The following is a 57671-nucleotide window of genomic DNA, read 5'->3' as shown; positions in this document are numbered from 1 at the left end:
TATGGTTAATAAATCTTGTATAAAGTTGAAAAACTCTTCTGCGCAGGCTTCCATGCTATAAAAAAAGAATTGCTCGTTTTCTCGTTTGATAAATGTTTTATAAACACCCATGTAAAAATTGGGTTGAGATTTGATTTTAGCATCAATGTGTTGTTGACTGGCATAGTTGTAATCAATAAAACCCATATATCCACCCTGAAAACTATGCTGTTTTGGTGCAGATTGAGCGGTGAAGTTAAAGAGGTGATTTAAATGAGAATCGCTTTTATCTTTTTGATAATGGGTAAAATGATTTCTGGTATAGCAAGAAAGTTGTTGCTGGGTTGAGATACAGTATTGTTCAGGTGAAAAAGCAACAATATCTTCACCCGCATTTTTTAAATAGATACAACCGAATAATGAGTCAAGACAGTGTAATAAATCTGCAGTGCTATTTGATGAAAAATCTAATAACTTCCGTAACATAGGGAGGATTAACTCAAGTGCGAAAAGGGTTTATAACGCACTATTCTACCTGAAAATAGCACTTATAAAAGTGTTTACCGTTTATCGGTTTAATTGGGTTTTTGATAAACAGCAGTTGAACAAAAAGTAACATACCGTTAATTTAAAAGGGCAAAACGGACTACTCAAGGATTGGTGTTCTAAGTTGTAAAACAACTAAAAACAACAGGGAACTATGGAGAGTGGTTAAAAATGAAAAAAAATGCTCTTGGGAGAGTACAGATTATGAAATTATTTACTAAACTTGCTTTAGTTTCTGCAGTGGCTATGAGTTCAAACGCAATGGCGATGCAAGCAATGGATGATGCCGCGCTGAGTGCAACGACTGGTCAGGATGGTATCAGTATTGGTATTGATGCAGATAAAATTGAAATTGCAAAACTACATGTTTTTGATGGTGATGGTTTGGCAGTAAATGCAACGACAGGTGGTACAGGTAAAGCGGGTGCGATTACTTTAAATAACGTGGTTGTAACCAAAACAGGTACAGGTAACTTAGCTGATTTGGTCATTGATACTGACGGTGGTGCTACCGCTGGTAATACTGGTACGCCATTCTTAAACGTTGCTGCTGCAATTAATGCATTGAAAATTGAGTTAGGTAAAATTGAAGTAAATAATGTTACTGGAACAGCTGGTGCATATAAGCCTGATGCTGGATCTGCTGAGATTTTAAGTGGTTTGACAATCAATACTGGTGCTACGACAGCAAATATTCAGTTGGGTAATACACCTCAAGGTGCAATGATTAAACTGAATGGTTCGATGATTGGTGGTTTATCAATCAGTAACTTAGCCTTGAAAGATGCTTCTGGAGCAGGCGGTGGTTATATCGTACTGGGTGGTATTAAAGTGACTGACAGTGGTTCAGCTAATTTGGCTTTAGATGCTGATGTTGCTGTTACCACGAAAGGTTTGGCTGTAACTGCAATGAAAAGTACAACAGGTACAGATATTTATCTAACTAAAGTTGTATTGGGTGGTGGTACTGGCTTTGTACCAGGCACACCTGGAACTGCAGGTACAGGAACAGGTTCGGGCTCAATTGGTGATGTTGCGATTACAGGCATGAAATTCTATAACGGTGGTTCAGCAACAGCAAATGGTGTAAAACTGACGATTTCTGGTCACTAAGCCTAGAATTAAAATTTCAGAAAAGACGCATGCAAAGCATGCGTCTTTTTTTTACAAAAAAGCTGAGAAAAAGCGACAAAAGTTGAAAAAAAGACTGTTTTTTTTTTCAAAAACCGTTATCTTCATAATCACAGGGACGTAGAGTGTTCACTCTAAAAATAAAATCAGCACTTTAGGCAAAATACTGCCGATACTTGATAGTTAAAATTATGATAGAAATTACTTTAGGTTCGGCATTAATGTATTATTTTGCCAACCACGCCTTAGATGTGAAACCCAAGCCAAAGGATGCGATTTACTACACTGAGCTTGCGGATTCCAGAGACAAGTCATTTACACGCAATCATCGTGAAATGGTGCATGTTAAACCTGCTTTAGAAAATCAATTCCGTGGAATTGTACGTCAAGGATATGACTATAGTTGCGGTTCAGCTGCATTAACAACACTATTAAATGGCTATGTTGGGACAAATTTAACCGAACAACAAACCATGGAAGGCTTATTACGATTTGGAGAATACAACCGCATTATTGAACGGCGAAGTTTTTCGTTGCTGGATATGAAGCGCTTTGTTGCTGCAATTGGATATGAAAGCGGTGGCTATAGAGGCGAGTTCACAGACCTAATCAATCAAAATCAACCGGTGATTGTGCCAATTTCTTATGCGGGTTTTAAACATTTTGTTGTGTTTAAAGCTTATAAAGATGGTCGTGTTTATGTGGCAGATCCAGCCTTGGGGAATATTAGTTTTGATCAAGAGCGATTTAAGCAAATTTGGGAAAATAATACCTTATTTGTGATCAACGCGCCAAAAGATCAGCAACGTAACTTGTTGGCATTACAAGATGCCGATATGCGTCATGTAGATGATGCAACAATCAACCGTTATGCCTTAGTTGAAGCGCAATATTCAACAGATTATACCAATAAATTAGCAGATAAGGCTTCGACAATGCGTAAGGTGATTGACCAAGATACCAAGTCTGCGACATACAATCAGCCAATTACATCTTATATGCGACTCTATTATAAACGTAAGTAAAAGATGGATTAAAAATTAGATAACTGAATTGGATTTTTTGGAATAGGAATAATATGAATAATCAATGGATGAAGCGAACTTTACTTGCAGTGAGTATTCAGTTTGCAATTGGAAGTTTGTATGCAGCTGAAGCAGAGACAAGTGCTGATGTAGCAGCAGATCAGGCTACAAGTACAGATGAAGCCAGTTCTGCAAATATCAGTCAAACAGCTCCAGATGCGGCGGTACAAGCTACAGAAGAAGTAAAAATTAATAAAGATGAAACAAAATCTTTAACACCTAAACCTGGTACACAGGCTGCAGAAGCATTACAGAAGAAAGAAGGTGATGCTTCTCAAGAAACCAATTTACAAGAAGTCTTTACTTCAAATGAACGTCAATATTCTTTAATTAAAAAAGGTGAATTTTCAACTTTTTATGATTTAGATTATTCCTACTATCGTGATTCGCAATTAAATTTAGGAATCAACGAAGGCACAGCTTATCAACTTCGTGTTGATGAGGATGCCAGCCATACCATCAGCAATACATTTACTGCACAGTATGGGATACGTGATAATTTAACCTTTACCGCATCTATTCCATTTATTGCTAAATCAGATAGCTTAAAAGATGCCACGGCTGCGGGTCTAGGGGATATTAACTTTGGTGCACGTTGGGAACCTTTCCCGCTGAAAGCAGGTCGTTTACCGCTTATTTTATTTGGTAGCTTATCGACCAAAACCGGTGATAGCCCATATGAGATAAACCCTGAAAAAGATCTTTCCACAGGTAAAGGCTATTACTCTGTGGGTGTCGGTGCAAGTACTCGTAAATATATCGACCCTGTTGTACTGTTTGCATCGGTTTCTGCCAATTATGGATTTAAAGAAACGGGTTTAAATCAAGTGCGTGGTGGTGGTAATGCCAATGGACAAGGTGGCGATCAGACTTATCAACGCGTTTTAGAAGAGTTTGATCCAGGTATGACCGGTGGTTTCTCTTTTGGTTTTGCCTATTCGTTTAACTATGATGTTTCGATGACCATGTCATATCAACAATCATTTAATATGAATACTTCATTTAAATATAGGGCTCAAGAAGGACTTGCAGATTCCTATAAAGCAGCAGACCAATCCAGTGGGATGTTTTCTATTGCTTTAGGTGTACGTGTCAATCCAGATACGATTGTCAATGGTACCTTGGGGATTGGTTTAACAGAAGACTCACCAGATATTTCGCTTGGTCTATCTTTCCCGTTGGATATTTTAGGCTTCGGTAAGAAGAAAGCTCACTAAAGGGATGTAAAGTATGAAAAACATACGTTTGCGCCCAATAGTTACAGCGATTTTATTAACAGGGTGTTCAACTCAAGTATTTGCGGCGCTAGGACTCAACCTATCGGTAGATATACGCTCATTGACCATGGGGAATGCAGTAACTGCAGACCCGCCGGGAATTAGTGCGATTCATTTTAACCCCGCAGCATTAACTAAACTCAAAGGTTTACAAACTGACGTACAAGGGATTGTTGCAAACTTTGATATACAACGTGAATTTTCTGCGCCGCCTGGTTATAACGTATTTGGTTATTCTGATGATCCACTGATTTGTAATGATGCGCCAGACAATCCTTCGGGCCTTTGTACAGATTATAAAGATTCAGTGCGAGGGGATGTAGAATATGCAAGTTTATATATCCCTATTCTAAAAAAAGTTGTGGATTTAGGGCCTGGCTGGCCAGTGTTAGCACCAACGGGGGGAATTTCCTATAACCCACCTGGCTCAAAACTGACCTATGCAACTGCTGTATATGCGCCAATGGTGGCTGGTTTTGGCTCAGAAGACGGTAACCCTGGTAATTACATGGGGCAACAAGTTGCTATTGAACGTATAACCTATTTGTCGCCATCTATTGCATACCAAGTCAGTGATGAATTGTCGATCGGTGCTTCGATCGGGATGTCATACAACGCAATGGCATTAAAAACCGATCTAAGATTTCCAAATGAAATGATTGGTGTTCTACGACTGATTGATGAATCGGTTTGTGGACCTTTCCGAAATAATTCAAATGTAATTACTGACCTTCTACTATTTGGTATTTGTAATGCTGATGAGGGTATGAACCCATTCGGTCAATTCGGGAAGATGCAGGTCAGTCTTGAACAGAGTCTAAGTCCAAGCTATAACTTGGGTTTAATGTGGGAACCAACGGATAACTTTGGTTTCGGTATGGTCTATCAAAGCTCGGCAAAAATGCGTATGAAAGGTAAATATTTTATCGATAATGCCAACGCACCACGCGAGCTTATAAAAGGCCTCAACTCTTCAGCAACAGGTCAAATTCTTGCAGCGATTTTAGGGTTTCCAGGCTATATTCCACCAACCGAATCAGGTTTGATTTCAATGGATTTGGAATATCCTGCTCATTTCCAAGCTGGTATAAAATATAAGGTTTTACCAGATTTACAGGTAAACTTCGATGTAGGTTGGACTGACTTTAAAGCATGGGAAAAGTTTCAGTTTGAATTTGATCGACAAATTTCAGCATTAAAAATTGCCAAATTATTATCCAATCAAGTCACTGATACCTCATTGGCTTTTCCATTAGGCTTTCAATCACCGTGGAGTTGGGGAATTGGTATTGAGTATTCAGCAAATGATCGTCTAAAACTTCGTGCAGGTTATGAACCTCGTGCTAGTGCGATCCCAGATGATAAACGTAATACCATGGTGCCAATTAACAATGCGCAATTATTTGGTTTAGGTTTAGGTTATCGTTTTGATGAAGATAGTGATATAGATTTATCGATTGGTTTCTTACGTAGCCGAGATAATATCCCTGCAAACAGCAGTAGTTTAGCGAACAAGACAGGAGTAGATAACTTACTACTCAACCCATACGCTGGTTTAAATGTAAAAACCAATACAAAAGTTACAATTCTAGGGCTTAACTACAGAACGAGATGGTAATGCGTTTGAACGTTGATAAAAAAATAGTCGTAACTTCTTTGTGGTTAGCTTTAAGTTTTAGTCTAGCCACATCGGTTTCTTATGCTGCCAATTTTTATACAATTATTGGCCCAGATGGGCACCCGATGATTGTTCAGAAGCCTGAAGTAGCTCCAAAAGTAGTAGTAAAGCAAAAAGATAAACAGGTACAAGAAGTAAAACCAATACAGCAAACTCAACAAATACAAGAGACTCAAGTTGCCAAGCCTAATGTACAAGTGGTAGAAGCTCCAGCCATTGTTAAACAAAGTCAAAAAGAGATCGAGCCTAAAAATGTGCCATCAACGGTTACTACTGCTCAGCCTACACGTCAACCCGCTTTAATGGAGCATAAAGCTAAAACTCAAAGTCCTGTTGAGGTACCAGAACAATCTTTAGCACCAGCATCACAGAAAATAGTGCTTCAATTTGTTGTGGAAAAACCGCCACAGCAGTCCACTGATATTACTCAACAAACCAATAAGGTTGAGAAACTAGACAAAATAACGCCAGTAGACCAAACTGCGGTCAAGACCAATAAAGAAGAAGTTGTGCCGAAAAGCACTCAAACTATAGAAGATCAGCATTTCACGGTCATTGATGGTGAAAAATATGTCAATAATGAGTATTTAGAAGATCGTGAATTTAATTTAGAAGGTAAAAAAAGATTTTATATGACGCCAGAAATTGGCGCAGTGCATGGACGCTATGAAACCATTGAGCGACAAAAAGGTTTAAGTGCGAGTCTTTTGAACCGTATTCGTGGTAATTCAGAATCTGAAGAAAAAAAGCCTGTTGTTTTATCTTCAACTTATTTCCGCTTAGCTAAAGATGAGGTTGTTCAAAACTTAGAGCAGGCGTGCTTCTCTGGTAAGAAAATAGTCAAAGCAAAAGATTTATCAATCAAAAACCAAGAAGTTGGACTTTGGCCAGTTGCTCCCATTAAAGAGAATTTTGCTTATGAAGTGGTGAAATTAGATTCTCAAGTGCAAAATATTTTATTAACATCCTATGCATCATCTTCAAAGGTTCAAAGTTATTATTGGCCTTTGGTGGTATTTTTAGATGGACAAGGCTGTGTCCTTGAAGGCGTGAGCGGTTTTAAAAGTGAAGAGTCTCACGACAATAATTTACAATACGCAGCGATGGAAGGCGTTTTAAGAAAACCTGATCAAGCTGTATATCTATTTTTAACACCATTATCCTCAGCATTAGATGTGGAAAATAAGCAGTTAACAAATCATGGACAAATTAAGCTGAGTGTAATTCAGTAAGGATGAAAATATGAAAAAAAGATTATTCGCCCCTTTGGTTTTAACCAGTTTAGGTTTAGCGCTCGCAGGTTGTGGTGGTGAAAGCTCAACAGTCAATGAAGACCCGTATAAAGGTATCAAAACCTATTCAAATGGTTGTGATGCAGATTCTACAGAAAAATGTTTAGGTTTTTATGTTGACTATCCTGTGGATGGTCTAAATTTTGACTGTAGTACGGATACTAAAAATCACTATGTAACTAAACTCGAGGGTGGCTTAGCACTCGGTGGCTGTTTAATTGGTGATAAAGCGAAGTTCTTTATACAAGGCTCTCAATCGGAAAGAAAAATTATTTTAGGTGATGTTGATCTTGCAAAAATTCGTCCTTTAAAAGTGCGTGGTCAACCTGCTGCAATCGGTTTGATTGACATTGCAAGTGCCATGACTGGCAAACAACCGGCAAGTATGACCATGAGTGATGATACATTCAAGGTAATGGTTGGGCTGGTTCGCGTTTTCCAAGCAATAGGGTTAGAACAAGATGCTAACCAAGTTGGTGATGTACAACCAATTGAATTAACAGATAATATAAAAAACAATTTAAAAGCAGTTGATGCCGATATTGTTGTAAGTGATTTTATTAATGGTGGTTATGTTGCTAAACTAAAACCATGGGTCAATGTAGAGGCAGTTGATGAGGCTTCTGCGATAGCAACTGCACAACGCTTGGTTCAACAGTCATTGGTCAATATTTATTCGACAAACTTCCTTATTTTTAGTGGGGCGAATGTTGATATTCAGGGCTTTACAGGTAAAAGTGAGTTAAGTACCAAGAATGAATCTATTGCCAATATGTATGTCGTGACTGACCGTCAAGGTTATACCTCTGGCTATGCAATGCAATGGGTTGGCGTACCTCAAAAAGTAGAAGGCAGTACAATCGCCGACTCACTGTTAAAATTCTTATTGCTCAATCAAGTTGTTCCACAAAAACTCAATGTAAATGGCCAACCAGATTGGATCAATCCACTCACCCGTAAAATTACCTCCCCACTTGTGTTTAAAAAAGATCAAAGTTCAACGGATAAACTTGAAATTTATCAGGGTGCTTTGCTAAATAATACCAATGTTGCTGGTACTGAATATATGTATAAACGAGCAACAGGCGCAACCACGGCACCTACGGACACAACTGTATATGGGAAATGGCGCCAAACTTTAAATGGTGATCAGCTTTCTGGAGGGATTGATATCTATAAAACTAATCCTGCCAACTACTTAGATCGAAAAGTTTTCCTGACTAAAAATACAGTGAAAACAGGTGAAAAATATTATTTCCCACTGTATGCGAATATTACATTTACCTTTGACAACAAAGAAGTTAATCCAAATACGCAAACACTCGGTATTGTGATTGATGAAAATGGAGATGTTCGTACCAACTTAGGAAAAAATAATGCACTAAATTCAACTACATGTGCTGATGTAGATCCAAGTACTTATATTGATAAAGAAACAGGGGTACAACAATATCGTATTGGTACTACGGGTACAGCCTATATTAATGGCAATGTTGAAAAATCGATTACAATGCGTATGATTCTTGCAAACCCTGTATTTGGTAATCTTGATGGTGCATTAGCGGGTTTAAATGAAACATTAGTTATTACACCAACTAGTGGTGCATCTAACGATGAATTAGCCAAGGCTTCGGTTTCTTCTGGTGGTATACGTTTAAATCTTCAGCGACTAATTAATGAACAAAACACCACCAGTGGTGTAAATATTACCAGTTGGTCGGGGAACACGACATTGCCAGCGACTTGGGTGAATTTACATGCGGTTTATCAGTCAATTTATAACAATGTAGAAGCCAATAAAGAGAAAGTTACACCTGAGCAAAAAGAGCTAGCAAAGCGTTTATCAGGGACTTTAACTGTAAGCTTACCGCAGTGTTATACCATTAAAACCAAGTAATTTATCTTAATTAAAAAACCTCAATTCAAGTCATTTGAATTGAGGTTTTTTGTGCTCATATTTTTAATGCTCAACCATTGGTCGAAGCAATAGCTATTTGTGATTATCCTGTCTGATCTAATCGGGTGCCTAATGTTTCTAGATGCATTGGAAAGGTATTGGTTTTACGGTCTTCAAAATAATGTCTTAACGTGCGTTCTACACTTGGAAAAGCTAAATCGTTCCAAGGAATCTCATGTTCTTCAAATAAACGACTTTCTATGGTTTCCTCACCAGCACCAAATACACCATCTTTTATTTGTGTTTTAAACAAAACATAAACTTGCCCGATACGTGGAATATTATACATGCAGTAAAGTTGTTCAATTTCAACCTCAGCTTCAGATTCTTCACGTGTTTCGCGTGCTGCACCTTGTTCCATGGTTTCAAAAAGTTCCATATAACCAGCAGGTAAGGTCCATAGTCCATAACGTGGTTCTATTGCACGGCGACATAGTAAAACTTTATTTTCCCAGATCGCCAAAGCGCCACAAATCACTTTAGGGTTAACATAATGTATGGTGCCGCAGTGTGTACAAACTTTACGGATTTTTTGATCACCTAAAGGAATTTTTTCTATGGTTGGATGACCACAAGCACTGCAAAAACTCATAAGCTTCATTAAAAATGTGAGATAACTCAGCATAACTGAAAAATTCTACTTTCGCATCATTTATAGCCTTATCGATAAAATTTCCTATATGATAGAACGAGAACAAAAAAGATAGAGTGAGATCAATGAAGGATGATGAGCTAACCCAAGTATTGCAAAATCGATTACGTTTTGGCAAAAGAACCTATCCGGCCAATGCCGCAGTACTGATTGCAATTACTCAAGAAGCTGATCCTAAAATTTTACTGACGAGACGCTCTGCTTATTTATCAAATCATGCTGGAGAAGTTTCCTTTCCAGGTGGAAAACGTGATCCAAATGATACCAGTAATATTGTTGTGGCTTTGCGAGAAGCATGGGAAGAAACCGCACTCAATCCCTTTGATGTTAAGCTAATTGGTGATTTACCCATGGAACGGGCGAAAAGTGGATTGACAGTAAAACCTGTAGTTGGATTAATTCCTCCAGATATTCAGTTGATTGCTCAGCCGAGTGAAATTGATCGTATATTCTATGCCCCGATTAAAAAAATGATGGAATCACAGCCTATTCCTTATGAGGTGCGTTTGGCACATCAATCGGTGTATTTTCCCAGTCTAAGAATTGAAAACGAAATCATTTGGGGTCTAACCGCCAGAATTCTGATTTCGTTATTTAAATATGGTTTGGATTATCAAAAAAATTGGCCGTTTTTATTGAACTCGCCATCTTTTAAATCACAGATATTCAATAAAAAATAATGCTGAAAAGCTATGATCAAAGCCAATGCTCTTAAAATATTTCAAAGGAATGTAATATCATGATGTATAAATTTAAAGGTTTTGTACCAAAAGCATTACATGCACCTTTTGATGGTTGGATTGCGGATAATGCAACAGTAATTGGACAGGTTGAACTGGGGCAACAAGTCAGTGTTTGGTTTGGTGCAGTCATTCGTGCTGACAATGCCAAAATTCATATTGGGAATTTTAGTAATGTTCAAGAAAATGCCGTTTTACATACAGATACAGGGATTGAATTAACCATTGGTGATTATGTAACCATTGGGCATCAAGCCATGTTGCATGGTTGTACGATAGGCGATAACAGTCTAATTGGTATTAACGCCGTAGTTTTAAATCATGCTGTGATAGGTAAAAATTGTATCATCGGTGCAAATAGTTTGATTCCAGAAGGTAAAATTATTCCCGATAATTCCTTAGTGGTGGGTTCACCGGGTAAAGTCGTGCGAACTTTGGATGAGAATGCGGAGAATTTATTAAAAATGAGTGCTTTGCACTATGCTTCTCATTACAAGAATTTTATTGATTTAGAAGAATTTAAATTTGATTAAAGTCGTGGTTTTAAAATAATCCATAAAAATGCCAAGCACAATGTCTTGGCATTTTTATGGATTATTTTGGTCTAATGGATTTTATCTGACTGGCTTTATCTCTAAGTCCTCGCGCTATTGAAATGAGTGGAGTATCATAGGCAGCATTTTTAACACAGTAAGGTTGTGCATGAAATTGCTGGCATTGGAAACTGCCAATGAGCAGTGTTCCGTTTCGATTGTTGATGAAACTCAAACACTCTATTTTCAACTTGATACGCGAGCAAAAGCACAAACTCAAACCATTTTGCCGATGATTGAGCAAGGTTTTGAGCAAAATCAAATCTCCAGTAAAGACTTGACTGCAATTGCATTTAGCCGTGGGCCGGGTTCATTTAGTGGTGTACGTATCAATGCCGCAGTGACTCAAGCTTTAGCCTGGGCAAATGATATTCCTGTGATTCCAGTTTCAACCTTGCAAGCGTTGGCGCAAGCTGCTTATCAGCAAGCCCAATTGACTGAAGTCACCGCAGTTTTAGATGCACGTATGCAAGAAGTTTATATGGCAAGTTTTAAGCTTGACCCAAATAACATTATGCAACTTGTAGACGAAGAAAAATTATTAGACTATCAACACGCTGCAGAATATCAAAAATATACCTTGATCGGTTCAGGTTCAGCTTTGGTGAATGTAGAGGCAATCGCGTTTCAGCAGATTACTGCTTCTGCCAATGATATCGCCACAATTGCGCGTCAAAATGCACTGCAAAAGCAATGGTTTAGTGCAGAACAAGCTTTACCTGTATATTTACGTGATAATGCATGGAAGAAAATTCCAGAACAAGGTAAACCATAATCGTTTTTCGCTTTAATTTTTAGGATTTCACAATGGATCTTTTACTGCTACTCAAAGCAGCCATTATGGGTATTGTTGAGGGTATTACCGAATTCTTACCTATCTCAAGTACAGGGCATTTAATTCTTGCGTCTGAGCTCATGAATTTCTGGACCAAAGAAAAGAGTGACTTATTTGTTGTTGCTATTCAAATGGGCGCAATCGCTGCGGTGATTTATGAGTATTGGGGCAAGCTTTGGGGCGCAGCAATCGGTCTATTTTCAGGTGAGCCGAAAGGGCGTCATCTTGGAGTCAGTATTATTGCAGCTTCTATTCCAATTATGCTGGTTGGCTTAACCTTTGGTGATATCGTAAAAGAATTGTTGTTTAATGATATTTCTGTGGCGATTGGTTTAATCGTCGGTGGTTTAATCATTTGGTGGGTTGAAAAAAATCCACCAAAAGTCAATGCGGTTGAAGTGGAAAATATCTCGATTAAAGAAGCAATTTATATTGGTTTAATTCAGGTATTGGCGCTTATTCCAGGGACTTCACGTTCAGGTGCAACCATTATTGGTGGCATGATGCTGGGTGTATCGCGTAAGGCTGCAACCGAATTTTCGTTCTTCCTCGGTATACCTGTTATTGTTGGTGCAGGCTTATTAGATCTTTTTAAAAATTACCATATTTATGAAACAACACAAGATTGGACCGTATTCTTTGTGGGGCTAATTGTTTCTTTTGTTTCTGCTTTAATTTTGATCCGTGTTTTGGTGGCTTATGTTTCTAAGCGTGATTTCATGGTCTTTGCTTGGTATCGTATTGCTTCAGGTTTGTTGATTTTATTGTTTGCATTAACAGGTTGGAAATTATGGTAAGCGAAATTCGCTTATTTACTGAATCCACATTTTTTGAGAAAGCACAGTCCTACCAAACTGTGCTTTCTTTACGTGGTGTCGTGGTAAACATTGCAACGATTGAAAAACTCAATGCACGGTTCTTAAGACTGAATCCTGAACTTGCCTTGTGTGTTGATGAACAAGGGTTAAGCCTGTGCGCCAATGGCATGAAAATGCAGCCTGATTGGAAAGCTGAGATCCCTCGTTTAAAACGTGCAACTTTAAAATCTGAAATGATTGCACGAGCATGTAATATTTCAGAAAAACCAAACTTAATTGATGCAACTGCTGGTCTAGGGCATGACGCATTACTGATGGCGCACTTAGGGGCGAAAGTAACCCTGATCGAACGTCATCCAATTTTATTTACCTTATTGGAAGATTCAAAAAAACAATTGGAAAATGATCCGTTTTTAGCCAAAGTTGTTGAGCGTATTGATTTGGTTTTTTCTGATTCAGCTCAATATTTACAACAATTGGTCATCACGCATCAAACTGTCGATGTGGTTTATTTAGATCCGATGTTTCCGCAACGGGATCAAAATCAGCAAGCCATTAAAAAACAGGCGCAAGTGAAAAAGCAAATGCAGCTATTACACATGCTTTTACCTGAAGATGGTGAAATGGATCTAGGCGATCATCTTTTAGTCTTAGCAAGGCAAATTGCCAAGCGAGTTGTGGTAAAACGTCCTAGACTGGCTGTATTTTTAAATGATCTGGCAACCGATCATCAGTGGCAAGGTGATGCTTGTCGTTTTGATGCCTATTTTAACAGCAATCTTATTGAGTAATTTGGTAACTGTTTCAATAATAGTCGAATTATTGATATATAGTTAAATCAAACATTGATAATTTTTTAGCCAAGCCTAAACTAGATAGGCTGATTGAAGCCACTGCCTTAACAGAATCTTTATGATAGATCTTAAACCCTCGATTAACTTTTGGCATGATTTGAAAAGTAACCAACGTGCAGGGATTTGGTTATTCTTAGGTTCGCGAAAGTCTTTACAAATTGTTCGTCCATCGATTCTTCAATTGATTTTTTGGGGACTGTTGGGTGCAGGTGCAAATACACTGTTTAGCTGGTTAGTTGCTGGTGATGGTGGTGTTTTTAATCGGCAAGGTCTTGTCAGCTACGCATTGTGGCCTTTTATTGCCTTGATTGTGGGGATTTTCCTATCACAACGGACCAATAATCCACGTTTGATGTTGGTTCCAGCACTATTATGGTTGGTACTTGATACGCACATCATGTTGTTTCAATGCTTGCTGCAATATTTGGGCAATCAAGATCTGCTGCCTTATTTCACTTATGATGTGATCCCACTGCTGTTTTTTGCTTTGTTTATTTGGCAAAGTCTTGCTGTAGTGTGGGTATTTTCAAGAGAATTACAATGGCCATGGTGGGAACGTGCTTTGATCATGTTTGCGACTGTAGCCACTTTGTTTACTTGGCAGGTTTCGATTAAGGAACAGCCGATTTGGAAAGTAGAAGATGTTCCGCCAAGTATTAGTGAAAGTGCTTTTTATGCACAAAGCCATTTACTCAATAAGGCATTGGAACAGGTTCAGTTTGGTGAGTTTGCTCAAACGCATTGGTACTTTTTAGGTGTTGCTGGTGCAAGTTATCAAGACGTGTTCAAATTTGAAATAGATCGAATTAAAGAACAATTTGATACCCGCTTTGGAACCTTTGGGCGTTCTGTTGAATTGGTCAATAACCCACAGAGCATTAAAGACACTCCTATTGCATCTAAAACCAGTATAGATCTGGCTTTACGCCGTATTGGCCAGCAAATGAATCGCGAAAGTGATGTATTGTTTCTTTATATGACTTCTCATGGCTTGCCTAATCGTTTTGAACTCGAAAATGAACCGATTAATTTGGATGATGTTGATCCAAAATGGTTAAGAGAAACCCTCGATAAATCAGGTATTCGCTGGAAAGTGATCGTAATTTCAGCCTGTTATTCGGGTAGCTTTGTTTCAGCACTCCAATCACCAGACACTTTGATTATTACTGCTTCTGCCGCAGACCGTGCTTCATTTGGTTGTTCAAATGAAGCTGATTATACTTATTTTGGTCGAGCTTTCTTTGATCAGGCAATGCGTGAACAAGGTTCTCTCAAAGCTGCATTTAAAGAAGCGACTGAAACAGTTGCGAAATGGGAAAATGCACAAGGCTTTGATCCATCTGAACCGCAATGGGTGATTGGGAAAAATATGGAAATGATGTTACCGCAGTTGGAACAACATTTATTTCCACAACAAGGCGTTATTACTACTGCGCAAACCCAAAATGTAAAACTGGATACACAACAAAAGCCATAATAAATAACGGCGCTTTAAATGCGAAAGCAAAAGCGCTTTAATTTATATTGAGTTGAATCTGTTGATGTTATAAGACGGTAGCCCTAAACAATTTAAAGATCAAAATGTGGAGCGATGCGCTGATGGAACTTTTAAGTAAAAATATCTGTTTTGATGGTGAACAACGAATTTATCAAATTCAGTCAAATTATTTAAAAGGGGCAACGAAGTTTGCGACATATCTTCCGCCTCAAGCATTAAAAGGGCAGAAATGTCCTGCATTATTCTATTTAGCGGGACTGACCTGTACGGAAGAAACCTTTATTATCAAAGCGCATGCACAGCGCTTAGCATCTCAGCTTGGTCTAATTTTAATCGCACCAGATACATCACCTCGTGGTGAGCAGGTTGCACAAGGCGATTCATGGGATTTGGGGCAGGGTGCAGGATTCTATCTCAATGCAACTCAAGCACCTTGGGCTGAACATTTTCAGATGGAAAGTTATATAGTAGATGAACTTTATCCATTGCTAATAAAAAGTTTACCGATTCAATCTGAAGCTGTGGGAATCTTTGGTCATAGTATGGGCGGGCATGGCGCGTTAACACTGGCTTGGAAATATCCAAATTATTTTAAATCAGTATCAGCTTTTGCCCCGATTTGTGCACCAACAGAATGTCCTTGGGGTGAAAAAGCCTTTTCACACTATTTAGGCACTGATCAGTCTGAATGGGCAAAGCATGATGCGACCCAATTACTGCTTTCTAAAGGTCAGTTATTTGACGAAGTGCTTATCGATCAAGGTATAAAAGATCAGTTTTATAGTCAATTGAACCCTGAGAAATACCAACAAGCCTGTCATAAAGTTGGGCAAAAACTCACATTAAGATTTCATGAAGGTTATGATCACGGTTATTATTTCATTCAAAGTTTTATTGATGACCATTTACAATTTCATGCTTTGCAACTACAAAAATAATTGAATCGTCTAACAAAAACTGAATTTTGAGTAAAAGTAAATCGTTGTTTGCTTTTACTCTATTTCTTTCAGCGCAGAAAAAATATAAACTGCTTTTTGAGGTTTTTTATTTCATATCATTTTAGATTGTCATCAAATAATTTGAATAAAGAGAAGAATATGCAAGAACAAATACCGCCTCCATTTCCGAGTCATTTGAGTTTGGAAAAAGGCGCTACACCACCAGAAATACAGCAGCCCGCAGACCAGCAATATCCTAGAATTCACCGTTTTAAATTTCACGGTGATGCGATGGAATATTTTGGTATATGGATTGTGAATATCTTATTGACCATCATTACCTTAAGTTTGTATGCGCCTTGGGCGAAAGTGCGTCGTTTACGTTATTTTTATGGTAATACTGAATTCTTTAAAAGACGTTTTGACTTTACTGGTATTCCTACCAAAATTTTAGTTGGACGTTTGATTGCATTGGGTATTTATGCCGCCTTTTCAATTTCCTCGCAGTACTCCATGATTGCGACGGTAGTTGGTTTAGTGGTGTTGTATGCAGCAGTACCATGGCTGATTCGGGCAACAATGCGCTTTACTGCAAGAAACAGTAAATTTGGCAACAGTCGGTTTTATTTTGCGGGAACCACAAAAGAATCCTATAAAGTCTTTTTTCTCAGTATCTTAATTTATATTTTTAGTTTAGGGATATTTGCTCCTGTTGCGATCTGGCTGTATAAAAAATACTACATCGATCATTTATATGCAGGGCAGTTGGATTTTAAATTGAATGCAGATTGGTCAACCTATATGGCAGCAGTTTACATTCCAATTTTTATGTCTTTTGGAATTATGCTGGCATTTGGCATTATCTATTTCGGTATTATCGGTTTTATTGCAGGGTATACGCCAAACTTTTTTATCTTTGGTGTCTTTGCGATGTACGCTGTGGCAGGATTGTTTATTTATCCATTGATCGCGGCACGTATTTTTATTACCACATGGAACAATACAACGGTTGGAAGCAGCCAATTTAAAACAGATTGTAATCAATGGCGTTATGCATGGATTGTGGCATCAAATTGGCTGGTTAAAATTCTAAGCATTGGTTTAATGTCTGCATGGGCGGCAATTCGTATTCACAAATATCAAGTTGATTCGATGAGTTTAATTTTGCATGATGATCCAGATCAAATGATGAATCTTGCACAGCAAGAGCAAAGTGCTTTAGCTGAAGAAATTAGTGACATCTTCGACATTGATGTTTCTTTATAATGATATGAGTTGAATAATTTATGTCACGACCAATAGAAGTCATTTTCTATGATGGTGTGGTGTCTAAACCACACCATGCCCAACTTTCCGCTCAATCTGAGTCCGAGGTATTGATTCAGTATGGTGAACGTTTAGAACATCAACGCCGTTATGCATATCGCGATATGGAATTAATTGGCGCACTGGGGCAATTAAATCCTGCGATTGAGCTTAAAGATGACGCTAGGATTGAGTTTCAGGGGGCTTTACCAGAATGGTTTAATTTTGGGACTAAAAATGTTCAGCATTCGATTTGGAAATTAGAACGTTCTCCAAGTTTAATTGTATTCAGTATCATCTTTGTGGTGGCTTTTGTTTTTGCTTTGGTGAAATGGGGTGTTCCAGCAGCATCACATTATGTTGCTTTTCAGCTGCCTGAAAATAGTTTGAATAAATTAGGTGATGAAGCGGAAAAATATGTATTGAACAATTGGACTAATCCTAGTCATTTGGCACAAGGTCAAAAAGATCAAATTTCTAAGCAATATCTAAGTACCATCGCTGAAGGAAAACCCGCAAAATTGGTCTTTCGTGAAGGTGGGCGATTGGGGGCCAATGCAGTGGCTTTACCCAACAATACGATCATTGTTACCGATGAGCTGATTGAAATGGCGCATAGTGACCAAGAGATTTTAGGTGTATTGGCACATGAGCAAGGACATTTGGTGGAACGGCATAGCTTACAACAAGGCTTAACCAGTTTGGGGTTGAGTGTGTTGTATATTGCCATGACGGGAGACAGCTCAGACCTATTGACCTCGTTACCTGCCGCGATGATTGGTGCGAATTATTCACGCAAATTTGAAGCTGAAGCGGATATGTATGCGCTGAAATTGATGGATCGTAAAGGCATTGAAGTGTCTCATTTTGCGAATTTCTTACAACGCTTAAGTGATGAAACTGCACTGGAAGAAAAACCAAAGCAAGCGGGCAAAACGGCTGAAGCTGATAAAAAAGCTGACCCAAATAAAAAACAACCTCAAAATGAGTCTAGTGAAAAAGAGAGCTCTTTAGAGATTTTTGATGCCTTGTCTTCACATCCTGCAACTGAAGAACGCGTTAAAATGGTTCGCGATTTTGAGAAAAAACAACAGGCTAAATCTTAAACAGTGTAGATAAGCGATGTTTATCTATAGATTGTGCAAGGTGGCGGTGACTGGATCTAGGGCTTAATGAAGCCCTTTATTTTTTGTATTTTTCTCAAAAGATCAGACCACTCTTTAAAACCCATATCATCAAGTAAGAGACAGCCGCTGATTCAACCAGATTGATTGTTATGACCTGATAAATGACCTAGATAAGTAAACAAGATAAGTAAAACTGTTGCTTTTTAAAACAACCCTGTAGGCTAAGTTTGTTATAATGGGAAAAATTTTTATCTTTGCCAGGTTGTTTCATGTCCAAGCCATATCTGATTGCACCTTCAATTTTATCTGCTGATTTTGCCCGTCTGGGTGAAGATGTGGAAAATGTATTGGCAGCTGGTGCAGATGTTGTCCACTTTGATGTCATGGATAACCACTATGTGCCAAACCTAACTTTTGGTGCGGGTATATGTAAGGCATTAAAGAAATATGGGATCAAAGCTCCGATTGATGTGCATCTTATGGTTTCACCTGTTGATCGTATGATTGGTGATTTCTTAGAAGCAGGCGCAGATATTATTACTTTTCATCCTGAAGCAACGCATCATATCGACCGTTCATTACAATTGATTAAAGATGGTGGTGCTAAAGCAGGTTTGGTGTTTAATCCAGCAACACCTTTGCATTATCTCGACTATGTTTTAGATAAAGTAGATCAAGTGCTTTTAATGAGTGTAAACCCTGGCTTTGGCGGTCAAAAATTTATTCCTACCACTTTGGATAAATTACGTGAGGCGCGTAAAATTATTGATGCTTCAGGTCGTGACATTCGTTTAGAAATTGATGGCGGTGTTGGCCCAGCAAATATCCGTGAAATTGCTGAAGCAGGAGCTGATATGTTTGTTGCCGGTTCGGCGATTTTTAGTAAGCCTGATTATCAAGCTGTGATTAATGAAATGCGCGCTGAGTTAGCAAAAGTGGGACAAGTTTCGGCTTAAACTTTTCCACACATGTATTGTGTGAATTGTGGATAACTTTGATGATAACTATATGGATAACCATGTTGATAAGCATATGGATAAGCTGGGTATAGATTAATCAAAGTGTGATCAATCGTTTATCATACATGCAATTTCTGTTTAAAAAGAGCCCAAACGGGCTCTTTTGTTATAAGAATCATCCGCTATTCATCGATTTAATTATTCATTTTTTATTCAAAGTGCAGTTGATGCAAAATTATTCAGTGGTATTGGTAATCTTTCCACGTGATATTTGCCAAACTCATCATTATTGGCTATGCTCTTAGCTTCATCATGGATTAAAACATAGGTTTTAGTTTTGTTTAGACAACTGCACAAACAGCTTTGGTTTGTTTGTCTTATGGTTTTTGCCATAGGGTGGAGCAGTGTGTCTATTGCATCTGTAAATGTAATGCAACATGAGCAAATGATGAATTCATCACTTTTAGATGAACATCAATCGATGATGAAAAATAGTGTTGTACAAGAAATGAAACAGCACTGTGTCGATATACAACAAAAACAAAATGATCAAAACTCGCATCTCAATCATGAGCAACAGCTACAAAATCTAAAAGATTGCCATAACCAACAGGTTCAATCTCAAGATACGCAGCAGAGCAAATGCCCAGATTGTGCTGCATTCTCATGCCAATCTTCAGTGGTTTGGTTCAATCCTGATATTCCCAAATTGATTGCACCCGATCATCTGCACAATACTCAAGCCTATCAAATCAATTACCAAGCTCAGCACCTCGCAGGGCATTGGCAAGAAATCCTACGCCCTCCAAAAGCTTAATCTGATTTTAGACACTTTTTTATTCAAAATTGTTTGTTAAAATTTAGGTTAAGTTATGTTTATTCAGTTATCTCAAAAGCGATTAGCTCAAAGCTTGATTGCGACATTGTGCTTGGTCTCCTCAACTTGGGGAATTGCCGCAATCAAAGAATATCAACTCAGCATTGATGAAGGAATTGTCAATGTAACAGGTAAACCCGTAAAACGAATTACTGTAAATGGCCAGTTCCCCGCACCACTTTTAGAATTTGAAGAAGGTGATGAAGCTGTGATTCGAGTGAAAAATAATTTAAAGAATCAGGATTCATCGATCCATTGGCATGGTCTATTATTGCCCGGCATTATGGATGGTGTACCTGGCTTTAATGGATATAACGGGATCAAACCCAACGAAGAATTTGTCTATAAGTTCAAAGTTCGTCAGAGTGGAACCTATTGGTATCATGCCCATTCGAAAGGCCAAGAGCAGGATGGTTTATATGGTTCTTTAGTGATTTATGCAAAGGATAAAAAACCGCTGGCAGCGCATGAACGCACAGATCGTGATTATGTGGTGATGTTGTCGGATTTTCATGAGCAAACCAGTGACCAGATTCAAAAAAATCTAAAGGTTTCCGCAGAATATTATCAGAATCGACGTGAAACACTAGGGGATGTTTGGAAACAGTTACAACGTGATGGTCTAAAAGCAACGTGGTCTGATCGCAAAATGTGGAATCAGATGCGTATGCTAAAAACAGATATGTCTGATGTGACGGGTTATACCTTTCTTGTAAACGGAAAAACCCCTGAACAAAATTGGACAGGTCTGTTTAAGCCAAATGAAAAAGTTCGACTGCGCTTTGTGAATGCATCAGCAATGTCGTTCTTTGATGTACGTATCCCTCAGCTAAAAATGACAGTGGTCAGTGCCGATGGACAGCCTGTAAAGCCAGTGAATGTGGATGAGTTTCGTATTGGTACAGCTGAAACCTATGATGTAATTGTTGAACCAAAAACCAGTCATTATCAGATTGAAGCAGAGTCTATTGATCGTTCAGGATTTGCGATTGGAACACTTCATAATGAATTAACAGCAAAAAGTGCTGCTATTCATATGCCTGCTGCTCGTCCACGTGCTGTGCTGACTATGGAAGATATGGGAGGTCATGGTGGCGGAGGGATGGATCACTCTAAGATGAGTATGGGTGATATGTCAGGTATGGATCATTCAAAAATGAATGCCAACGATATGCAAGGCATGGATCATTCAAAAATGAATGCTGACGATATGCATGGTATGGACCATTCAAAAATGAATGCGAGAGATATGCAGGGTATGGATCATTCAAAAATGAATGCCAACGATATGCAAGGCATGGATCATTCACAGCATCGCAATTCATCGGCAGCGCAAAAAAATGATCAAGTGGTTTATGGTTGGGCAAATGCCTCGACACCGCAAGGAGATAAAGCACTGCAATACAGTGATTTAAAATCACTAACCCCACAACCCGATACTCGGGATGCCACCAGTGAATTGGTGATTCGTTTAGGTGGAACCATGGAACGCTACGTTTGGACGATTAATGGAAAAAAATTCAGTGATGCTGAACCACTCAAAGTGAAATATGGCGAACGTATCCGAATTAAATTTATCAATGACAGTATGATGGCGCATCCAATGCATTTACACGGCATGTTTATGCAATTGGAAAATGGTCAGCCTGCTGTGGATATGCCTAATAAACACACCATTGTTGTTCCACCTGCAAAAACAGTTACAGCATTATTAACCGCTGATGAATTGGGTGAATGGGCAATCCATTGTCATTTGCTCTACCACATGAGTGCCGGGATGATGAATAAATTGATTGTTGCCAATGTGAGTGATGGCAAAGTGTCCACCCAGCCAGTTCAAACAACAAATACTACTCAAAAGGCTGAAGTGAAAGGAGACGAACATGCAAATCATTAATCTTTTTTCTAAATCAGTTCTGGCAAGTTCATTACTTATGCTGAGTGGTTTGGCTTTGGCCCATGAAGGGCATCAGATGCAAAATGATGTGAGTATTGCGACAGACTCCGCTGTCGTGACTGATCATTCAAGCATGGATCATTCAAAAATGAATCAGTTGGATGAGAAAAGCAATGCTGTAGATCATACACAGCATCAAGCGATTACAACCACTACGGGAGAGGAGAGCATAGCTTCGCATAGTACCCATGATCATCGTAAAGAACATGGTGCACAGGTTTATCAGCGAGTGACTATTGATAATGCTTGGATGCTGGATGAAGATGGAAAAGGTACTTTAGATTCATCTTTAGAGTTACGCATAGGTACTGATGAAAATAAGTTATTCATTAAAGGGAACTCCAGTAAGGCTGAATCAGACAAAATAGAATATGATCTAAGTGCTCTCTATAGCCGTAACATTGCTGATTTTTGGGATGTACAGGCGGGTGTGCGTTACAGTGATAATCCTGAACGAACCACTGATCAGGAACGTATAGATGCGGCTTTGGGTTTACACGGCTTGGCGCAGTACTTTTTTGAAACAGATGCTTATCTGTATTTCGGACAGGACAGTCGGGTTGCATTTAGCCTAGAAACTGAACGTGATTTACTACTGACACAAAAGCTGATTTTAAAGCCTTATTTAGATTTAAATGTGGTCTTTAGCGATGATTCACGTTATGCCCAAAAAACAGGGCTAAACAGTATTAAAACAGGTTTAGAAACCCGTTATGAAATCACAAAAAAGGTGATGCCTTATGTAAGTGTGGCCTATGCATATTCTAAAGGTAACAAAGAGACCGCATGGCAAACTGCAACCGACTCCGAATCAGGTTGGTTATATGGTGCAGGTCTGCGTTTTAGATTCTAAGCTTTCGTTTTTCATATAAAGCAAAAGGTCACTTCTTTGGGAGTGACCTTTTACGTTTCTGCAATGCCAGCAACACGTTCAAGCTGGTTATTTACAAATTTAAATTCCATTCCATGCTCTGTATCTAAATCATAGTGAATAGAGAGGGTTAAGGTATTGGGTGCACTCACACGCAAATTTAACATGGTCTGTATATAAGGATTATGAGATTCCACATCCTGAATATTCAATGCAGCCTCACCTGATTTTTCTGGGTTTTCATAATAATGTGCATAAAGCTTTTGATAGCGTTCAAAAGCATGTTGCTGAATGGTCTGAATATGTTGTTCAATACTGTTGATAAATAATTGGTAGGTTTTCGCAAAAGCGTTGAGTTGATCTAGATTGGGCGCTTCTTCGATTTCATCGCCATCTTCATCAAACTCTTCCCCTAAGAAAATCTCCCGATCAGCATTTTGATTAAAAAAACAATGTGAAAAAAATGTTTCTGAACTAAACCCAGCCCAGCTTGGGTGGATATCACCCCAATAATCATGTTTCATGGTTTTGATCCCTGATTTTTATATTTAGCATGCTTGATCATAAAGTAAGCCTCATAAAAAAAATTATTCGAAATGTAAAAAAGGTCAAATTTTGTAAATTTTAATAAATTCCTCAACATGAGTTGATATAATTAGGCTTCTTCAGGAGGAACGACCTCCCTCAATTTGAGAAAAATCGTCAGGACGGCCTGATTCTAATTTAAATTTGGAGATGGTCATGGCTTGGGTTTTTCTTATTTTTGCAGGTATCTTTGAAATCGTTTGGGCATATAGCATGAAATTGTCCGAAGGTTTTACAAAGCTTACACCAAGTATTGTCACCTTATTTTTCATGATTTTAAGCTTTGGTCTATTGGCATATGCGATGCGTACTTTGCCATTGGGAACTGCTTATACCATTTGGACAGGGATTGGAGCGATAGGCTCATTCTTGGTTGGTATTTTTATTTTGGGTGAACCTGCAACAGCAATGCGTATGTTCGCTGCTGTACTGATTGTTTCTGGCTTAGTTTTAATGAAACTTTCTTCGTCTTAATTTATTGAAATGTTTAAGTGCTATTTCTGTAGGAGATAGCACTTTTTTTATGTGTAGTTCATGGTGTAATCAATAGTGGAAACACCCAATAGAAAATGGTGAATGTGTAATGGCATGGGTTTTATTGGCAGTTGCGGGTGTGTTTGAGGTGGTTTGGGCATATTTTATGAAGGTGTCTGACGGGTTTACCAAGCTGACACCGAGTATCTTGACCATCATCTTTATGATTGCAAGTTTTGCATTACTTTCTTATGCAATGAAAACATTACCACTTGGTACTGCTTATACAGTGTGGACGGGGATTGGTGCGATTGGTTCTTTTGCCGTCGGAATTTTCTTTTTAGGTGAAGCAGCCTCAGCGATGCGGATGTTGGCTGCTGTATTGATTATTTCAGGTCTTATTTTGATGAAATTATCTTCAAGCTAAGTTAAGCTGTTGCTGAGTTGGAAAGGGAATAAGGACATGCAACTTTCATTTATGGAAATGAGCTCCCCAGTCGGGATATTAAAATTAGTCGCCCACGATCATGCCTTGGTTGCAGTACTTTGGGAAAATGAAAATCCTAAACGGGTTCGTTTGGCTGAATTAATTAAAAACAATACACATCCAGTTTTGTTGGAGACGGCGAAACAATTGAATGAATATTTTCAAGGAAAAAGAACCCAGTTCGATTTACCGCTAGATTTTGCGGGGACTGAGTTTCAACAGAAAGTTTGGCAAGCTTTATTGACGATTCCATTTGGTGAAACGCGGAGCTATAAAGAGATCGCAGAACAGATTGGAAATGTCAAAGCGGTTCGGGCAGTGGGCGCAGCGAATGGTAAAAATCCGATCTCTATTATTGCGCCATGTCATCGTGTGGTCGGGGCTGATGGTAAATTAGTAGGTTTTGCGGGTGGGTTGGATAATAAGGATATTCTTTTAAAAATTGAACAAGTGCCATAGACTCAACGCTATTCATTATTACATTACAATTTAAAATGATTGCACAAATTTTTGCACCATTGTTATCAAATCTAGGTTGGATCGTTTTACTTTTGGTTGCGATTACGCTGGTTAAATTATTTAAGCTCTTTTTAAAAGGGAAAATAGGTGAATTTACTGTCAGCACCCATGTAAAACTCTATTTAGACAAAGAAAATTATATTTTATTGAATGATTGTACGCTGCCTGATGAGCAAAATCAGACCACCCAAATAGATCATATTTTATTAAGTCCTTATGGTATTTTTGTCATTGAAACAAAGAATTATAAAGGTTGGATATTTGGTGGCGAGCGTCAAAAAATTTGGACACAAAAGATTTATAAAAAGAGCTATAAGTTCCAAAATCCATTACATCAAAATTATAAGCACCAAAAAGTTTTAGAAAGTGTGCTCACAGATATTGTTGATTCCACTCAGATCCATTCAATCGTGGTTTTTATGCCTGATTGCGAATTTAAAACCCAAATGCCAAACAATGTCTTTCGTGGTGCAGGTTGGACAGATTATGTCAAACAATTTAAGCAAATCAACATTTCTCCAATGAAATTAAAACGTATTCAGTATCGTCTAGAGAAAGAAATTTTAGAAAAGTCGTGGAAAACCAATCGCCAACACATACAAAGCCTTAAAGATAAATATACTGAGAAATGAACATATTACTCATAATCAACATCGTACTGATTAAATTATATTTTTTGTATGATTGGATCCATATGCTGTAACTGTGGCATTAAGATCAGCAGAGGATGAGGGGGGAAATCACTCATCCGCAGCTTTAGACTTTAACCATTTCCATTGCCCATTTTTAAACTGGTAAGTGTCGATCCACCATCTTGCACCGCCTCGACATGAGCTGGTCATTTGTTTCTTCTGGGGAATCAGTTTGAGATCCGTCAATCCAGAACATTGTGCATGGCTAAAATCAATTTTTTCTTGGTCCAACACTTGATAATCTTTACTTTTAGGGCGATAGAGAAAAATATCAAAAATAGAATAAACCCCCATTCCCATATCAGGTGTAGACACAGCAATATCGGTATATCCATCAAAATTATAGTCTTGAAAATGAATCTGTCGTTTTCGTTCAAATGGTAATTCTGCAAGATCAAATGCTTGCTGTTTAGCCGCTGTTTGAATGATGAGTTGACCTGATTCGTCATCGCCATCTTTAAAAATAAAATGGGTTTTTTGCCCATTCACTACATCGTTAATATTGCGATTTACAGTTTGTTGTTGTGGTTGAGCAAATGCGAATGGGGTTAAAAGTAAACTTGATAGCATTATTGTCGTGAGTGTTTTATGCATTGTTATTCTCGTTGTCATTCCCATTGTTTTAAGGGATTTCCAAGTTTCAGCTGTTTATTGAAACTTGGATGCTATTTTCAAAAGTGCAGAGTAATATTCAACATTTAAAAGCGCTTTGGAATTTTTTGCCCACCTTCAATCGGCGTTTCGGCATTTTTTAATACACCAAATAACCATGTTTCAGCATGTTGTACCGCGATTTTAAGCGGATCTCCTAGTGCTAAACGTCCTGCAATAAAGCTTGCCAATGAACAGCCTGAACCATGGTATTCACCTTCTAAACGGGGACATTTAGATTCAGCGATCATTTCACCATTCACATACAAGGCGTTGCGAATATAGTCTGGGGTATCTTCATGCCCACCTTTTACCAGAACAGCTTGTGCGCCCATTTCAAACAGCTTGGCAGTGGCTTTTTCTATGTCTTGTTCTGCTGTTAAGGCACGTAATTCCACAGTATTTGGGGTAATGATTGTTGCCAGTGGAATTAGTCCGATAAAGGCTTTAACTAAGGTCTCTTGATTACCCAGTGAGCCACCACTATTTGCCACTAAAACAGGATCAAGTACATATAGATAATCTGGATGTTCACGTAAAAACTCAGCCAGCGCAGCAATATTATCTGTGGTTCCTAACATCCCCGATTTGATGGCTTTAATAGGTAAATCACCGACAACAGCATTGGCCTGAGCAAGCAGTAGTTCTTTGGAGCTGGCTTCAAAACCAAAAACTTGTTGAGAGTTTTGAATGGTTAATGCTGTACAAGCAATTGCCGCATGTGCGCCACTTTGACCAATCGCTTCAATATCAGCCTGTATACCAGCACCACCAGAAGGGTCTAGACCTGAAAAACAAAGTACAGTAGGGCGCACGATGATGTCCTTAATTCACAAATTTACGTTAGTATAGGCAAGTTTACGAGAACACTCGATAGTAATTTGATAATTGTTTCAAACACAGATTTAAAGGATTGGATGGTGATAAAGAATATTTTAATTGATCTCGACGGCACATTAACCGACCCAAAAGTAGGCATTACGACATCTGCACGTTATGGACTTGCAAAGGTTGGGCATCCGATTCCTGACAGTGAAAATATCGACTGGATTATTGGTCCACCGTTAAAGGCATCATTGGCAAAGCTACTCAATGTTGAAGCAAATGACCTCTTAGCTGAGCAAGCTTTATTGGGTTATCGTGAACGTTTTGCTGTAACTGGCCTATTTGAAAATCATGTTTTTGATGATGTAGCGCAAACCTTGGAAGCCTTAAAAAGTAAGGGCTATCGACTGTTTTTAGCCACCGCAAAACCTGAAGTTTATGCACGTCAAATCTTAGATCATTTTGATTTATTAAAATATTTTGATTATCCCTATGGCAGTGAGTTAAATGGCGAGCGCACCAATAAAGGTGAGTTAATCACTTATATCCTTGAAAAAGAAAAGTTAAATCCAGAAGAGTGTTTGATGGTGGGAGATCGGGAACATGATATTTTTGGTGCACGTAAAAATGCGATTGAAACCATTGCGGTAGAATATGGATATGGCTCAAAACAAGAATTGGACGAAGCAGCGCCGAAAGCAAGAATTGCAAAGTTCTCTGAATTGTTAAACCTACTCTAAATCTGCTTTTAGTTCAGACTTTTGGGATAATTTGAATTTACCTTAATCATCCCCAACCAAGAATATTTTATCGATGTGTTGGGGATTTTACTCGTAATCACATAGTTAGTTAGTAGCAATCACATATTTAAACAGGGACTAAATCCCCAGTAGTCTTTTAATGTCATTCACTCAATTGGGTAGAGATACTGCATGATGTGGAATCGTTAAACGCTTAAACCCATCACCGCTCAATTTACGATTCACTTGCAGTAAAACTTGGCTTTAAGGTGGAGAGATATTCAAATCTGCAATGCATCCCATGTCACTCCGTATAAAGGTAAAATGATGGAATTAGCGCACATCCAAATACAATGATTCCTTAATTTCCTCCATCACTATATAGCTATGTGAAGAGGCTGAAGATGGAAGTTTTTTAAGTAAATCACCAAGTAAGCGTCGATAAGCGCTCATTTCTTTTAGTCGGGCTTTGACTAAATAATCAAAATCTCCCGAAATAAGATGGCACTCTTGTACTTCTGGTATTTCCATTAAGTCCTTAGCCACTTGTTCAAACACATCACCAGACTTTGCTGATAAGCTAATTTCTAGAAAAACCAATAAGTTGCGATCAAGATGTTTCGGGTTTAGACGAGCATGATAGCCCATAATGATACCATCTCGCTCCAAGCGTTTGACGCGTTCAGAACAAGGTGTGGTCGATAAACTGACCCGTGAAGCCAATTCGCTGATGGCAATTCGACCCTCATTTTGAAGAATATCTAAAATCATTCGATCTATACGGTCTAATTTACGCATCAATTATTCCCTTTTTTTTAATCATTTTTCACGACAATAAATTAAAACACCTAAATTTTAGCATTAAAAATAGTGAAATAAACTATTTAACCAAAAATATACTAGTGAAATAAACTAGTAAATGCATAAAGGATAAGAAATGCGTGTAATAGTATTAGGTAGTGGTGTGATTGGCGTAGCAAGTGCATATTACCTCGCGCAGCAAGGAGCACAAGTTACAGTTTTAGACCGTCAAGCAGGTCCAGCTGAAGAAACCAGCTTTGGTAATGCAGGTCAAATTTCTCCAGGATATTCGACACCGTGGGCTGCACCCGGTATTCCATTTAAAGCGGTTAAGTGGATGTTTCAACATCATGCACCACTCGCGATTAATATCGATGGCAGTATGTGGCAGTTACAGTGGATGGCGCAAATGCTTAAAAACTGTAACTCAGAAAGTTATGCGATCAACAAAGAACGTATGACCCGTGTTGCAGAATATAGTCGTGACTGTTTAAGAGAACTGCGTAAAGATACTGGGATTGAATACGAAAACCGTTCAAAAGGCACATTGCAAGTTTTCCGTAATGAAGCTCAATTAGAAATGGTTCAGCGTGATATTGCTGTACTTAAAGAATGTGGTGTTCCACATGAGTTATTGCTTAAAGATGATCTTGCTAAAGTAGAACCAGCACTTGAACATGCCAAAGATAAATTGGTCGGTGGTTTACATCTTCCAAATGATGAAACGGGCGACTGCTATTTATTTACCAATGCTTTAGCCAATTTAGCCAAAGGTTTAGGTGTCGAGTTTAAATTCAACCAAAATGTTGAAAGATTGGTGGTTGAAGGTGATGAAATCAAAGGTGTTGTGATCAATGGTGAAGTGTTAATTGCTGATCGCTATGTATTGGCTTTTGGTAGCTATTCACGTGATTTCTTAAAGCCGCTGGAATTGAATTTACCTGTTTACCCAGTGAAGGGTTATTCTTTAACTATTCCAATTGTTGATCCAACATTTGCACCACAATCTACAGTTTTGGATGAAACCTATAAAATCGCGATTACTCGTTTTGATCAACGTATTCGTGTTGGTGGAATGGCAGAATTAAGCGGTTTTAATCATGGTTTAAATGCGGATCGCCGTGGCACATTGGAAATGGTGACCCAAGATTTATTCCCGGGTGGTGATTTGGCACAAGCATCATTTTGGACCGGTCTTCGCCCAATGACCCCAGACAGCACACCAATTATTGGCGCAACACGTTTTAAAAACTTATTCCTCAATACAGGGCATGGCACTTTAGGCTGGACGATGGCATGTGGCTCAGGAAAATTGATTAGTGATTTGGTACTTAATCATCAAACCGATATCAGTACCGAAGGTTTATCTATTCAGCGTTATCCACACGCTGCTTAAGTGCCACTTTATTAAAACAGTGATAAATAAATTGTTTAGCGATAAATAATTTACAACGCCAATCCATATTCAGGGATGAATAAAATGCCTAGACCAATTACTGCCGTCATTCATCAGGATGCTTTGTTGCATAACCTGAATGTCGCCCGTCAATTTATGCCACAAAGTAAAGTTTTTACCGTGGTCAAGGCCAATGCTTATGGACATGGTATTGAACGCGTCTATGATGCATTCAAATCCGCAGATGGTTTTGCTTTGTTGGATATCGATGAAGCAAAACGTCTAAGAACATCGGGATGGACAGGTCCAATTCTGCTCTTAGAAGGCATTTTTTCAGCCGATGATTTATTGGATTGTGAAAAGTATCAATTAAGTTTTAGCCTGCATAATGAAGATCAAGTGAATTGGCTAGAACAATTTAAAAGCCAATCTCTCAAAGACAATCCAGCACAGATGCAATTCGATGTATTTTTAAAAATGAATACAGGAATGAATCGCCTTGGTTTTAAACCTGATGCGTATCGGGCAATGTGGCAGAGATTAAAGCAATTCGATGTGGTGAAATCTATCACGCATATGATGCATTTTTCAGATGCTGATGGTGAGCGTTTGGGGCAATCTGGGATTGCCTACCAGCAGGCTATTTTTGAACAAACTATTCAAGATTTAGATGGTGAGCGCTCAGTTTCAAATAGTGCGGCCATTCTCCGACATTCACAAGATTTACGTTCAGATTATATTCGTAGCGGGATTATGCTGTACGGCAGTTCTCCAGACTATCCAACACACTCAATTCATGACTGGAACCTTAAACCAAGCATGAGTTTACGCAGTGAAATCATTGCAATTCAAGATTTACAGCCAAGTGAAACAGTAGGGTATGGATCTAGATTTACTGCAACCCAAGCCATGAAAATCGGAATCGTGGCATGTGGTTATGCAGATGGTTACCAACGTATTTCTATGGATGCACCAGTATTGGTTAATTCTGTACGAACCCAAACTATTGGCCGTGTCAGCATGGACATGTTAGCGGTTGATTTAACCCATATCCCAGATGCGCGAGTTGGAAGCGAAGTGGTGCTTTGGGGACAGTCGTCAAATGGAACTGTACTGCCGATTGATGAAGTTGCAGCAAGTTCTGGAACCGTAGGTTATGAGCTCATGTGTGGTGTAACTGCACGGGTCAATTTTAAAATTTCAAAATAAGGACATCAACATGTCAAACAACGTTCAACACGCAGATATTCAAAAGCTTAACAGCAATCAAGTGATGAGTGCAGTCACCATTTTCAATAAAGTGGTTTATTTGTCTGGTCAAGTTCCTAAAAATACCCAACAGGATATTATTGGTCAAACTCAAGAAATCTTAGCAACGATTGATCAGTTATTGCTTGAGGCAAATACCGATAAATCACGCTTATTGTCTGCTCATGTTTACATCAAAAATTTGGATGATTTTGCAACTTTTAACACCATTTGGATTGATTGGTTAGAAGGCTGTGTTGCACCATCTCGCGCAACAATTCAAGCGGATTTGGTTAATCCAGATTGGTTGATTGAGATCGCAGTTATTGCGGCGCAGGCATAAATTAATCTCTTGTCATAAAGTAGAATTGATTATTGTCAATAATTAAAGCAGTATTTGCCCCGAATTAAAGCTGGACACATGTAAACCATGTGGCCCAGTTCGCGTTAGGTAGAACAATAGAACGGGAATGTTCTTATGCCACAAGCGGGTTTTACCTCCAAAAAATTGTCAAAAAGGATATTTTTATGACAACTTCAAGCCATTCAGATGACGTACCATCGTCGCCAAATGAGCTACAACGGAAATTATCCAATCGTCACCTACAATTGATTGCGATTGGTGGTGCAATTGGTACAGGCTTATTTATGGGTTCTGGGAAAACCATTTCCCTTGCAGGCCCTTCAATTCTGATCATTTATATGATCATTGGTGCAATGTTCTTTTTCCTGATGCGCGCATTGGGTGAAATTTTACTTTCAAATCTGCACTACAAATCCTTTATTGATATGGCACATGACTTAATTGGTCCGGGTGCTGGCTATTATATTGGCTGGTCATACTGGCTCGGTTGGATCTTAGTGGGTATTGCGGATTTGGCTGCAATTATCAACTATCTCAACTTTTGGCTTCCTGACGGAACCGCCTTTACCCCCATGGGACAAGCCTTAATTAGTGCCGGATGCGTACTCTTGGTCTTGGGGATTAATCTCCTCACGGTAAAGTTGTTTGGTGAAATTGAGTTTTGGTTTGCTTTGATCAAAATTTTAGCCATTGTCGGATTGATTCTTATTGGTGGCTATATGGTGTTGAGCCATTTCCAAGCACCGACAGGTTCAGTTGCAAGCTTTAGCAATGTCTGGTCGCATGGTGGCATGTTCCCGAAAGGCGCAAGTGGCTTTTTAGCAGGTTTCCAAATTGCCTTGTTTGCTTTTGTCGGTGTCGAGCTGATCGGTACTATGGCGGCAGAAACCAAAGATCCTGAAAAGAACTTACCTAAAGCGGTTAATGCGATTCCGACCCGTATTATTTTGTTCTATGTATTGGCACTCTTTATCGTGATGTCGGTAACCCCTTGGAATGAAATTCCTGCGGATCAAAGTCCATTTGTCACATTGTTCCTACATGCTGGTATTGGTGCAGCTGCTGTGATTATGAACTTGGTGGTTTTATCCTCGGTAATGTCATCGATGAACAGTGGTGTATTTTCAACCAGCCGTATGTTGTTTGGATTGGCCAAAGAAGGGCAAGCACCGACGAAGTTGGCTGAGCTGTCTAAACGTGCCGTTCCTGCAAAAGGTTTGTTGTTCTCTTGTGGCTTTATTATGGCAGGTGCAGCACTACAATATTTTGTTCCAAATACCGTTGAAGCATTTACCTTAGCCAGTTCTTTATGTGTGATTTTATTCATTAGTATCTGGAGTATTATTATGGTGTGTTATATACGCTACCGTAAATTACGCCCAGAATTGCATGAGAAATCAAACTTTAAAATGCCGGGGGGTGTATGGATGTCTTATCTTGTTTTGATCTTCCTTGCCTTTACTTTGGTGATTTTAAGTCTTGAGCCTGATACTTTAAAAGCTTTAATCATCAGCCCATTGTGGGTGATTATTTTAGCGGTGACCTATCAAATGATGTACAAACCGCGTATGAAAAAGCGTAATCAACAGCTTTAATGTTGAATATTCAATTGATCAGGAGATGGTGTTAGATCATCTCCTGAATAACTATGATATGAAAAAATCTTATATAAATTAATTTTAAAAATTAAACACTTAGATTAAATATAAGATACTTAACTTTTTGATTTTCTCCGTGATTGATTGCATAGACCAAATGTAAAATTTAACAAATTATTCAAAATAAAATACTGAAATAAAAATAAAAAACACGTTTAATAGCATCATTTACGCTAAACAACAGCATATATGCGCAATAACAAGATCGATCTCTTACGTGGAATTTCAATTTTATTGGTACTTCTCCACCATTTTAATATTCCTTATAAACTGCATGACACATTTCTAGGTGTACAAATCTTTGGCGAAAGCTTAAGTACTTTAATTGCCCGCAATGGTAATTATGGCGTGACCTTATTTTTTGTGATTTCAGGTTTTTTAATCACCCAACATACTATACAAAGAAGCGGCACACTCGCGCAGATTAAGCTCAAAGATTTCTATATCCGCCGTATTGCCCGAATTATGCCTTGTTTGGTACTACTGGTGGTGCTGGTGACGGCACTGGGTGCAATGGGGCTAAAACCCTTTATCAACCAAGCGCCAAACGGTATTGAAGTTTCTTACGGCTTAACTGTATTTTCTGCTTTTACCTTTTGGATGAATATTCTGATCATTGAAAATGGCTGGGTGAATTATGCACTTGGTGTGCTGTGGTCTTTATCTGTTGAGGAAGTCTTTTATTTAGCATTTCCGATTTTGTGTGTTGTATTAGGCCGTGGTAAAGGCTTTATTATATTTTTATTGGCAATCATCATTTATGCACCTTATTTCCGTTCATTACATTTTTCCGAGGAAAGCGGGGCTTATCTTTATCATTACTTCTCAAGTTTTGATGGAATTGCGATTGGTTGCTTAACTGCTTTAATGACTCAACAGATGGGACAAAAAATACAGGTTTCAAAAATCGTGGTTCCAATCATTGTTTTGTTGATGGCCGCTGTTTATTTATATGCACCAATTAAAGAGGTTAGTACGTGGGGAATCAGCATTTTTGCCATATTGTCAGCAATGCTGATCTTCTGTTTTGCTCAGAACCCACACACTGAATCTCGCTCTATATTGTCAAATGGTGTAGCGTGGATTGGACAACGTAGTTATGAAATGTACTTGTTTCATTTGATTATCTTGGGTTTATTTAAAGTTTTTTATTTTCCTAAAGAAACCTTAGCAATTGAAAAATTAATGCTATTGCCAATTTATTTTATTGCTGTTTTTGTATTGAGTTGGGCCATTGAAAAGTATTATTCAACGCCGATGAATACAAAAATTAGAAATTGGCTAATTAAGCGCCATTGAAAAAAATCCTATATTTATTGAGTTTGCACAAGTAAATGGTTATTCGGGAACGGATCTAATCGGACTTGATGTTGAGCGCAATAGAGTGATTGTGCATTGTTTAAGGTATTAACAACTACTTTTTACATTATTGAATCGTATATGGAGTAACTATCGTATGGCGACATGGATTAAGTTTTTATAATTTCATATTGCTGAATTTATTAAAAGATTATTTAGGTGGGCCTGTAAATTACATACAATCAATAAAAAAACCTCCATTTAGGAGGTTTCTATCTACAAGTTAAAATGTTGGTTTAACGACCACTAAAATCACCACTGCAAATAAAATCAGGGTTGGCATTTCATTGAAAAACCGCCAAAACTTATGCGATTTATAATGTGCATTGCCAATCAGTTTTTTACGGTAATAGCCACAAACAAAGTGGTAGATCACCAAAAGACCAACTAAACCGACTTTTAGATAAAACCATAAAGCTTCATGGTAATGACGTGTTGCATCACCCCAGTCTACGAGAAAATGTGCGGTGATTAATGTTGCGATCATCGAAGGCCACATAATGCCGCGATATAATTTACGCTCCATGATCTCGAAACGCTGATGACTTAGATTGTCATCGCTCATGGCATGGTAGACAAACAAACGCGGGAGATAAAACAGTGCTGCAAACCAACACACGACTGCAATGATATGTAAAGCTTTTACCCAAAGGAAAGCTTCTGAAGGAGCATCCATCAATTTACCCTTTTAAGGGCAGTGTGCGAGATGTTGATCACCCAAACTTATTTTAAATTTGAATGATCAACAATTCTTTGTTTAGCCTTCCCATTTTTTAAAAATGAGACAAGCATTGACACCGCCAAAACCGAAACTGTTACTCATCACAGTATTCAATTTTGTATCGCGTTTTTCAAGTACGATGTCATAACCTTTTGTGCCTTCATCAAGTTCAGTGACATTGATGTTTGGCGCGATAAAGTCATTTTGCATCATCAATACAGAATAAATGGCTTCTTGAACACCAGCAGCACCCAGACTGTGACCTGTCATAGACTTGGTTGAGCTTAATGGTGGAACATTGCCTTCACCAAATGCACGACCCATCGCAAGAAGTTCAGTCACATCACCAGCAGGTGTTGAAGTACCATGGGTATTGACATAGTCAACCTTATCTACGCCATGTTGTTTAGCTTCTTCTAAAGCCATTAAAATACAACGGGTCGCACCTTCACCCGATGGTGCAACCATATCCGCACCATCCGAATTTGCAGCATAAGCAACCACTTCTGCAAGAATATTTGCACCACGTGCTTGAGCATGTTCAAGTGATTCAAGTACAACGAAACCACCACCACCCGCAATCACAAAACCGTCACGGTCAGCTGAGTATGGGCGTGACGCTGTTTCTGGAGCATCATTATATTTAGAACATAGTGCGCCCATTGCATCAAACAATAAGCTTTGTGACCAGTGATCTTCTTCACCGCCACCGGCCAACATTAAATCTTGTTTACCCAATTGAATCAGGTTGTAAGCATAGCCAATCGCATCAGCTGAAGTTGCACAAGCACTGGTGATTGAATGAGCAACACCTTGTAATTTAAATGCAACACCGACATTGGCAGTAATGGTGTTTGACATATTACGTGGTACGAAGAACGGGCCAATTTTACGCGCACCTTTTTCTTCTAAAAGTTTAACCATCTCTGTAACAGACGCAGTTGAGTTACCACCTGAACCCCCTGCAATACCGTAACGAGGATTACCGCCCAATTGTTCTGGTGTTAAGCCTGCATGTTCAACGGCTGCAAGCGCAGAATTGTAGGCATACATTGCACATATGCCCATGAAGCGCTTGAGTTTACGGTCAATACCATCAAAATCTTGTTCTGCTGCGGCACTGACATGACTTTTAAAATTAAGTTCTTCGTAAGTTGAATTATGACGTGTCCCTGAAATACCATTTTCCAAAGAGTGCTTAACAGCTTCCAATGTATTACCGATACATGAGTTAATGCCCATACCAGTGATGACAACACGACGGTTCATGCAAAGTCCTTTATTTTAGAATACAGAATGAATGTTTACATTTAAACGCGTTTACTTTTTTAGTTCAATGGCGAAAGATATTGATTCTTACGCATCATTTAAAACAATATATTGTATGCTTAAAAGTTAATTAAATAACTGAAAATAAATATATTTATTATTTTTATAATAATATGAATTCATGATGGATATTTACATCAATTAGGCAAAACCATCCATAAGCAGGGCTTACCTGAGATGGTTTGAAGCACTAATTTTTGAAATAAATTTTAAATTGCTGGAATAAGCATGGTGTTTTATCCCTATTGTAGAACAAGGCTTCTTTTTACCTGCTGAGTTGAATTACCCATATAACCGATATGATGACTATCAACAGAAATCATATCGGTTGCAATACAACTGTTATAGCCTGTAGCAAGCCTCAACAAAATTTCTTTGTCTTTATGAATTACCAAGGCGTTTTCTTTTCCCACTCTGGATCAAAACCTGATGTCGATGCAGCAACTTTTAAATAATCTGCATAACTCTCAGCCAATAAAATTGGTGGAATCTGTTTAAGTGGAAGTTCATTGTTATTCCAAGAGCGGCTGGCTTTCTTGCTAAAGGTGAGTTCATAAAGTACAGCTGGAATATTTTCCTCTGGTACATAACTTCCGCTAAATGTAATTTCTACATCAATACCCAACTGTTTATACGGCTTGGTATAGCGGTCAAATGAACCACCATCTTCGATACTGGCACGTTGGTAGCCTAATTTGGTCACTACACCACGGAGGGTAAAGGTGTCTGTAAGCCAGCCGTTATGATCCTTAATTTCAGTGACATTATCATCCTCAAGCTTCGGTAGGTGATGAGTCATCTGTTCAAATAAGAATTTCACTTTATAGTCTTTAAAGTGTGCAATCCAATCTTTGGCTTCCTCTTCACCAACCAAAACCGCATGAGAAATTTGAATTTTGCTGTCTGCATTGAGTTCGACTTCATCATCATCTAAATTCAGTAATGCACCATCATCACTTGGTCTAAAACTGATTTTTTCACCATTGGTTTTGATCTCAAGCCAAATCAGCTTTTGGATTAAGCGTCTCACGATTGGGTGGGCAAAGATATACTCTTGCCACTCAGCAACATTCCACTGACGTTCGCTACACATCGCCTCATACAAACGACCGATTTGCATATCAACGACTTGTTTAAACTCTTTTTTACTGGTGCTAAATAGTGCTTTGGCTTCTTTGATCAGGCTTTCATCATCATTTTGGCGGGCAGCAGGTAATGCTTTAACTTCTTTACCTTCTTCATTTTTAAGAATGAATTTGTCTTTATCATCGACAATGGCACTAAAGTTACGTGAGCCATATTGTAGCTGTAACACACCATTTTCATCTAAGCCTGCTGTTGGAATAGTGCGGTCAGCCAGCTCATCACTTGTCCATTGATTACGTTCAGCAATTTCAGCAACTAATGTGTTTGCAAGTGTTTGCACTGAAGCGGTCCGATAACGACGTGAAAGTGAAAGCAACAGTTGGATGATTAATGGGTCATTACTGATCGATAATGCACTGATCATGGCTTCTAATTGAGCTCGGCGCGTATAGTGCTGTTTGATAAAATCTTGTATTTGTTTGACGGCAAAACTTCCTTGAGCTGCAAATGCCAGTGCTAAGAAACCTTTACTTTTGATTGCTGAACCTAAAATACAAGAAAGCTGAATGTTTATGATTTCTGTAATGACTTCCTCAAGTGTAATCGTCCCATAGTATGCATAATAAGTGTCATTTTTCGCCCAAGCCTGATAAGCATTACGATACTGTTGTAAACGTTGTGGCGCATTTTTAACAGCATATTCTGTTGCTTCATCCAATCTAGGACCACGAGTATCTTCAGTAATAAAGCTCTGTAGGGCGAAATTTGCAAGTTCTTGTTGGCTTTTTTCACTCAATAATCCTACATAACGTTGTAGCAATTGATTGGCTTTTGGTTCCTTCAATTTTTCTGCCAAAATCGCCCACCATTGTATGATTTTGGGGTCAACATCTGTGCTATTTTGCCATTTCACTTTTGGTAAAGTTTCAAAATCAAACCATTTAAAACTCACTGATAATTTACCTTTTAGCCCAGCTTCTGCTTCTTTAAGCAGTACTTCTGGCTTGAGATAAGCATTAATATCTTGTCCGAGCTTTTCCAATGCCGTTAAAAGTGCAGCTCGAACGATTTCATTTTTCTCTTTATTCAGCAAAGTATTCAGTGGTTTTACTGCATCTTGATTTTGCAAACGTGCCGACCACTCAATTGCAGCAATTCTTACTTCTTGCTTACCAGATTCAAGTGCTGTGATGGCTTGTAGATGGATGTCTGGAATCTTTTCCAAAGCCTGTTGTGCATCAAAGCGTAAGCTCTTATTTTCACCAAGTGCTAATTCTAATAATTTGGGAATAAACTCACTTGGCACTTGTGGGAAATATCTTAAAATATTGATTGCTTTTTGGGGATTAAATTGCTGCCAACTGTCTTTGAAAAGAGAAGGTGTTAAGCCTAAAGCTTCTGTTAAAAATGCTTGATGATCGGCAAAAAATGGCCAAATTTTTTCAGGGTCAACGATATAATGAGACAACATATTGTACTCATCCATTAACATACCTTGAGCAATTAAACGATCAGCTTGACTGAATTTGGTCCGATGCATGGCATCGGCAAGTTGTTTTAAATCGAGTGTTGCTGTCTGTTCTGTTGTTAATATATCAAATAAATCTTCCCAATATAGATTTCCACGTTCAGAGTGGAATGAACGAAGTGCATGGAATATCGTATAATTATTTTGTTCTTTTATGCGGTTTTTATAATGAATAATCTCAAAATCATAAGCAAATGATTTACGTTCTATTTCACCATTTAACTGTTGTACAACTGATTCTAAATTGGTTTTTTTGACATATGTCCGATTTTTAAAGTAGTTTTGAAAATGTCGTGATTGATAATCTGAGGTTTTATTTTTCTCAATTTCCAATAATGCTTTTTGCTCTGCTTTAGTTAAAATTTCTTGATAATTTTCCAATATGATTTCAGTAAAAGATTCAGGAAGTTTTTTCTCGACCAGCGCTACAAAGTCTGGCAGTTTGACTTGTTCAAGCTGAGTTTTTTCACTTGGTTTTAGTCTTTGTAATGCCATTTGTATGGTTTGTTGTACTGACTTTTGCTTTTCTTCATTAAGGGCTTTTTCTAAAAGTTGAGCATGATCTTGCCCTAAACGTGCAAAAAGTTCCGCTGCCGCAGAGCGTTCTTGGCTATTCCCTGAAAATAAGAAATAACGCATATGTTCTTGAACGATATTTTGATCGATGATGCTCAATAATGGCGAAGCTTTATCACTGATGGCTTTGGTTTTATGCAATGAAAGTCGTACGATGAGTTTGCTAAGTTTATCGTATAAATCGCCATGTTTTTGCAAGAAATCTAAGAATATATGAATTCCGTTGCTGGTTAAATTGGGGATTTTTTCAATTAATTCATCTGCATATTGTGCTAAAAAAGATTCTGTGTCTTTCAAATTGAAAAGCAAATTTAAGCGATCAAAATCGTGACTTCTCAGATTCTTACGTTCAAATAAGGCCAATAATAAATGTTGTTCGAAACCTTCTTGTTCACTTTCGAGCAATTCAAAGAGTTTTTGTAAGGTCCAATGAGATTTGATATTTTGTGACTGTCCTAAAGCTTTAAAACCAACACCATAAGTTGTGTTTAATGCATCGACGATAAAATATAAAAACCAAACAGGTGCTTGTTCATAAAAATTAATAAAATTAAGTCGCTTGGTTGTTGCTTCTAACACTTTTGCAAAACGTACAATCTGCGCATGATCAAGCTCATCAAAAATTACGCCATATAATTTTTGACGTGCATTTTGCGAATGATAAGCCATGTGCTCTTGCTGACGATTAATATGAAAATTGGGTCTATACCAATTGTACGTGCCAGGATTACCCAGTAGGGCAGTGGCTTGATCATCAGGGAGTTTTTGAAAAACAAGTAATATTTCTGGATTTTCACCAGTGATTACAAATTTTAAGGTTTGGGCTGGTAAATCAGCATCAATATCGACTAAAGGTTTAAAAATATCTTGTAAATTTTGAGCTGTATCTAGGCTAAATGGAGCAAATAATTCATTTATTTGCATATATGTCATATCTTGCATTTGGCACCTTATTATTAAATTTCATTTTTGGATCTCATTGAATTTTAATCTAAATTTTTTATGGATGATATCGTGCTTAGTTTTATGACGACATGATGTGTCTTTGTGAATATTAATATTCCATTTTCACAATAAAATATCAAACAGCCAGTTTTGAAAAACTGGCTGTTATCCCTTTTTTAGCGATTATTTATACATTTTGATCTAGATTACCAAGGCGTTTTCTTTTCCCATTCTGGATCAAAACCTGATGTCGATGCAGCAACTTTTAAATAGTCTGCATAGCTCTCAGCCAATAAAATTGGTGGAATCTGTTTAAGTGGAAGTTCATTGTTGTTCCAAGAGCGACTGGCTTTCTTGCTAAAGGTGAGTTCATAAAGTACAGCTGGAATATTTTCCTCTGGTACATAACTTCCGCTAAATGTAATTTCTACATCAATACCCAACTGTTTATACGGCTTGGTATAGCGGTCAAATGAACCACCATCTTCGATACTGGCACGTTGGTAGCCTAATTTGGTTACTACACCACGGAGGGTAAAGGTGTCTGTAAGCCAGCCGTTATGATCCTTAATTTCAGTGACATTATCATCTTCAAGCTTCGGTAGGTGATGGGTCATCTGTTCAAATAAGAATTTCACTTTGTAGTCTTTAAAGTGTGCAATCCAATCTTTGGCTTCCTTTTCACCAACCAAAACCGCATGAGAAATTTGAATTTTACTGTCTGCACTGAGTTCGATTTCATCATCATCTAAATTCAGTAATGCACCATCATCACTTGGTCTAAAACTGATTTTTTCACCATTGGTTTTGATTTCAAGCCAAATCAGTTTTTGGATTAAGCGTCTCATGATTGGATGGGCAAAGATATACTCTTGCCACTCAGCAACATTCCACTGACGTTCGCTACACATCGCCTCATACAAACGACCTGTTTGCATATCCACGACTTGTTTAAACTCTTTTTTACTGGTGCTAAATAGTGCTTTGGCTTCTTTGATCAGGCTTTCATCATCATTTTGGCGGGCAGCAGGTAATGCTTTAACTTCTTTACCTTCTTCATTTTTAAGAATGAATTTGTCTTTATCATCAACAATGGCACTAAAGTTACGTGAGCCATATTGTAGCTGTAACACACCATTTTCATCTAAGCCTGCTGTTGGAATAGTGCGGTCAGCCAGCTCATCACTTGTCCATTGATTACGTTCAGCAATTTCAGCAACTAATGTGTTTGCAAGTGTTTGCACTGAAGCAGTCCGATAACGACGTGAAAGTGAAAGCAACAGTTGGATGATTAATGGGTCATTACTGATCGATAATGCACTAATCATGGCTTCAATTTGTGAGCGACGAGGGTAGTGTTGCTTCATATAGTTCTGCAATTGTTTTACTGCAAAACTTCCTTGTGCATTGGCGGTCAGTGAAAGCATACCTTTACTTTTGATCGCGGAACCCAGATAAAGTCCTAAACGTTCGCGTTTAATCTCTTCAATCACTTCTTCTAAGGTGATGGTGCCATATTTGGCATAATATTCAGGGTATTTTTCACCATAACGTTTGTATGAATCCCGATAAGAACTTAGACGGCCAGACGCTTCTGTAGTTGCATATTGCGTTGCTTCATCCAATGGTGTTTGTAAGGTATCTTGATGAATAAAACTGTGTAATAAATGATTGGCAAGTTGTACCTGATCTTTTTGATCGAGTAAGTCACTATAGCGTTGTAATAAGGCATTGGCTCTAGGCTCTTTCAGTTTTTCCGCCAATATCACCCACCATTTGACAATTCTAGGGTCAACCTCTTTGCCATTCTGCCATTTCACTTTTGGCAATGTGTCAAAATCAAACCATGTAAAACTGCTTGAAAGTTTGCCTTTTAAACCGTCTTCTGCTTCTTTTAGCAACACTTCTGGTTTGAGATAGGCACTAATATCCTGTCCAAGCTTTTCTAATGCTGTTAGAAGAGCAGCTCGAACGATTTCTTTCTTCTCTTTTTTTAGTAAAGCATTCAGCGGTTTTACTGCATCTTGATTTTGTAGACGTGCTAGCCATTCAATTGCAGTGATTCGAATGTCTTGTTTACCCGAATCTAGGGCTTCGATGGCACGTTGATGAATGTCAGGAAGGTGCTGTAAGGTTTCTTGCGCTTCATAACGCAAACGCTTATTTTCACCCAATGCAAATTCGAGTAAGCGAGGAATAAATTGTACTGGTAAGGATGGGAAACATTTAAGTACAAATATTGCATCGGATGGGTTAAAGCTTTGATATTCATTTTTTTCTAAAGATGGAGAAAGCCCCAACGCTTCAGTTAAATACTCTTGATTTTCCGCAAAAAATGGCCAAATTTTATCTTTTTCATAAATATGATCTTGTAAACTTTGATAATAGGATGATCCCGCTAGCATCCCTTGTGCGACTCTACGTTTTGGATCATTAAATTTAGCCGCATCTAAGGCCTGAACGATATGGCGAAGTTCATAATTGGCATATTCTTCAGGTTTAAGCATTTCAAATAAATTAGGCCAATAAATCCAATTCCGATTGCGTATCGCAATGATTCTCATGGCATGATTAATGGAAAACTCAGGATATTTTTTATATTTATTTTTATGGGTAATAATATTTTCAACTTGGTGGACATTTTTAAAAGATGCATCACCGTTCAATTGGTCAACAATCGACGTTAAGGTTTGATGATTGATTTTTTTAAGCTGCTTTAAATGATCTTGAGCCCAAGTTCTTTTATAACTTGCTGTTTTATTCTCTTCAATTTCATCGGCAGCATTCTGTTCAGCTTTAGCCAAAATTTCTTGATAGTTTTCTAAAATAACCTCGGTAAAACTTGCTGGAATTTTTTGTTCAACAAATGGTTGAAAGGTTGGTGCTTCAAAATCTTGCTGTAATTGTGCAGTATCAACAGATCTTAAGCGCTGAATTGCCATTTGTAATATTTGTTGTACAGATTTTTGTTTTTCTTGTGCAAAAGCTTGTTCTAGTACTGTCAGATTGTCAGCACCTAAACGTGCCAATAGATCTGCAGAAAAGCCACGTTCCTGACTTGAACCTTCCAATAGATTTTGATTTAAATATTTTTGGCTATCTTCTGGATTTAAATTCGTCAATAAACTGGTGGCTTTAGTACGAATGATTTTAGATTTCCCTACAGAAAGTTTTACAATCAAGTCGGGGATTTGTTTGATCAATGTCGTTTGTTTGGCGATATAGTCTAAAAAGTTTTCTTGTCCAATGATGCTCAGTGTTGGAATAAGTTTTCTGAGTTGATCTAATCGGGCTGAAATGAAATCTTGGGTGTCCTTGAGTAATAATATTTTATCTAATTTATTAGAATGATAACTGTCGATATTTTGGCGCTCAAATAAATAAGGCAGTAGTTCATGGCCTAAACCCTGTTGATCACTTTCAAGTAAATCAAATAGTTTTTGTTGGGTCCAATTTTGCTTTAACAATTTATTCGGATCTGCTTCGCTAAAATGCTGGCTGTCAAACGCGGTAATAAATGTGTCTACTGTGAGATAAATAAACCAAGCGGGCACTTTTTCATAAATATTGGTAAAATTTTTCTGTTGTGTTGCCGCTTCAAGCACTTTGGCAAAACGAATAATTTGTTCAAATTCTAATTCTTCAAAGATCTCACCATAATAACGTCGGCGTAGTTTTAGTGCTGCTTCAGCAAGCTTATTTTCTTTTTTATCCAGTGATTGATTGTTTTGAGGCCAATACCAGCTATAGGTACCTGGCTTTCCCAGTAAAAGCAGTGCTTTTTCATTTGGGTATTGCTGTAATTTAAGTAATATTTCTGGATTTTCTCCATCCAAAATAAACAAAACCACATTTTGATCAAGTTGGTCTTCAATGACGGCCAAAGGCTGGAAAATATGGTAGAGTTTTTCAACTTTATTTTTTAAATCTTCATTATGTTTTTGAATGTGGTCATGATCAGCGGTTGAGTTTACTAGTTGCGTTTTCACTGCCTTATCCTCAGGCTTTAAAAACATCGACTCAATTTTTGAAAAAAGTTTATTTAACATCTGTATTCCTTTTGAGCAACTCGCTGTTGCTTTTCTATAGGCGCTAATACTTTAGGCTTTAATACTGTGCTTGGTAGTTCACTAAAATTATAGAAAAATATCATCAATTTAAATAGCAAGCTTAATTTATCACGACGTAACTTGTCCATCTAAAGCGATTCTATGATTTAGGCGTTGTAGTTGTAATAAAACATGTCGCCATTTTAAAAGCTGACTGGCTAAATTGTGCTGTGTGGAATCTGATTTAAGTGAGTTTTGAATAAAGCTTAACCCCAAATCTGCAAACTTTTCAGCAAAATCATCCAGCTTAACCAGATCATCCGTATCCAGTTTTGAACGACCTGTATTTGCATAGAATTCAAACACGGCTTGTGATTCCAAGATCAAAAGGTCTAATGCAGATAAATGTTGCTGATGTTTCCATTGCTTTTTTTGTTCGAGCAGTTTTTCAATTCGACCAGTAATCAGCTCAACCAAGCTACTTTTCTTCTGTACAGGATGATCATAATCCAGACTGAATATTTTTAAACCTTTTGGCGTTGTTAAAAACACACTACATGGAATGAATTGAATCTGTTGCTGTGTTGCTTCGATACGCACTAACGTTGCGATAATTTTTTCATTATGAATCAGTTGGGTGAGATGTTTAATTCGTGCACGGTATTCTGGTTCTATTGGAATGACCAGTTTGAGTGCTCTATTTTCATCGTCAGTAATACGGTATTCAAAATATTGCTCTAGTTCGTTGAGTTCAGGTGCTGTGATACTTTTATGGCGAAGCAGTACATAACGTGATTTAAGCTGTTCTAGGCTTGAATGCGGAACAAGCATTTGCTGTAAAGATTGCCATGTTGAAATGCCAATATTCATTCGTTCTAAGTCAGATTGGCTAAGTGCATTGAACAAGCCTTTTGGTAAAAAACGAGTATCTGTGCTGGCACTAAGTTGTGTCTCTGAACTGGATTTTGCATGGGTTAATTCAAGTTGATGTTGGAGTAAAAAGCTGAGAGAACTTCCCCAAATTCCAGTATTGGCTGCACTGTGCATATCAAAGGTACGATCTAAATGATTGGCACGTGCCTGAGTCACTTCTTTGAGTTGTTGCTCTTTTACATCCCAGAAGCACACTGTTAGACCATGTGCACCACTCTCTGTATTCCACCATTCACAACCAAGAGGGATCAGATGCGCTATGCTTTCTTGTTGATAGTCACGTTGTACAGCACCACGAAGTTGTCGCAATGCTTCGGCTTGAACATCTGGATCTAAATGCTCAGTTTCTGACAGTGCAGCCAAATAGGCATACAAATGTGCCAATTGATTAAAAATCTGCTGCTCATCTACCTGTACATCTGCTTCCAAAAACTGCTTCATTGAGCCATGTAGGGCACGCAATAAGCTCCCTAAACGTGGTAAGTTTTGTGCGCGTGCTTGCATATTTAAAATATGCAGTGACATGACTATTTCTTTGGCCAGATGTGACAAACCTTGCTGAATAAAGTTTTGACAAATGAGTTTAAGTTCTTGGATCAGTACCTGATCATCAGGCGAAAGTTGCTGCGTAGAATTGTGTTGTTGCGCTGTTGTATCAATTGACCATTGCCATTTTTCAGGGGCATTTTTCAGAAATAAATAAGCAATACATGCCAAATGCCCAGCAACTTTTTGTTTGTCTGCAATTTCTGACAATATGCCTTCAAACCCTGTTGCAGGGTAGAGAACAACTGGATTGGGACTTAAATCGGTTTGAAAAGTGATTTTATGTTCTTGAATATCAATTTGACAGGATTCAGGTTGCAGCAACCAATTTTGTACAAATTCATAGGCCAAACGAATATTGGCTTTGCCTGCTTGTTTTTGGATTTTGCTTGGATCAAATTCTAAAACAGTTTCAAGGGTTGATGTTGTTGCTTGCTCAGATATCTTACCGTGTTGAGATGTTTCCTGTTGAGTTAGTGGTACTGCATTTTCTAAATTATTGTTAGGGCTATTTGCAGTAGTTAGTAGTGTTTCATGTTCCTGAACCCATAAAATACTGCTGAGAATATGTTTACAACAGCCTTGTGCTGAACAATTACACAGTGCTTTGGTGATACCTTCAAGGGGCAGTTTAACTTCACATTCTTCGACTTTAAATACCAGTTGATCGTGCTCTTGTTGCAGTAGTTCAACAGCATCTAAGGATTTACGGGCACGACGTAAAAGACCAGCATTACTGTGCATGGTTAGGCTGTCTTCATCGTATTGGGTATAAATATGCCAACTCATTGCATCACCTCTGCAAACCATGTTGCCAAATGTTCAGGGGTCATTGCTGCGATTTGCATACCGCGTTCTTGGAGTTTTTGTGCCATATTGATGTCATAAACAGGATTGGCTGCTTGATCCAGCGCAGCGAGTCCAAGTAATTTGCAGCCTTGTTGATTGAGTTGGCTGGTGGTGTTGAGCATTTGTTGAACGGAGGCACCTTCTTCAAAGTCACTGATCAAGACTAAAATACTGCGATTGGGTTGTTTAATTTTCTTTTGACAGTATTGCAAAGCTTGACCAATGTTGGTTCCGCCACCGAGTTGAATGGTCAGTAAGACTTCAACTGGGTCATGTGCCAAATGGCTTAAATCAACAATTTGGGTGTCAAACAGGACCAGACTCATATTGACCGCAGGGAGAGCTGCCAAAATACTGGCACATACTGCTGCATACATGATCGAATCCATCATCGAGCCACTTTGGTCGACACACAGTACAATTTCCCATGGCAAATGTTTCTGTACACGGGCATTAAAATAAGGGGTTTGGATAATCAGTTTTTGTAAATCAGGCTGATAATTCTTGAGATTGGCTTGAATGGTCCGTTTCCAATCAAAGTTTTGTGCCTGTTTAAGATGTGAACGCTTAAAACGATTACGACGACCTTGTAGCGCTTTTAAAAATTGTGTGCGGATTTTTTGTAAGAGTTCTTCCACGACTTTTTGAATTAATTCTCGAATCGCATCTTTCATTTCATTGCTTAAACGACCACGCATACTCAGCAAAGCTTTAGCCACTGCAGGGTTGGGTTCAAGTTGTCTTACATGCTCTGGGTTTTTAAATAACTCAGTTAACTCATAGCGTTCTATGGCTTGTTTTTGCATACGTTCAAAGGTCGATTTAGGGAACAGTTTTCGACTTTGGTTGAGCCAGTTAATCGCGTTAAGCTGCGAGGCTTCCAAACCGCCATGGCGATTTTTCCCTTGTTGGATACCACGACGTTTATATTCATTTTGGTAGAGATAATCGAGGTTGCGCTCAAGTTTTAGTTGATCGCCTGACAATGCCGCTGCTGATAAATTCTGGTCGGCATAGCGACCGAGCATCAAGCGCCAACGGCGTGCTTGATCCATTGCATCAAGAGAAGCGGGGGTATCTGAGTTTTCATCAAGATTTGGTTCAGGAGGTAATTGACTCATTTATTCACTCCTTGTTGTTCTGATTGCTGTTCAAGCTGTTGTTCTGGGTTGAGTTGTTCTGGATTCAGTTGTTTTGAGCGATTGCTTGCCCAGCGATCTAAGTGATCATATTCAAATATTTTTTGCAGTTGCTGGTTAAGTTGTATGCCTTGGAATACATCCTGTTCCCCAATATGACTGAGCACCTGATCGAGAATGACATCCTCTCCAAGTCCTGTGGTTTTTGCGATAATTTTCGATACTTTGGTGCTTTGCTTTGGGGTGAGCTGACTAAAGATATAGCGTAAATCAGGTAAAATCCGAATAAAGGTATCTTCCGTCCAATGACTGACCAATTGGTGAAGTGCATCAATTGCAACCTTGGATTGCACAAAGATTTCAGGAGCAATAAAAAACATGCCATGTAGGTACTGCACAGCGTCTTCAGGATCACTTCCCACTGCAAAAGCCAGTTGTAATTGTTGTTGAAGCTGATTTTGCTCAATTTGATGATCTAAAAACTGCAAAGTATGCAGCGCACCTTTGAGTGAACTAAGATGAAATTCATCAATTTTTGTCAGATCAATTTGGCTATACATCAGTTCCAGTAAATCTACATCTTGTGCATTTACAACTGCATGCTGTAGTGAAAGATTTCGTTGTTTAATATTTAAAATCAGTTCATGCAAGGTTTTTAAGTTGCTAAGATTTTGTTCAATTTTTTCTTCATGGGTATCGTAAATTTGATCAAGTAAAAAACAGGCCTGATAGACGGCAAAACTTAAACTTTGTATCACGATATTTTCGGGTAAATTTAACAGCTTGTGACCATGCCACAAATAATACAATTGCTGTGCTGCACCAATCACCGAGGCAAGGTTTTGATCACTTTCTAAAAAAGTATCGAGTTGTTGACTGAGCAATTCTAATTGCTGTTTTAATCCTAAGCGACACGCCAAAGCCAGCAATTTGGCAGTTTCAAAGGCAGATTGCCCGACACCTTTTGCTTCATTTTCTTGCTGTAGTTTAATAATTTTAAGTAGTGCAATTTGTTCGAGTTGATTGCCCATTTCTGCCAGTTCAATCAAACGCGCTTCGACACTGGGTGTCCATGCATAACGCCATTCCTCAAACAGCAAATCCAGACTGGCACCTTGTACAAAATCTGGACCTGAAATACGTTGAGCAAAATTACAGCCGACAAATTCCAGTAAATGCAAATATTGGCTAATGTCCTGATGTAAAGGTTTACGATAAATATCGAGTTTTCGATTGCGTAAAATGGTGTCATTTAAATTAAAACGATAGACTTTAATCTGTTGATAGGTATTTTGTAATAATGCAGGGCTGTGCTGATTTTGAGCAACCTTACCAAGCTGTTGCCCTCTTAAAAACTGAAAAATCAGGGTAAATAAATGCTGTTGTCCATCATCCATTTCCCCTTTAATTAAGGTGGATTGTAAGGCATCGAGGAGGTCATAACGGCTCGGTTGATAATGCCCTCGAAGGCAAGCCAATTGCCAAGCAAGTTCAGCGGTATTTTTTAGTGCGATATAAGGCGTTACATCCAGTGCATTTTCTTGGTTTAAAAAATGGCATAACTCATTTAAATATTGAAAAAATTGCAGTTGCGTTTGTTCAACCGTTGGATTGTTTGCAGATTTTAAATTTTGCCAATGTTGTTGATAATATGCAGGTGAGGGCATACCCGAAGCATAGCCATTTAAAGCATCTAAACGATCGAAACTATAGCGAATCAGCCAAGCTTGCTCTTGCCAGTTTTGCTTTTGATCTTGGACAATAAAACGTTCTGCTTGCTGTGGGGCTGCTAGATTTTCAATTAAGGCAAGACTATGAAAGCCACCCGTGATCACCAAAATTTTATGTTTGGGATCAATACTGTCTTGGATGCAATTCCACATCACATCTTCACGATGTAATGAAGCATCTTGTAAGAGTACCTCACGCTCATAATCCAGACGTGCCAATGAACACCAAGCAAAAACATCATCAAAAAATGTTTGAGCATGTTGCAGTTGTTCAACATTTTGCAGCTCGAATAAATGATCCCAAAGTTCATCGTGATTTCGGCAATGCATGGTTTCAGCAAGTTTTTGGATATATTGGCTATGTGCAAAATAACGTTCAGACAGCAAACTTTTTTGTTGCCAGTCCAAATCGGACTGTTGCGTTTTTAAGGCACTTTGTTTTGCCCAATCCAAGTCAATAAATTTAATGTTTGCTTGAATGAGTTTTGCCTGTTGGATGGCGACCCATTCAGGGGAGTATTCACAAAAAGGGAAGTAGGCAGAAAAGATTTCTGGTTGAACATCATCATCACTTTCATGTTCGTCGCCAGCATTCTCTTTATTTGCAGCGCCTTTTTTGGGAGAGGTTTTATTTGAAGAGCGTTGTGCTTGTGCAAATATAGCCACAGGAGGCTGAGTGGCTTGGTTCTGTAAGCTTTCAATTAAAAACTCAAAACTTGTTGGTGCTTCGATTAAAATGTGAGTGGGCTTCAGTTCATCGATATATTGTTTTAACGCGTATGCACAAGCGGGGCTATGATGGCGGATTGGCGCAAAAAAAATGTTTTGCTCCGCCATTTGCTGTTTCAGGTGAAATGCCTGTTTTAAGCGTTCAGGCATTTCACCTCTCTCTATATTTCGATCCAACAGCTGCATGATTAAAACTCTCGGCTGGCTTCATAGAAACTTTTCCAGTCGGCATCTTTACGTGCACGCTCTTTCACCACAGTATCCAAATAGTAACGTAGGCGTTTAGCGTCATCTGGATTATCTTTAAACACAACCCCAATTAATTGTTGTGCGAGATGTTCTGCTTTTAATTTTCCATCACTTAGATAAATCGCTTGTAGACCCGCCGCATGGGCAATATTGACCGCTTCAGCAGTAGACATAACAGCATCAGGCGTTTTAAGTGTTGCGCCTTGCAGACTTTGTCCTGTTCTGAGTTCATTGAAAATGGTCACCAAGAGTTCGATAACTTCTGGGCGAATTTGGATTTCACTGTATAAATCAGCAAGCTGGTTCTTAAGTTGTAATCCCACCAGTTCGATTTCAAATTTTTGGTCACGAATCGGTTTTACTGTTTCAAAGTTAAAACGGCGCTTTAATGCTGCTGACATTTCATGTACGCCACGGTCACGCAAGTTTGCTGTTGCAATGATGTTAAATCCTTGTGTCGCTTGCAAACTAAAATCTTGTCCCATTTCAGGGATCATCATTTGCTTCTCAGACAGTAAAGACACCAACACATCCTGAATTTCAGGTGGACAACGGGTGATTTCTTCAAAGCGGGCAATTTGTCCGTTTTTCATGGCATAGAAGAGCGGGGAGGGAATCAGTGATTTATCTGTTGGTCCTTCCGATAAAAGGAGTGCGTAGTTCCAAGAGTATTTAATATGGTCTTCGGTTGTCCCTGCTGTCCCTTGAATTGTGAGCTGAGAATTGGCTGAAATGGCAGCACTAAATAGCTCTGAAAGCATCGATTTTGCCGTACCTGGTTCACCCACCAACATCAAACCCTGATTGCCCATCAACGTAACCAAGGCACGGTCAACTAAGGCATCATCACCATAAAACTTTTTTTGAATATCCAGTTTAGCATCACCCAAGATAAATGAGCGAACAGCGTAAGCAGAAAGTTGCCAACCTACTGGCTTTCTATGTTGATCTTGTTCTTTTAAGCGTTCTAGTTCCGCTTGGTATTTTTGTTCTGAACTATGCTTAATTTGATTTTGAAAATTTTGCTTCATAATGATTCTATATATATTTTATCCAATGAATCTATCATAACTGGCAAAGGCTGAGATGACCACTGGTACATAAGTTGTTCGCGACAAATTGTGACATCTGTTTGTTATAAAAAGTATTTTTAAGTAAATTGAGTGCTGTAATTGCAAGTGAACTAGGGTTAGATTGTTTATAATTGTATAGTATGATGATCTGTATTGAAATTTTGTGAAATAGTGATTGTATTGATTCGTGAATCAGTACATTAATGTAAGCGTTGAGAAACTATTTAATACAAGCTTTAGTGTTTGAAAAACCACAGTTACGAGGGTGCACATGGCAAATTCTAATAAAAAACAATCAGGCGGATTTATTTCAAATGCTTTTGGCGTGGCCAAAAAGTTAAGCGAAACAGGCTTAAGTGTGATCAATCATGTTGCTCCTGGTACGGTGAGTAAATTGAGCCACAGTCCTAAAGATGAATCCGTTGTACAAGGTACTGCTCAAGAAAAAAGTGCTTTTGAACGTAAACAATATGAAAATCCTCAACAAATGCTACGGGAACATCTACCTAATGTAACTGGGCAGCTTTTGGGGAAACATTATAAAAAAATCAATAATGTCGCTTCGTTTATTTCACCAGATTTAAACGATAAATTGTCTGATTTTATTTTTGATAAGCTGAATGAGTTTGTTTCAGAACTGACTTCTGTAGAAGCTGTTCTAAAAGAAGTGGGTGCAAAAAGCTTGGCAGAATTGGCTAAGGATCCTGAACGTTCACAACGGATCAGTACAGCGCTGGCGAATCAGAATAAAATTATTGCTGCAATTCAAGGTACAGTGACAGGTGCGTTTGGCGGCTTAGGCGCAATTCTTGATGTACCTAGTTCACTGGCTTTGGCACTCCGAAGTGTTTATCACACTGGGCGAGCGCATGGTTTTGAGTTGAATGCAAAAGATCATGCTGTTGTTGAATACATTTTTAAACAAATTGATCTAGGCACTGTTGCTGAAAAACACACATTGATGGCGGCAATACGAACTTTTGCAGGGGTGTTGCAAACTCACAATGTGAGCCAATTGCAACAGCTATTAGGTTCAAGCAATGATATAGAGCTGTTAAAAAAATGGGTGGCAAATGAGGATGGCACATTTAAGTTGCCATGGATGAATAATCTTCCACATTTTAGCCTGTTGACACGACTCACCCCCTTAGCCACGATGGGCATCAGCGCTGCATATAGCTGGAAACTGGTCGATGATGCAACCGATAGAGCTCAAATCGTATTTTCTGGCGCAAGGCAATATCTGCTACAGCATTCTGATGAAAAAATTGATGTATTAGATGCTTATGAAAAATTTAGTCAATTGATCTCAGATGCACACCCCTTGCTTTTAGAAGACAGCAAAGCAGAAATGCTTGTAGAGAAAGTCGAGCCTCAGGTTGAAAATGAAGCAATTACTCATGTTGAAGTGAAAGAAAAAACCAGTGAAACTGTTGATGAACCCAATGCTGAGCAAAAAGTTGGACAGGGAATTCAAAAACTGGCTGAAACGCACATTGAAGATAAACATGCAACTCAACAGCAAGACAAAGCGACGCCCGTAAAACCTCGACGTACCGCGCAAAAGAAAGTCGCAGCAGTGGAGACCACTACAGCGAAAGCAACTGATGTGGCGAAAACATCGACAACTGCAAAAACTGTAACAAAAAAGCGCACCCCAGTGAAAGCCAAAGCTGCTACAGAAAATGCGGTAAAAGCGTCTGAAAAAACGCAAGAAGCTACTGAAACAAAATCAGAAAGTAAGCCTGAGTAAGTTAAATCATTCATTTAGCCAAAGCTTGAAATGGTCAATATTTGACACCATGTTGAATGTTGACCATTTTTACTTCTTGGCTTACAATTGCATGCCCTCAAAAAGTGGTAATTTTTTGAGGCTTTTTATTAACGGGAGAATTGCCATATGGCAACAACAAATCAGTTGATCCGTAAGGGTCGCACAACTTTGATTGAAAAATCAAAAGTTCCTGCGTTGAAGGCTTGTCCACAACGTCGTGGTGTTTGTACACGTGTTTATACAACTACACCTAAAAAACCTAACTCAGCAATGCGTAAAGTTTGCCGTGTTCGCTTAACTTCAGGTTTCGAAGTTTCTAGCTATATCGGTGGTGAAGGCCATAACCTACAAGAGCACAGTGTTGTTCTTATCCGTGGTGGTCGTGTTAAAGACTTACCAGGTGTACGTTACCATACCGTTCGTGGTTCTTTGGACTGTGCTGGTGTTAAAGATCGTAACCAGTCTCGTTCAAAATACGGTACTAAACGTCCTAAGAAATAATCTTTTAAAGATTAGCTTCTTAAGAATATAGAGCCGCAATCCTTTATCGTCTCGCTTGTCTGATTTCTGCATTAATTTTGTGAAATTCAAGCGACGTGTAGTAAGGCCAGCGAATAGCACACGACACTTTGTGCTGATGCTGGATAAACCTGAAGTGTCATATTTATAGGTAGATTAAAATGCCAAGACGTCGCGTAGTCGCTGCTCGTGAAATCCTTCCGGATCCTAAGTTCAGTAGCCAAACAATCGCTAAATTCATGAACCACGTAATGCAAGATGGTAAAAAGTCTATTGCTGAAAGTATCGTTTACGGTGCTTTAGACCGCGTTCAAGAAAAAAATAAAGTAGACCCAGTTGAATTTTTCGAGACTACTCTTGAAAAAGTTCGTCCTATGGTCGAAGTAAAAGCACGCCGTGTTGGTGGTGCTACTTATCAGGTACCTATGGAAGTACGCCCATCCCGTCGTACTGCCCTAGCTATGCGTTGGTTGGTAGATGCTGCTGCTAAGCGTTCTGAAAAAACTATGGCGTTACGTCTTGCTGGTGAGTTGCTTGATGCAGCTGAAGGTAAAGGCGCAGCGATCAAAAAACGTGAAGATGTGCACCGTATGGCTGAAGCTAACAAAGCCTTCTCTCACTACCGCTTCTAAGCGGCTAAAACAGTCCCTAATCAGGAGAATACTCATGCGTACTGCAGCACGATTTAACATCGCCCTCTACCAAAGTGGGGGATTTGCGGGTATTTAAGTTGCCCATTACGTATCGAGTATCCGTACGCATCAATGCTTCATTGATGCGTCCTGTTTTAAACAACAAAATTTAGGAATGCAAGAAATCATGGCTCGTCAAACCCCAATTTCTCGTTATCGTAACATTGGTATTTCTGCGCACATTGATGCCGGTAAAACTACAACTACTGAACGTATTTTGTTCTACACAGGTGTATCTCACAAAATTGGTGAAGTACATGACGGTGCAGCAACAATGGACTGGATGGAACAAGAGCAAGAACGTGGTATTACAATCACTTCAGCTGCTACGACTTGTTTCTGGTCTGGTATGGGCAAGCAGTTCCCTGAACACCGTATCAACGTAATTGATACACCGGGACACGTAGACTTCACAATCGAAGTTGAACGTTCTATGCGTGTTCTTGACGGTGCGTGCATGGTTTACTGTGCTGTAGGTGGTGTTCAACCTCAGTCAGAAACTGTATGGCGTCAAGCAAATAAATATAAAGTGCCTCGTTTAGCATTCGTGAACAAGATGGACCGTACTGGTGCAAACTTCTTCCGTGTTGTTGAACAAATGCGTACTCGTTTAGGTGCTCATCCTGTACCTGTAGTGATTCCAATTGGTGCTGAAGAAAATTTCCAAGGTGTTGTTGACCTGATCGAAATGAAAGCAATCATTTGGGATGAAGCTTCTCAAGGTATGCAGTTCGAATATGGTGATATTCCTGCTGATCTTCAAGCATCTGCTGAAGAATGGCGCACCAATATGGTTGAAGCTGCTGCAGAAGCATCTGAAGAGTTGATGGACAAATACCTAGAAGAAGGTGATCTTTCTAAAGAAGACATCGTTGCGGGTATTCGTACGCAAACTTTGGCTGGCGAAATCCAACCAATGCTTTGTGGTACAGCATTCAAAAACAAAGGTGTTCAACGTATGTTGGATGCTGTAATTGAATTCTTACCATCGCCTACAGAAGTTAAGCCTATCGAAGGTATTCTTGACGACAAAGCTGAAACTAAAGCGATTCGTGAAGCATCTGATGAAGCGCCGTTCTCTGCATTAGCGTTCAAAATCATGAACGATAAGTTCGTAGGTAACTTGACTTTCGTACGTGTTTATTCTGGTGTTCTTAAACAAGGCGACCCAGTATATAACCCAGTTAAGTCTAAACGTGAACGTATTGGCCGTATCGTACAAATGCACGCAAATGATCGTCAAGACGTTGAAGAAATTCGCGCTGGTGACATCGCTGCATGTGTAGGTCTTAAAGACGTAACAACTGGTGATACGCTTTGTGATGAGAAAAACATCATTACACTAGAACGTATGGAATTCCCAGAGCCAGTAATTTCTCTTGCTGTTGAGCCGAAAACTAAGGCTGACCAAGAAAAAATGTCTATCGCTCTTGGTCGTTTGGCTAAAGAAGATCCATCGTTCCGTGTACGCACAGACGAAGAATCTGGTCAAACGATTATTGCGGGTATGGGTGAGCTTCACCTTGACATCCTTGTTGACCGTATGAAGCGTGAATTTAACGTTGAAGCGAACATTGGTAAACCAATGGTTGCTTACCGCGAAACAATCAAAAAGAGTGTTGAGCAAGAAGGTAAATTCGTACGTCAAACAGGTGGTAAAGGTAAATTCGGTCATGTATATGTTCGTTTAGAGCCTATGGATGTTGAAGAAGCTGGTAAAGAATACCAATTCGCTGAAGAAGTTGTAGGTGGTGTAGTACCTAAAGAATTCTTCGGTGCGGTTGACAAAGGTATTCAAGAACGTATGAAGAATGGTGTATTGGCTGGTTACCCTGTTGTGGGTATCAAAGCGACATTATTTGATGGTTCTTACCATGATGTCGATTCTGACGAATTATCGTTCAAAATGGCAGGTTCTTACGCATTCCGTGATGGTTTCATGAAAGCAGATCCTATCTTGCTTGAACCAATCATGAAAGTTGAAGTAGAAACTCCAGAAGACTACATGGGCGATATCATGGGTGACTTAAACCGTCGTCGTGGTATGGTTCAGGGTATGGACGACTTACCTGGCGGTACTAAAGCAATTCGTGCTGAAGTTCCACTTGCTGAGATGTTTGGTTACGCGACTCAAATGCGTTCTATGTCTCAAGGTCGTGCGACATATTCTATGGAATTTGCTAAATATGCTGAAACTCCACGTAACGTGGCTGAAGGCATCATTTCTAAATTCCAGTCTGGCGGTAAAAAAGGTGACGACGAGTAATCTTTCGATTACTATAAGCCCAAACTAATTCATAGTTAAAAACCAAGTGCTCATGCAGTGACCCTGCATGAGCAGTTTAAAAAGGAAGCTCTCATGGCTAAGGCTAAGTTTGAACGTAATAAGCCACACGTAAACGTGGGTACAATTGGTCACGTCGACCATGGTAAAAC

At 38.7% G+C, this 57671-nt stretch carries 47 protein-coding genes and 1 pseudogene (1 of these 48 running past the window's edge); 34 read left to right on the top strand and 14 right to left on the bottom strand.

Translation table 11 applies throughout. From position 1 onward, the window contains the following. Positions 1–465, bottom strand: the 5' end (the start) of a protein-coding gene (locus AC07WY_RS17805) for an anthranilate synthase component I family protein (RefSeq protein ID WP_494736857.1). Its footprint begins 879 nt before the window's first position; only the first 465 of its 1344 coding nucleotides appear in the window; the start codon lies at positions 463–465; its stop codon lies beyond the left edge, outside the window. Between the two features lie 264 nt (positions 466–729). On the opposite strand from AC07WY_RS17805, the gene filA reads away from it, so the two are divergent. From filA to filF, 6 genes are all read left to right on the top strand, one after another. Beyond that, positions 730–1638 carry a putative pilus system protein FilA gene (filA, locus tag AC07WY_RS17800; protein WP_262086831.1) on the top strand — a complete coding sequence of 303 codons (909 nt, stop codon included), beginning with the start codon at positions 730–732 and terminating at the stop codon, positions 1636–1638. 209 nt (positions 1639–1847) lie between these two features. Continuing rightward, complete coding sequence (gene filB, locus AC07WY_RS17795) at positions 1848–2681, top strand: putative pilus system C39 family peptidase FilB (RefSeq protein ID WP_034613839.1); 834 nt, start codon at positions 1848–1850, stop codon at positions 2679–2681. 53 nt (positions 2682–2734) lie between these two features. Beyond that, positions 2735–3958: a putative pilus system protein FilC gene (gene filC, locus AC07WY_RS17790; RefSeq protein WP_262086829.1), complete on the top strand. Its 1224-nt coding sequence runs from the start codon at positions 2735–2737 to the stop codon at positions 3956–3958. A 13-nt stretch (positions 3959–3971) separates the two neighbouring features. Further along, positions 3972–5636 (top strand): putative pilus system OmpP1/FadL family transporter FilD, encoded by a 1665-nt coding sequence (gene filD / locus AC07WY_RS17785; RefSeq protein ID WP_494736856.1) that lies wholly within the window; start codon positions 3972–3974, stop codon positions 5634–5636. Then, the gene (gene filE / locus AC07WY_RS17780) at positions 5636–6928 is read left to right on the top strand and encodes a putative pilus assembly protein FilE (RefSeq protein WP_494736855.1); all 1293 of its coding nucleotides are present in this window, start codon (positions 5636–5638) and stop codon (positions 6926–6928) included. The genes filD and filE overlap by 1 nt, the downstream gene beginning before the upstream one ends. Positions 6929–6938: 10 nt before the next feature. After that, positions 6939–8885: a putative pilus system protein FilF gene (gene filF, locus AC07WY_RS17775; protein ID WP_494736854.1), complete on the top strand. Its 1947-nt coding sequence runs from the start codon at positions 6939–6941 to the stop codon at positions 8883–8885. Positions 8886–8988: 103 nt separating this feature from the next. Here the strand turns inward: filF and AC07WY_RS17770 are convergent, their stop codons facing one another. Beyond that, positions 8989–9537, bottom strand: coding sequence for an NUDIX hydrolase (locus tag AC07WY_RS17770; protein ID WP_034613876.1), 549 nt, complete (start codon positions 9535–9537; stop codon positions 8989–8991). A gap of 125 nt (positions 9538–9662) precedes the next feature. Here AC07WY_RS17770 and AC07WY_RS17765 point away from each other — a divergent pair, with 125 nt between their 5' ends. From AC07WY_RS17765 to AC07WY_RS17705, 13 genes are all read left to right on the top strand, one after another. Continuing rightward, positions 9663–10277: a CoA pyrophosphatase gene (locus AC07WY_RS17765; protein ID WP_004817626.1), complete on the top strand. Its 615-nt coding sequence runs from the start codon at positions 9663–9665 to the stop codon at positions 10275–10277. A gap of 59 nt (positions 10278–10336) precedes the next feature. Next, on the top strand, positions 10337–10870 hold the full coding sequence (locus AC07WY_RS17760) for a gamma carbonic anhydrase family protein (protein WP_494736853.1): 534 nt from the start codon (positions 10337–10339) through the stop codon (positions 10868–10870). A gap of 169 nt (positions 10871–11039) precedes the next feature. Continuing rightward, complete coding sequence (gene tsaB / locus AC07WY_RS17755) at positions 11040–11705, top strand: tRNA (adenosine(37)-N6)-threonylcarbamoyltransferase complex dimerization subunit type 1 TsaB (protein ID WP_494736852.1); 666 nt, start codon at positions 11040–11042, stop codon at positions 11703–11705. Positions 11706–11737: 32 nt separating this feature from the next. Further along, positions 11738–12562: an undecaprenyl-diphosphate phosphatase gene (locus AC07WY_RS17750; RefSeq protein WP_004817618.1), complete on the top strand. Its 825-nt coding sequence runs from the start codon at positions 11738–11740 to the stop codon at positions 12560–12562. Beyond that, entirely contained in the window at positions 12556–13374 is an 819-nt protein-coding gene (locus AC07WY_RS17745; RefSeq protein WP_494736851.1) for a class I SAM-dependent methyltransferase, read from the top strand. Before AC07WY_RS17750 ends, AC07WY_RS17745 begins: the two co-directional genes overlap by 7 nt. Positions 13375–13495: 121 nt before the next feature. Beyond that, entirely contained in the window at positions 13496–14914 is a 1419-nt protein-coding gene (locus tag AC07WY_RS17740; protein ID WP_151956456.1) for a C13 family peptidase, read from the top strand. 122 nt (positions 14915–15036) lie between these two features. Further along, entirely contained in the window at positions 15037–15873 is an 837-nt protein-coding gene (gene fghA / locus AC07WY_RS17735) for an S-formylglutathione hydrolase (protein WP_494736850.1), read from the top strand. 159 nt (positions 15874–16032) lie between these two features. Continuing rightward, a complete protein-coding gene (locus tag AC07WY_RS17730) occupies positions 16033–17139 on the top strand; it encodes a YjgN family protein (protein ID WP_494736849.1) in 1107 nt (368 codons plus the stop codon). Positions 17140–17159: 20 nt separating this feature from the next. Beyond that, entirely contained in the window at positions 17160–18284 is a 1125-nt protein-coding gene (locus AC07WY_RS17725) for a M48 family metallopeptidase (protein WP_262086822.1), read from the top strand. Between the two features lie 290 nt (positions 18285–18574). Then, positions 18575–19261: a ribulose-phosphate 3-epimerase gene (gene rpe, locus AC07WY_RS17720; protein ID WP_034613857.1), complete on the top strand. Its 687-nt coding sequence runs from the start codon at positions 18575–18577 to the stop codon at positions 19259–19261. 409 nt (positions 19262–19670) lie between these two features. Then, positions 19671–20081, top strand: coding sequence for a hypothetical protein (locus AC07WY_RS17715; protein WP_494736848.1), 411 nt, complete (start codon positions 19671–19673; stop codon positions 20079–20081). Between the two features lie 55 nt (positions 20082–20136). Continuing rightward, positions 20137–22038 (top strand): copper resistance system multicopper oxidase, encoded by a 1902-nt coding sequence (locus AC07WY_RS17710; protein ID WP_494736847.1) that lies wholly within the window; start codon positions 20137–20139, stop codon positions 22036–22038. Then, the gene (locus AC07WY_RS17705; RefSeq protein ID WP_262086819.1) at positions 22025–22951 is read left to right on the top strand and encodes a copper resistance protein B; all 927 of its coding nucleotides are present in this window, start codon (positions 22025–22027) and stop codon (positions 22949–22951) included. Before AC07WY_RS17710 ends, AC07WY_RS17705 begins: the two co-directional genes overlap by 14 nt. A gap of 50 nt (positions 22952–23001) precedes the next feature. Here AC07WY_RS17705 and AC07WY_RS17700 read toward each other — a convergent pair whose 3' ends face one another. Further along, positions 23002–23493: a DUF6985 domain-containing protein gene (locus AC07WY_RS17700; protein ID WP_151801565.1), complete on the bottom strand. Its 492-nt coding sequence runs from the start codon at positions 23491–23493 to the stop codon at positions 23002–23004. Positions 23494–23710: 217 nt separating this feature from the next. Between AC07WY_RS17700 and AC07WY_RS17695 the strand changes: the two genes are divergently transcribed. The 4 genes from AC07WY_RS17695 to AC07WY_RS17680 all read left to right on the top strand — a co-directional run bounded on the left by AC07WY_RS17695 (position 23711) and on the right by AC07WY_RS17680 (position 25666). Then, the gene (locus tag AC07WY_RS17695; RefSeq protein WP_004723678.1) at positions 23711–24028 is read left to right on the top strand and encodes a DMT family transporter; all 318 of its coding nucleotides are present in this window, start codon (positions 23711–23713) and stop codon (positions 24026–24028) included. Between the two features lie 109 nt (positions 24029–24137). Beyond that, the gene (locus tag AC07WY_RS17690) at positions 24138–24455 is read left to right on the top strand and encodes a DMT family transporter (RefSeq protein WP_004723676.1); all 318 of its coding nucleotides are present in this window, start codon (positions 24138–24140) and stop codon (positions 24453–24455) included. A gap of 36 nt (positions 24456–24491) precedes the next feature. Next, a complete protein-coding gene (locus tag AC07WY_RS17685) occupies positions 24492–24974 on the top strand; it encodes a methylated-DNA--[protein]-cysteine S-methyltransferase (protein ID WP_004723675.1) in 483 nt (160 codons plus the stop codon). Between the two features lie 35 nt (positions 24975–25009). After that, positions 25010–25666: a nuclease-related domain-containing protein gene (locus AC07WY_RS17680; RefSeq protein WP_494736846.1), complete on the top strand. Its 657-nt coding sequence runs from the start codon at positions 25010–25012 to the stop codon at positions 25664–25666. A 108-nt stretch (positions 25667–25774) separates the two neighbouring features. Here AC07WY_RS17680 and AC07WY_RS17675 read toward each other — a convergent pair whose 3' ends face one another. Next, positions 25775–26320, bottom strand: coding sequence for an XAC2610-related protein (locus AC07WY_RS17675; protein ID WP_494736845.1), 546 nt, complete (start codon positions 26318–26320; stop codon positions 25775–25777). Between the two features lie 104 nt (positions 26321–26424). After that, positions 26425–27192 (bottom strand): hydroxymethylpyrimidine/phosphomethylpyrimidine kinase, encoded by a 768-nt coding sequence (locus AC07WY_RS17670; protein ID WP_494736844.1) that lies wholly within the window; start codon positions 27190–27192, stop codon positions 26425–26427. Between the two features lie 102 nt (positions 27193–27294). Here AC07WY_RS17670 and AC07WY_RS17665 point away from each other — a divergent pair, with 102 nt between their 5' ends. Continuing rightward, complete coding sequence (locus AC07WY_RS17665; protein WP_410549094.1) at positions 27295–27942, top strand: HAD-IA family hydrolase; 648 nt, start codon at positions 27295–27297, stop codon at positions 27940–27942. Between the two features lie 333 nt (positions 27943–28275). Here the strand turns inward: AC07WY_RS17665 and AC07WY_RS17660 are convergent, their stop codons facing one another. Continuing rightward, on the bottom strand, positions 28276–28740 hold the full coding sequence (locus AC07WY_RS17660) for an Lrp/AsnC ligand binding domain-containing protein (protein WP_004723670.1): 465 nt from the start codon (positions 28738–28740) through the stop codon (positions 28276–28278). Positions 28741–28879: 139 nt separating this feature from the next. On the opposite strand from AC07WY_RS17660, the gene AC07WY_RS17655 reads away from it, so the two are divergent. From AC07WY_RS17655 to AC07WY_RS17635, 5 genes are all read left to right on the top strand, one after another. After that, positions 28880–30139, top strand: coding sequence for a D-amino acid dehydrogenase (locus tag AC07WY_RS17655; protein WP_494736843.1), 1260 nt, complete (start codon positions 28880–28882; stop codon positions 30137–30139). An 84-nt stretch (positions 30140–30223) separates the two neighbouring features. Beyond that, complete coding sequence (alr, locus tag AC07WY_RS17650; RefSeq protein WP_494736842.1) at positions 30224–31348, top strand: alanine racemase; 1125 nt, start codon at positions 30224–30226, stop codon at positions 31346–31348. Between the two features lie 10 nt (positions 31349–31358). After that, positions 31359–31730, top strand: coding sequence for a RidA family protein (locus AC07WY_RS17645; RefSeq protein WP_004723667.1), 372 nt, complete (start codon positions 31359–31361; stop codon positions 31728–31730). A gap of 185 nt (positions 31731–31915) precedes the next feature. Then, complete coding sequence (locus AC07WY_RS17640; RefSeq protein WP_004723666.1) at positions 31916–33346, top strand: amino acid permease; 1431 nt, start codon at positions 31916–31918, stop codon at positions 33344–33346. Positions 33347–33598: 252 nt separating this feature from the next. Further along, positions 33599–34708, top strand: a complete 1110-nt coding sequence (locus AC07WY_RS17635) for an acyltransferase family protein (protein WP_494736841.1) — start codon at positions 33599–33601, stop codon at positions 34706–34708. 283 nt (positions 34709–34991) lie between these two features. Here AC07WY_RS17635 and hemJ read toward each other — a convergent pair whose 3' ends face one another. The 8 genes from hemJ to AC07WY_RS17595 form a co-directional block, all read right to left on the bottom strand. Further along, complete coding sequence (gene hemJ / locus AC07WY_RS17630; protein ID WP_004723664.1) at positions 34992–35444, bottom strand: protoporphyrinogen oxidase HemJ; 453 nt, start codon at positions 35442–35444, stop codon at positions 34992–34994. A gap of 81 nt (positions 35445–35525) precedes the next feature. After that, complete coding sequence (locus AC07WY_RS17625) at positions 35526–36758, bottom strand: beta-ketoacyl synthase N-terminal-like domain-containing protein (protein WP_494736840.1); 1233 nt, start codon at positions 36756–36758, stop codon at positions 35526–35528. A gap of 448 nt (positions 36759–37206) precedes the next feature. Then, positions 37207–40941, bottom strand: coding sequence for a DUF4132 domain-containing protein (locus AC07WY_RS17620; protein ID WP_494736876.1), 3735 nt, complete (start codon positions 40939–40941; stop codon positions 37207–37209). 218 nt (positions 40942–41159) lie between these two features. Then, positions 41160–45002 (bottom strand): DUF4132 domain-containing protein, encoded by a 3843-nt coding sequence (locus tag AC07WY_RS17615; protein WP_494736839.1) that lies wholly within the window; start codon positions 45000–45002, stop codon positions 41160–41162. Between the two features lie 129 nt (positions 45003–45131). Continuing rightward, on the bottom strand, positions 45132–47270 hold the full coding sequence (locus tag AC07WY_RS17610) for a hypothetical protein (RefSeq protein WP_494736838.1): 2139 nt from the start codon (positions 47268–47270) through the stop codon (positions 45132–45134). Further along, the gene (locus tag AC07WY_RS17605) at positions 47267–48451 is read right to left on the bottom strand and encodes a VWA domain-containing protein (RefSeq protein ID WP_151956472.1); all 1185 of its coding nucleotides are present in this window, start codon (positions 48449–48451) and stop codon (positions 47267–47269) included. The genes AC07WY_RS17610 and AC07WY_RS17605 overlap by 4 nt, the downstream gene beginning before the upstream one ends. After that, positions 48448–51114, bottom strand: a complete 2667-nt coding sequence (locus AC07WY_RS17600) for a DUF5682 family protein (RefSeq protein WP_494736837.1) — start codon at positions 51112–51114, stop codon at positions 48448–48450. The genes AC07WY_RS17605 and AC07WY_RS17600 overlap by 4 nt, the downstream gene beginning before the upstream one ends. 2 nt (positions 51115–51116) lie before the next feature. Continuing rightward, complete coding sequence (locus AC07WY_RS17595) at positions 51117–52208, bottom strand: ATP-binding protein (protein ID WP_494736836.1); 1092 nt, start codon at positions 52206–52208, stop codon at positions 51117–51119. A 313-nt stretch (positions 52209–52521) separates the two neighbouring features. Here AC07WY_RS17595 and AC07WY_RS17590 point away from each other — a divergent pair, with 313 nt between their 5' ends. The 5 genes and pseudogenes from AC07WY_RS17590 to AC07WY_RS17570 form a co-directional block, all read left to right on the top strand. After that, on the top strand, positions 52522–54003 hold the full coding sequence (locus AC07WY_RS17590; protein WP_494736835.1) for an EcsC family protein: 1482 nt from the start codon (positions 52522–52524) through the stop codon (positions 54001–54003). Between the two features lie 147 nt (positions 54004–54150). After that, positions 54151–54525, top strand: a complete 375-nt coding sequence (gene rpsL, locus AC07WY_RS17585; RefSeq protein WP_004648013.1) for a 30S ribosomal protein S12 — start codon at positions 54151–54153, stop codon at positions 54523–54525. A 179-nt stretch (positions 54526–54704) separates the two neighbouring features. After that, positions 54705–55175, top strand: coding sequence for a 30S ribosomal protein S7 (gene rpsG, locus AC07WY_RS17580; RefSeq protein WP_004655203.1), 471 nt, complete (start codon positions 54705–54707; stop codon positions 55173–55175). A gap of 187 nt (positions 55176–55362) precedes the next feature. Continuing rightward, a complete protein-coding gene (gene fusA / locus AC07WY_RS17575; RefSeq protein ID WP_004723654.1) occupies positions 55363–57501 on the top strand; it encodes an elongation factor G in 2139 nt (712 codons plus the stop codon). A 93-nt stretch (positions 57502–57594) separates the two neighbouring features. Beyond that, positions 57595–57671: pseudogene (locus tag AC07WY_RS17570) on the top strand (hypothetical protein); the annotation flags it as partial.

This window comes from Acinetobacter sp. GW821-FHT01C12 (assembly GCF_059422625.1).
This window is presented reverse-complemented; position numbering and strand designations above follow the sequence as displayed.

Bases quoted from the DNA above. Each gene is read 5' to 3' on its own strand.
- filD (WP_494736856.1), top strand. From the start codon at position 3,972: ATGAAAAACATACGTTTGCGCCCAATAGTTACAGCGATTTTATTAACA.
- tsaB (WP_494736852.1), top strand. From the start codon at position 11,040: ATGAAATTGCTGGCATTGGAAACTGCCAATGAGCAGTGTTCCGTTTCG.
- AC07WY_RS17740 (WP_151956456.1), top strand. From the start codon at position 13,496: ATGATAGATCTTAAACCCTCGATTAACTTTTGGCATGATTTGAAAAGT.
- AC07WY_RS17655 (WP_494736843.1), top strand. From the start codon at position 28,880: ATGCGTGTAATAGTATTAGGTAGTGGTGTGATTGGCGTAGCAAGTGCA.
- AC07WY_RS17600 (WP_494736837.1), bottom strand. From the start codon at position 51,114: ATGCAGCTGTTGGATCGAAATATAGAGAGAGGTGAAATGCCTGAACGC.
- AC07WY_RS17590 (WP_494736835.1), top strand. From the start codon at position 52,522: ATGGCAAATTCTAATAAAAAACAATCAGGCGGATTTATTTCAAATGCT.
- AC07WY_RS17690 (WP_004723676.1), top strand. From the start codon at position 24,138: ATGGCATGGGTTTTATTGGCAGTTGCGGGTGTGTTTGAGGTGGTTTGG.
- AC07WY_RS17705 (WP_262086819.1), top strand. From the start codon at position 22,025: ATGCAAATCATTAATCTTTTTTCTAAATCAGTTCTGGCAAGTTCATTA.
- rpsL (WP_004648013.1), top strand. From the start codon at position 54,151: ATGGCAACAACAAATCAGTTGATCCGTAAGGGTCGCACAACTTTGATT.
- AC07WY_RS17645 (WP_004723667.1), top strand. From the start codon at position 31,359: ATGTCAAACAACGTTCAACACGCAGATATTCAAAAGCTTAACAGCAAT.
- AC07WY_RS17760 (WP_494736853.1), top strand. From the start codon at position 10,337: ATGATGTATAAATTTAAAGGTTTTGTACCAAAAGCATTACATGCACCT.
- AC07WY_RS17725 (WP_262086822.1), top strand. From the start codon at position 17,160: ATGTCACGACCAATAGAAGTCATTTTCTATGATGGTGTGGTGTCTAAA.
- AC07WY_RS17750 (WP_004817618.1), top strand. From the start codon at position 11,738: ATGGATCTTTTACTGCTACTCAAAGCAGCCATTATGGGTATTGTTGAG.
- alr (WP_494736842.1), top strand. From the start codon at position 30,224: ATGCCTAGACCAATTACTGCCGTCATTCATCAGGATGCTTTGTTGCAT.
- filE (WP_494736855.1), top strand. From the start codon at position 5,636: ATGCGTTTGAACGTTGATAAAAAAATAGTCGTAACTTCTTTGTGGTTA.
- AC07WY_RS17710 (WP_494736847.1), top strand. From the start codon at position 20,137: ATGTTTATTCAGTTATCTCAAAAGCGATTAGCTCAAAGCTTGATTGCG.
- AC07WY_RS17620 (WP_494736876.1), bottom strand. From the start codon at position 40,941: ATGACATATATGCAAATAAATGAATTATTTGCTCCATTTAGCCTAGAT.
- hemJ (WP_004723664.1), bottom strand. From the start codon at position 35,444: ATGGATGCTCCTTCAGAAGCTTTCCTTTGGGTAAAAGCTTTACATATC.
- AC07WY_RS17745 (WP_494736851.1), top strand. From the start codon at position 12,556: ATGGTAAGCGAAATTCGCTTATTTACTGAATCCACATTTTTTGAGAAA.
- filC (WP_262086829.1), top strand. From the start codon at position 2,735: ATGAATAATCAATGGATGAAGCGAACTTTACTTGCAGTGAGTATTCAG.
- filB (WP_034613839.1), top strand. From the start codon at position 1,848: ATGATAGAAATTACTTTAGGTTCGGCATTAATGTATTATTTTGCCAAC.
- rpsG (WP_004655203.1), top strand. From the start codon at position 54,705: ATGCCAAGACGTCGCGTAGTCGCTGCTCGTGAAATCCTTCCGGATCCT.
- AC07WY_RS17765 (WP_004817626.1), top strand. From the start codon at position 9,663: ATGAAGGATGATGAGCTAACCCAAGTATTGCAAAATCGATTACGTTTT.
- AC07WY_RS17625 (WP_494736840.1), bottom strand. From the start codon at position 36,758: ATGAACCGTCGTGTTGTCATCACTGGTATGGGCATTAACTCATGTATC.
- filA (WP_262086831.1), top strand. From the start codon at position 730: ATGAAATTATTTACTAAACTTGCTTTAGTTTCTGCAGTGGCTATGAGT.
- fghA (WP_494736850.1), top strand. From the start codon at position 15,037: ATGGAACTTTTAAGTAAAAATATCTGTTTTGATGGTGAACAACGAATT.
- AC07WY_RS17695 (WP_004723678.1), top strand. From the start codon at position 23,711: ATGGCTTGGGTTTTTCTTATTTTTGCAGGTATCTTTGAAATCGTTTGG.
- AC07WY_RS17770 (WP_034613876.1), bottom strand. From the start codon at position 9,537: ATGAGTTTTTGCAGTGCTTGTGGTCATCCAACCATAGAAAAAATTCCT.
- AC07WY_RS17635 (WP_494736841.1), top strand. From the start codon at position 33,599: ATGCGCAATAACAAGATCGATCTCTTACGTGGAATTTCAATTTTATTG.
- AC07WY_RS17700 (WP_151801565.1), bottom strand. From the start codon at position 23,493: ATGAAACATGATTATTGGGGTGATATCCACCCAAGCTGGGCTGGGTTT.
- AC07WY_RS17730 (WP_494736849.1), top strand. From the start codon at position 16,033: ATGCAAGAACAAATACCGCCTCCATTTCCGAGTCATTTGAGTTTGGAA.
- AC07WY_RS17680 (WP_494736846.1), top strand. From the start codon at position 25,010: ATGATTGCACAAATTTTTGCACCATTGTTATCAAATCTAGGTTGGATC.
- AC07WY_RS17660 (WP_004723670.1), bottom strand. From the start codon at position 28,740: ATGCGTAAATTAGACCGTATAGATCGAATGATTTTAGATATTCTTCAA.
- AC07WY_RS17685 (WP_004723675.1), top strand. From the start codon at position 24,492: ATGCAACTTTCATTTATGGAAATGAGCTCCCCAGTCGGGATATTAAAA.
- AC07WY_RS17665 (WP_410549094.1), top strand. From the start codon at position 27,295: ATGGTGATAAAGAATATTTTAATTGATCTCGACGGCACATTAACCGAC.
- fusA (WP_004723654.1), top strand. From the start codon at position 55,363: ATGGCTCGTCAAACCCCAATTTCTCGTTATCGTAACATTGGTATTTCT.
- AC07WY_RS17605 (WP_151956472.1), bottom strand. From the start codon at position 48,451: ATGAGTCAATTACCTCCTGAACCAAATCTTGATGAAAACTCAGATACC.
- rpe (WP_034613857.1), top strand. From the start codon at position 18,575: ATGTCCAAGCCATATCTGATTGCACCTTCAATTTTATCTGCTGATTTT.
- AC07WY_RS17675 (WP_494736845.1), bottom strand. From the start codon at position 26,320: ATGCATAAAACACTCACGACAATAATGCTATCAAGTTTACTTTTAACC.
- AC07WY_RS17610 (WP_494736838.1), bottom strand. From the start codon at position 47,270: ATGAGTTGGCATATTTATACCCAATACGATGAAGACAGCCTAACCATG.
- filF (WP_494736854.1), top strand. From the start codon at position 6,939: ATGAAAAAAAGATTATTCGCCCCTTTGGTTTTAACCAGTTTAGGTTTA.
- AC07WY_RS17640 (WP_004723666.1), top strand. From the start codon at position 31,916: ATGACAACTTCAAGCCATTCAGATGACGTACCATCGTCGCCAAATGAG.
- AC07WY_RS17615 (WP_494736839.1), bottom strand. From the start codon at position 45,002: ATGTTAAATAAACTTTTTTCAAAAATTGAGTCGATGTTTTTAAAGCCT.
- AC07WY_RS17595 (WP_494736836.1), bottom strand. From the start codon at position 52,208: ATGAAGCAAAATTTTCAAAATCAAATTAAGCATAGTTCAGAACAAAAA.